The 56,865-nt window shown below is 68.9% G+C and carries 47 protein-coding genes and 4 tRNA genes (2 of these 51 running past the window's edge); 28 read left to right on the plus strand and 23 right to left on the minus strand.

The features are described from left to right. The 9 genes from V6B97_RS05540 to V6B97_RS05580 all read left to right on the plus strand — a co-directional run. Positions 1-300 carry the 3' portion of a response regulator gene (locus tag V6B97_RS05540; RefSeq protein WP_333505502.1) on the plus strand. Its footprint begins 114 nt before the window's first position, so the window shows 300 of its 414 coding nt (coding positions 115-414); its start codon lies beyond the left edge, outside the window; it ends in the stop codon at positions 298-300. A 280-nt stretch (positions 301-580) separates the two neighbouring features. Further along, positions 581-964: a glycine cleavage system protein GcvH gene (gene gcvH, locus V6B97_RS05545; protein ID WP_333505503.1), complete on the plus strand. Its 384-nt coding sequence runs from the start codon at positions 581-583 to the stop codon at positions 962-964. A gap of 16 nt (positions 965-980) precedes the next feature. After that, a complete protein-coding gene (gcvPA, locus tag V6B97_RS05550; RefSeq protein ID WP_333505504.1) occupies positions 981-2,312 on the plus strand; it encodes an aminomethyl-transferring glycine dehydrogenase subunit GcvPA in 1,332 nt (443 codons plus the stop codon). After that, positions 2,309-3,754, plus strand: coding sequence for an aminomethyl-transferring glycine dehydrogenase subunit GcvPB (gene gcvPB, locus V6B97_RS05555; RefSeq protein ID WP_333505505.1), 1,446 nt, complete (start codon positions 2,309-2,311; stop codon positions 3,752-3,754). Before gcvPA ends, gcvPB begins: the two co-directional genes overlap by 4 nt. Beyond that, positions 3,744-5,225, plus strand: a complete 1,482-nt coding sequence (locus V6B97_RS05560; protein WP_333505506.1) for a dihydrolipoyl dehydrogenase family protein — start codon at positions 3,744-3,746, stop codon at positions 5,223-5,225. The genes gcvPB and V6B97_RS05560 overlap by 11 nt, the downstream gene beginning before the upstream one ends. A 153-nt stretch (positions 5,226-5,378) precedes the next feature. Continuing rightward, positions 5,379-6,413: an OmpA family protein gene (locus tag V6B97_RS05565; RefSeq protein ID WP_333505507.1), complete on the plus strand. Its 1,035-nt coding sequence runs from the start codon at positions 5,379-5,381 to the stop codon at positions 6,411-6,413. A gap of 66 nt (positions 6,414-6,479) precedes the next feature. Further along, a complete protein-coding gene (locus V6B97_RS05570) occupies positions 6,480-7,106 on the plus strand; it encodes a hypothetical protein (protein ID WP_333505508.1) in 627 nt (208 codons plus the stop codon). A 291-nt stretch (positions 7,107-7,397) separates the two neighbouring features. Then, a complete protein-coding gene (locus tag V6B97_RS05575; protein ID WP_333505509.1) occupies positions 7,398-8,024 on the plus strand; it encodes a peroxiredoxin in 627 nt (208 codons plus the stop codon). Between the two features lie 512 nt (positions 8,025-8,536). After that, entirely contained in the window at positions 8,537-8,800 is a 264-nt protein-coding gene (locus tag V6B97_RS05580) for a hypothetical protein (protein WP_333505510.1), read from the plus strand. Between the two features lie 24 nt (positions 8,801-8,824). On the opposite strand, the gene V6B97_RS05585 is transcribed toward V6B97_RS05580, so the two are convergent. The 7 genes from V6B97_RS05585 to V6B97_RS05615 all read right to left on the minus strand — a co-directional run bounded on the left by V6B97_RS05585 (position 8,825) and on the right by V6B97_RS05615 (position 22,767). Next, positions 8,825-9,190, minus strand: coding sequence for an Hpt domain-containing protein (locus V6B97_RS05585; protein ID WP_333505511.1), 366 nt, complete (start codon positions 9,188-9,190; stop codon positions 8,825-8,827). Between the two features lie 298 nt (positions 9,191-9,488). Continuing rightward, entirely contained in the window at positions 9,489-10,070 is a 582-nt protein-coding gene (locus tag V6B97_RS05590; protein ID WP_333505512.1) for a tetratricopeptide repeat protein, read from the minus strand. A 17-nt stretch (positions 10,071-10,087) separates the two neighbouring features. After that, positions 10,088-11,611 (minus strand): sigma-54-dependent transcriptional regulator, encoded by a 1,524-nt coding sequence (locus V6B97_RS05595; protein WP_333505513.1) that lies wholly within the window; start codon positions 11,609-11,611, stop codon positions 10,088-10,090. 204 nt (positions 11,612-11,815) lie between these two features. Next, positions 11,816-13,891 (minus strand): two-component system sensor histidine kinase NtrB, encoded by a 2,076-nt coding sequence (locus V6B97_RS05600; protein ID WP_333505514.1) that lies wholly within the window; start codon positions 13,889-13,891, stop codon positions 11,816-11,818. A gap of 387 nt (positions 13,892-14,278) precedes the next feature. Then, on the minus strand, positions 14,279-17,911 hold the full coding sequence (locus tag V6B97_RS05605) for an AsmA family protein (protein WP_333505515.1): 3,633 nt from the start codon (positions 17,909-17,911) through the stop codon (positions 14,279-14,281). Positions 17,912-18,031: 120 nt separating this feature from the next. After that, the gene (locus tag V6B97_RS05610) at positions 18,032-21,217 is read right to left on the minus strand and encodes an EAL domain-containing protein (protein WP_333505516.1); all 3,186 of its coding nucleotides are present in this window, start codon (positions 21,215-21,217) and stop codon (positions 18,032-18,034) included. Further along, the gene (locus V6B97_RS05615) at positions 21,214-22,767 is read right to left on the minus strand and encodes an ABC transporter substrate-binding protein (RefSeq protein ID WP_333505517.1); all 1,554 of its coding nucleotides are present in this window, start codon (positions 22,765-22,767) and stop codon (positions 21,214-21,216) included. The genes V6B97_RS05610 and V6B97_RS05615 overlap by 4 nt, the downstream gene beginning before the upstream one ends. Positions 22,768-22,937: 170 nt before the next feature. Here V6B97_RS05615 and V6B97_RS05620 point away from each other — a divergent pair, with 170 nt between their 5' ends. Continuing rightward, positions 22,938-23,906 (plus strand): D-2-hydroxyacid dehydrogenase, encoded by a 969-nt coding sequence (locus V6B97_RS05620; RefSeq protein ID WP_333505518.1) that lies wholly within the window; start codon positions 22,938-22,940, stop codon positions 23,904-23,906. Between the two features lie 30 nt (positions 23,907-23,936). Beyond that, positions 23,937-26,234, plus strand: coding sequence for a PTS sugar transporter subunit IIC/EAL domain-containing protein (locus V6B97_RS05625; protein WP_333505519.1), 2,298 nt, complete (start codon positions 23,937-23,939; stop codon positions 26,232-26,234). Positions 26,235-26,387: 153 nt separating this feature from the next. On the opposite strand, the gene thiC is transcribed toward V6B97_RS05625, so the two are convergent. Further along, positions 26,388-27,677, minus strand: a complete 1,290-nt coding sequence (thiC, locus tag V6B97_RS05630; RefSeq protein ID WP_333505520.1) for a phosphomethylpyrimidine synthase ThiC — start codon at positions 27,675-27,677, stop codon at positions 26,388-26,390. Positions 27,678-27,915: 238 nt separating this feature from the next. Here thiC and V6B97_RS05635 point away from each other — a divergent pair, with 238 nt between their 5' ends. Further along, the gene (locus V6B97_RS05635) at positions 27,916-28,893 is read left to right on the plus strand and encodes a glycosyltransferase (RefSeq protein WP_333505521.1); all 978 of its coding nucleotides are present in this window, start codon (positions 27,916-27,918) and stop codon (positions 28,891-28,893) included. A 159-nt stretch (positions 28,894-29,052) separates the two neighbouring features. On the opposite strand, the gene V6B97_RS05640 is transcribed toward V6B97_RS05635, so the two are convergent. Continuing rightward, positions 29,053-29,574, minus strand: a complete 522-nt coding sequence (locus V6B97_RS05640) for a hypothetical protein (RefSeq protein WP_333505522.1) — start codon at positions 29,572-29,574, stop codon at positions 29,053-29,055. Between the two features lie 69 nt (positions 29,575-29,643). Then, positions 29,644-30,543, minus strand: a complete 900-nt coding sequence (locus tag V6B97_RS05645) for a hypothetical protein (RefSeq protein WP_333505523.1) — start codon at positions 30,541-30,543, stop codon at positions 29,644-29,646. Positions 30,544-30,699: 156 nt separating this feature from the next. On the opposite strand from V6B97_RS05645, the gene V6B97_RS05650 reads away from it, so the two are divergent. Beyond that, positions 30,700-32,220, plus strand: coding sequence for a radical SAM protein (locus V6B97_RS05650; protein WP_333505524.1), 1,521 nt, complete (start codon positions 30,700-30,702; stop codon positions 32,218-32,220). Positions 32,221-32,411: 191 nt separating this feature from the next. Here the strand turns inward: V6B97_RS05650 and purM are convergent, their stop codons facing one another. Next, positions 32,412-33,464, minus strand: a complete 1,053-nt coding sequence (gene purM / locus V6B97_RS05655) for a phosphoribosylformylglycinamidine cyclo-ligase (protein WP_333505525.1) — start codon at positions 33,462-33,464, stop codon at positions 32,412-32,414. Between the two features lie 88 nt (positions 33,465-33,552). On the opposite strand from purM, the gene V6B97_RS05660 reads away from it, so the two are divergent. From V6B97_RS05660 to V6B97_RS05675, 4 genes are all read left to right on the plus strand, one after another. After that, positions 33,553-34,041, plus strand: a complete 489-nt coding sequence (locus V6B97_RS05660) for a hypothetical protein (RefSeq protein WP_333505526.1) — start codon at positions 33,553-33,555, stop codon at positions 34,039-34,041. Between the two features lie 43 nt (positions 34,042-34,084). Continuing rightward, entirely contained in the window at positions 34,085-35,263 is a 1,179-nt protein-coding gene (gene amrS, locus V6B97_RS05665; RefSeq protein ID WP_333505527.1) for an AmmeMemoRadiSam system radical SAM enzyme, read from the plus strand. A gap of 3 nt (positions 35,264-35,266) precedes the next feature. Beyond that, on the plus strand, positions 35,267-35,770 hold the full coding sequence (locus V6B97_RS05670; protein WP_333505528.1) for a cob(I)yrinic acid a,c-diamide adenosyltransferase: 504 nt from the start codon (positions 35,267-35,269) through the stop codon (positions 35,768-35,770). 442 nt (positions 35,771-36,212) lie between these two features. Then, positions 36,213-36,536 carry a hypothetical protein gene (locus tag V6B97_RS05675; RefSeq protein ID WP_333505529.1) on the plus strand — a complete coding sequence of 108 codons (324 nt, stop codon included), beginning with the start codon at positions 36,213-36,215 and terminating at the stop codon, positions 36,534-36,536. 140 nt (positions 36,537-36,676) lie between these two features. On the opposite strand, the gene V6B97_RS05680 is transcribed toward V6B97_RS05675, so the two are convergent. The 3 genes from V6B97_RS05680 to V6B97_RS05690 all read right to left on the minus strand — a co-directional run bounded on the left by V6B97_RS05680 (position 36,677) and on the right by V6B97_RS05690 (position 39,023). Next, on the minus strand, positions 36,677-38,095 hold the full coding sequence (locus V6B97_RS05680; protein ID WP_333505530.1) for an ATP-binding protein: 1,419 nt from the start codon (positions 38,093-38,095) through the stop codon (positions 36,677-36,679). Positions 38,096-38,437: 342 nt separating this feature from the next. Next, the gene (gene infA, locus V6B97_RS05685; protein ID WP_012611350.1) at positions 38,438-38,656 is read right to left on the minus strand and encodes a translation initiation factor IF-1; all 219 of its coding nucleotides are present in this window, start codon (positions 38,654-38,656) and stop codon (positions 38,438-38,440) included. Between the two features lie 100 nt (positions 38,657-38,756). Continuing rightward, positions 38,757-39,023 carry an RNA recognition motif domain-containing protein gene (locus tag V6B97_RS05690; RefSeq protein ID WP_007521357.1) on the minus strand — a complete coding sequence of 89 codons (267 nt, stop codon included), beginning with the start codon at positions 39,021-39,023 and terminating at the stop codon, positions 38,757-38,759. Positions 39,024-39,495: 472 nt separating this feature from the next. Between V6B97_RS05690 and V6B97_RS05695 the strand changes: the two genes are divergently transcribed. Then, a tRNA-Pro gene (locus V6B97_RS05695) sits at positions 39,496-39,572 on the plus strand. A gap of 143 nt (positions 39,573-39,715) precedes the next feature. On the opposite strand, the gene V6B97_RS05700 is transcribed toward V6B97_RS05695, so the two are convergent. The 4 genes from V6B97_RS05700 to hrpB form a co-directional block, all read right to left on the minus strand. Then, positions 39,716-40,801, minus strand: a complete 1,086-nt coding sequence (locus V6B97_RS05700; protein ID WP_333505531.1) for a hypothetical protein — start codon at positions 40,799-40,801, stop codon at positions 39,716-39,718. A gap of 342 nt (positions 40,802-41,143) precedes the next feature. Then, entirely contained in the window at positions 41,144-41,788 is a 645-nt protein-coding gene (locus tag V6B97_RS05705; RefSeq protein ID WP_333505532.1) for a YczE/YyaS/YitT family protein, read from the minus strand. 336 nt (positions 41,789-42,124) lie between these two features. Continuing rightward, on the minus strand, positions 42,125-42,790 hold the full coding sequence (locus tag V6B97_RS05710; RefSeq protein WP_333505533.1) for a hypothetical protein: 666 nt from the start codon (positions 42,788-42,790) through the stop codon (positions 42,125-42,127). A gap of 120 nt (positions 42,791-42,910) precedes the next feature. After that, positions 42,911-45,640: an ATP-dependent helicase HrpB gene (hrpB, locus tag V6B97_RS05715; RefSeq protein ID WP_333505534.1), complete on the minus strand. Its 2,730-nt coding sequence runs from the start codon at positions 45,638-45,640 to the stop codon at positions 42,911-42,913. A gap of 555 nt (positions 45,641-46,195) precedes the next feature. Between hrpB and V6B97_RS05720 the strand changes: the two genes are divergently transcribed. The 5 genes from V6B97_RS05720 (at position 46,196) to V6B97_RS05740 (ending at position 50,341) form a co-directional block, all read left to right on the plus strand. Beyond that, positions 46,196-46,471 carry a hypothetical protein gene (locus V6B97_RS05720; RefSeq protein ID WP_333505535.1) on the plus strand — a complete coding sequence of 92 codons (276 nt, stop codon included), beginning with the start codon at positions 46,196-46,198 and terminating at the stop codon, positions 46,469-46,471. 177 nt (positions 46,472-46,648) lie between these two features. After that, positions 46,649-47,053, plus strand: coding sequence for a hypothetical protein (locus V6B97_RS05725; RefSeq protein ID WP_333505536.1), 405 nt, complete (start codon positions 46,649-46,651; stop codon positions 47,051-47,053). A gap of 265 nt (positions 47,054-47,318) precedes the next feature. Next, positions 47,319-48,173: a formyltetrahydrofolate deformylase gene (purU, locus tag V6B97_RS05730; RefSeq protein WP_333505537.1), complete on the plus strand. Its 855-nt coding sequence runs from the start codon at positions 47,319-47,321 to the stop codon at positions 48,171-48,173. Between the two features lie 348 nt (positions 48,174-48,521). Beyond that, a complete protein-coding gene (gene glpX / locus V6B97_RS05735) occupies positions 48,522-49,505 on the plus strand; it encodes a class II fructose-bisphosphatase (protein ID WP_333505538.1) in 984 nt (327 codons plus the stop codon). Between the two features lie 359 nt (positions 49,506-49,864). Further along, on the plus strand, positions 49,865-50,341 hold the full coding sequence (locus tag V6B97_RS05740) for a hypothetical protein (RefSeq protein ID WP_333505539.1): 477 nt from the start codon (positions 49,865-49,867) through the stop codon (positions 50,339-50,341). A 369-nt stretch (positions 50,342-50,710) separates the two neighbouring features. Here the strand turns inward: V6B97_RS05740 and V6B97_RS05745 are convergent, their stop codons facing one another. The 4 genes from V6B97_RS05745 to V6B97_RS05760 all read right to left on the minus strand — a co-directional run bounded on the left by V6B97_RS05745 (position 50,711) and on the right by V6B97_RS05760 (position 54,697). Beyond that, on the minus strand, positions 50,711-51,058 hold the full coding sequence (locus tag V6B97_RS05745) for a cytoplasmic protein (protein ID WP_333505540.1): 348 nt from the start codon (positions 51,056-51,058) through the stop codon (positions 50,711-50,713). Positions 51,059-51,427: 369 nt separating this feature from the next. Continuing rightward, positions 51,428-52,279, minus strand: coding sequence for a 2-oxoacid:ferredoxin oxidoreductase subunit beta (locus V6B97_RS05750; RefSeq protein ID WP_333505541.1), 852 nt, complete (start codon positions 52,277-52,279; stop codon positions 51,428-51,430). Positions 52,280-52,348: 69 nt separating this feature from the next. Further along, complete coding sequence (locus tag V6B97_RS05755) at positions 52,349-54,040, minus strand: 2-oxoacid:acceptor oxidoreductase subunit alpha (protein ID WP_333505542.1); 1,692 nt, start codon at positions 54,038-54,040, stop codon at positions 52,349-52,351. Between the two features lie 144 nt (positions 54,041-54,184). Further along, complete coding sequence (locus V6B97_RS05760) at positions 54,185-54,697, minus strand: ferritin (RefSeq protein WP_333505543.1); 513 nt, start codon at positions 54,695-54,697, stop codon at positions 54,185-54,187. Positions 54,698-54,969: 272 nt separating this feature from the next. Between V6B97_RS05760 and V6B97_RS05765 the strand changes: the two genes are divergently transcribed. Further along, the gene (locus V6B97_RS05765) at positions 54,970-55,188 is read left to right on the plus strand and encodes a dual CXXC motif small (seleno)protein (RefSeq protein ID WP_333505544.1); all 219 of its coding nucleotides are present in this window, start codon (positions 54,970-54,972) and stop codon (positions 55,186-55,188) included. Positions 55,189-55,296: 108 nt separating this feature from the next. On the opposite strand, the gene V6B97_RS05770 is transcribed toward V6B97_RS05765, so the two are convergent. Then, a complete protein-coding gene (locus V6B97_RS05770; RefSeq protein ID WP_333505545.1) occupies positions 55,297-55,992 on the minus strand; it encodes a phosphoadenosine phosphosulfate reductase family protein in 696 nt (231 codons plus the stop codon). A gap of 208 nt (positions 55,993-56,200) precedes the next feature. Between V6B97_RS05770 and V6B97_RS05775 the strand changes: the two genes are divergently transcribed. The 4 genes from V6B97_RS05775 to V6B97_RS05790 form a co-directional block, all read left to right on the plus strand. Next, positions 56,201-56,277, plus strand: a tRNA-Arg gene (locus V6B97_RS05775). A 61-nt stretch (positions 56,278-56,338) separates the two neighbouring features. Further along, a tRNA-Arg gene (locus tag V6B97_RS05780) sits at positions 56,339-56,415 on the plus strand. An 80-nt stretch (positions 56,416-56,495) separates the two neighbouring features. Then, positions 56,496-56,572: transfer RNA gene (locus tag V6B97_RS05785), tRNA-Arg, on the plus strand. A gap of 257 nt (positions 56,573-56,829) precedes the next feature. Then, on the plus strand, positions 56,830-56,865 hold the 5' end (the start) of the coding sequence (locus V6B97_RS05790) for a substrate-binding periplasmic protein (RefSeq protein ID WP_333505546.1). Its footprint extends 855 nt past the window's final position; 36 of the gene's 891 nt are visible here — the first part of the coding sequence; it begins with the start codon at positions 56,830-56,832; its stop codon lies beyond the right edge, outside the window.

Genomic DNA, 56,865 nt, shown 5'->3' on the forward strand with positions numbered 1-56,865 from the left:
TTCCGTTCCGCCCTCAAGGACGGCGAACCCTACGACGTGGTCACCCTCGACATCCTCATGCCCAACGCCGACGGGCAGCAGGCCCTGCGCGAAATCCGCGAGATCGAGAAGGAAGAGGGCGTCGCCCCCGAAAAGGCCGTGAAGGTCATCATGATCTCCGGCCTGGACGATTCGCAGGAAGTGCACGACGCCTTCTTTCTGGGCGACGCCGTCAGCTTCATCGTAAAGCCCATCCGCCGCCAGCTGCTGCTGGACGAAATCGAAAAGCTCGGCGTACACCTCGAAAAGACGGAAAAGTAGGCGCGCCGACGCCCTCTTTTCAATGTGTCGCGGCACTTGCGGGCCACGCCGTGTCCGGCTATTACCGGTGCACCGGCGTGCTCGCCGTGTTCCGGCGCATCCGGCGTGTCCTTTCCCCGCGGAAACGGCATGCCCGCCCTGCGCCGGGGCTGGCCGCGCCCCGCGCCGTTCGCAACAGCGCCGCACACCGCAGCCGGGCCGTGACCGCCGCGCCCGCGCCGCGCATCCCACACACCCCCACTGGCCCCCACCACAGGCCGAACCTTTCCAGGAGGCACACATGTCCATTCCCGCCGACCTGCTCTACACCGACACCCATGAATGGGTGCGCATCGAGGGCGACGAGGCCGTCATCGGCATCACCCAGTTCGCCCAGGAACAGCTGGGCGACCTGACCTTCGTGGACCTGCCCGCCGTGGGCGACACCCTGGCCAACGGCCAGGAAATGGGCTCGGTGGAATCGGTGAAGGCCGCCAGCGAACTCTACTCGCCGCTCGCCGGCACCGTCAGCGCCGTCAACGACGCCCTGTCCGGCGCGCCGGAACTGGTGAACCAGTCGCCCTACACCGACGGCTGGATGGTGCGCGTGAAGCTGGACGGCAAGCCCGAGGGCCTGCTCTCCGCCGCCGACTACGAAGCCGTCGTCGCGCGCGAAGCCCACTAGCGGCAAGGAGCAGCCCATGCCGTTCATCCCGCACTCCCCAGAGGAGGTCCGGGAAATGCTCTCCGTCATCGGCGTGCAGAGCATCGAGGATCTTTTCGTCGACATTCCGGCAGAGATGCGCCCGCGCAGCTTCGAGCTGCCCCTGGGCCTCAGCGAGATGCAGGTGCTGGCCAGGATGGAAGAAATGGCCGCCCGCAACCGCACCGACGTGGTCAGCTTTCTGGGTGGCGGCTTCTACAGCCACCACATCCCGGCCGCCGTGGACGCGCTGGTCTCGCGCGGTGAATTCTACACCGCCTACACCCCCTACCAGCCCGAAGCCTCGCAGGGCACCCTGCAAGCCATCTTCGAGTACCAGACGGCGGTGTGCCGCCTGCTGGACATGGATTGCGCCAACGCCTCCGTGTATGACGGCGGCTCGGCCATCTTCGAGGCCATGATGATGGCCGTGCGCGCCACCAAGCGCCGCAAGCTGGTCATCGACGAGGCGGTCAGCCCCATCTGGCGCACCATGCTGGCCTCGTACACGTCCAACCTCTCGCTGGACCTGGTCACCGTGCCGCAGGTGGACGGCAGGTCGGACATGGCCGCCCTGAAGGCCGCCGTGGACACCGGCTGCGCCGCCGTGGTGGTGCAGAACCCCAACTTCTTCGGGGTGGTGGAGGACTTCACCGACCTGTTCGCCCACGCCAGAAGCCAGAAGGCCGCGTCGGTCATCTCGGTGTACCCGGTCATGCAGTCGGTGCTGAAGACGCCCGGCGAAATGGGCGCGGACATCGCCGTGGCCGAAGGCCAGTCGCTGGGCCAGCCCCTGAGCTTCGGCGGGCCGTACCTCGGCATCATGACCTGCACCAAGGACATGGTGCGCCAGATGCCCGGCCGCATCGTGGGCCGCACCAACGACATCGAAGGCCGCACCGGCTACGTGCTCACGTTGCAGGCGCGCGAACAGCACATCCGCCGCGCCAAGGCCACGTCCAACATCTGCTCCAACCAGGCCCTGTGCGCCCTGCGCACGCTGGTGCACCTGTGCCTGCTGGGCCCCGAAGGCCTGATCCGCACGGCCGAGCTTTCCATGGAACGCGCCCGCTACGCCATGGACCGGCTGACCGCCATCGCCGGGGTGCGCCCGCTGAACACCGCCCCCTTCGGCAACGAGTTCGCCGTGCGGCTGCCCGTTCCCGCCTTCGAGGCGGTGGACCGGCTCACCGCGCGCGGCTACGTGCCCGGCTTCCCCGTGGGCCGTTACTACTCGGGCATGGACGACGTGCTGCTGGTGGCCTGCACCGAAAAGAACAGCTTCGAACAGGTCGGCATTCTGGCCGAAATGCTGGGAGGTATCCTGTGAAGACCGCCTTCGCCGCATCCGTACCCGGCCGCACCGCCTGCCTGCCCGCCGAGCCCAAGAGGCACGCGGCCGACATGCTGCCCGCGAACCTGTTGCGCGCCAAGCGCCCCGCCCTGCCCGAACTGGGCGAACTGGACGTGGTGCGCCACTTCACGCGGCTGTCGCGCCTGAACTTCGGGGTGGATTCCAACTTCTACCCCCTCGGCTCGTGCACCATGAAATATAACCCCAAGTTCACCGAACAGGTGGCCGCCCTGCCGGGCTTCACCCGGCTGCACCCGCTGATGGCCCAGTTGAAGGGCGCGGGCCAGTACACCCAGGGCGCGCTGGAGGTGATGTGGGAGACCGAGCGCCTCTTGTGCGAGATCACCGGCATGCGCGCGTTCACCCTGCACCCCATGGCGGGCGCGCACGGCGAACTTACCGGCGCCATGCTCATCGCCGCCTACCACAAGGACAAGGGCAACCGTAAGACCAAGGTCATCTGCCCGGATTCCGCCCACGGCACCAACCCCGCCTCGGCCGCGCTGGCCGGGTACGAGGTGATCAACATCGAGTCGAAGGACGGCATGGTCGACCCGGACGCGCTGGAAGCCGCCCTGACCGACGACGTGGCCGCCCTGATGATGACCTGCCCCAACACCCTGGGGCTGTTCGAAAACCACCTGCCGCGCATCGTCGAAAAGCTGCGCGCGGTGGACGCCCTGCTGTACTACGACGGCGCCAACCTCAACGCCATCCTCGGCAAGATGCGCGTGGGCGACGTGGGCTTCGACGTGGTGCACCTGAACCTGCACAAGACCTTCGCCACCCCGCACGGCGGCGGCGGCCCCGGCGCGGGTCCGGTGGGCGTCAGCGAACGGCTGGTGCCGTACCTGCCCATCTCGCGGGTGGAAAAGCTGCACGACGGCCGCTACTACCTGAACTACGACCATCCGAAATCCATCGGCTTCATGGCCCCGTTCTACGGCAACTTCGGCGTGCTGCTGAAGGCCTATGCCTACATCCTGCGCCTGGGCGGCGAAGGGCTGGAACGCGTTTCGGAATACGCGGTGCTCAACGCCAACTACCTGCGCAAGCGGCTGGAAAAGGTGCTGGAAATCCCCCACGACCGCATCTGCATGCACGAGTTCGTGGCCTCGGCCTGCAACCACGCCGAATGCGGCATCCGCGCGCTGGACGTGGCCAAGGCCCTGCTGGACAAGGGCTACCACGCCCCCACCATCTACTTTCCGCTCATCGTCAAGGAATGCCTGATGTTCGAGCCCACGGAAACCGAGAGCAGGCAGACGCTCGACGAATTCGCGGACGACCTCATCGCCATTCTGGAATCGGCGGCGCAGGACCCCGAAGCGCTGCATGCGGCCCCGGTGAACACGCCGGTGCGCAGGCTGGACGAGACGGCGGCGGCCCGCAACATGGTGCTGACGGATGACGCCTAGCGCCCGCTACGACATGATCATACTCGGAGGAGGGCCCGGCGGAAGCCGGGCCGCCTTCGATGCGGCGGCGCGCGGGCTTTCCGTGGCGCTGGTGGACCGTGACGGCCTGGGCGGCACCTGCCTGAACCGGGGGTGCATCCCCACCAAGCTGCTGCTGGGGGCCACCGCCGCCCTGCCGCTGCTGGAAGCGCAAAAGAAGCTGAAAGGCGCCGACGGGCACATCGCCTTCGACCTGCCCGCCCTGCAACAGCGCAAGGACAGGTACGTCAAGGGCACCCGGCAGGCGCTGGAAAAGCGCCTGAAGGCGGCGGGCATCGCCGTGTACGCAGGCGAAGGGCGGGTGACCGCCGCGCCGCCCGCCGATATCGCGGGGGACGGGGACGGCGAACTCACCGTCACCGCCGTGCAGCCCGACGGCGCCACGCAGGAAACCCGGCTTGCCTGGGGTACCCTGATCGTGGCCACCGGCTCCACTCCGGCCAGCTTTCCCGGCCTTGCCGCCGACGGCGCGGCGGTGCTCGACTCCACCGCGCTGCTCGACGTGACCGAAGCCCCGGAAAGCCTGATCGTGGTGGGCGGCGGGGCCATCGGCCTGGAAATGGCCGACTTCTTCTCCCGCCTCGGCACGCGCATCACCATCGTGGAAGGCATGGGCCGCCTGGCCCCCACCGAGGACCCCGAAGTGGGCGACACCCTGCGCAAGGTCTACGCGCGCGAGGGGTGGGCCATCCACACCGGGCGCAAGGTGGCCTCGCTGGCGACTGTGCACGAGGGGCACGAGGGGCGCGAGGGAGGCGACGGGGATGGGGGGACCGGCGGCCGCGCCGTGCTGCGCTTCGAGGACGGCGAGGAGCTTTCCGCGAGCAAGGCGCTGCTGGCCGTGGGACGCCGCCCGGCGTCCGCCGGAATCGGCCTTGACGTGCTGGGCGCAACCCTGCGCGGGCCGGGCTGGGTGCAGACCGACGAATGCCTGCGCGCGGCCCCGCGCGTGTACGCCATCGGCGACGTGAACGGCCGCACCCTGCTGGCCCACGCGGCGGACCATCAGGCCCGCTACGCGGTGCGCCACGCCTGCGGCGCGACTGCAACGGCCTACGACGCGGGCGTGATGCCCGCGTGCATCTACGGCCACCTGGAAGCGATGCGCGTTGGCCCTACCGCGGAAGAATTGAAGAATGCGGGATTTTCCCCCCGTGTTTCCCGCTCTATGCTCATTGCCAATCCCATTGCGCAGGCGTATGGAACGACGCAGGGTTTCATCAAGATCGTCTGGGTTGACGGGCGCATCCGGGGCGTGACCGCCGTGGGACACGGCGTGTCGCATCTGGTGACGCTGGCGGCCGTGCTTGCGGGAGGGAGCGGCGCGGCCCCGGGCTGGACCGTGCACGACGCGGGCTCTGTCATTTTCGCCCACCCGACGCTGGATGAAGCTCTGGAAGCCGCCATGGAGGCTCCGCAAGAGTCCGCGTGACGGCATGCGGCCCATGAAAAATCGGAAACTTTGTGCCTAAAACGCAGAATGGTCTTGTCACGACCATGTTTTGTCGGTAACTTGCACAATATGAAGATAATTCCGGGCTGGAGTTTTTACCCTGCGTCAACATCAGCTATTTTGGAGGCTCCCATGAAAATCGCGAAACTTCTGACTCTGGTCGCGGCGCTCATGCTCGTCTGCGCCGCTCCGGCCTTCGCCGCCGGTCAATCCACCCTTGTTCCCAAAATCGCCAGCTTCGACTTCTTCGTGGACTACTCCGGGTCCATGATGATGTCGCACGAGAAGGTCGGCAAGAACAAGATGGAACTGACCAAGAAGCTGCTCTCGGCCATCAACGCCAAAATCCCGGCGCTGGGCTACGAAGGCGGCCTGCACACCTTCGCCCCGTCCACCGAAATCCAGCCCGTGGCCGCGTGGGACAAGGCGTCCTATGAAAAGGCCATCAAGAAGCTGAATGAAAACGAAGACACCTTCGCCCGCCTGACCCCCATGGGCACCGGCCTGCAGAAGGCCACCTACGCCAAGGCCATGAAGCGCAAGGCCGCCATGATCATGGTCAGCGACGGCGAATCCAACCTGGGTTCCGACCCGGTGGCCGAAGCCAAGATGCTGCTCTCCACCAACCCCGGCCTGTGCCTGCACGTCATTTCCATGGCCGACAAGCCCGCCGGCCAGGCCACCCTTGACGCCATCGCCAAGCTGAACGGCTGCGCCGTCACCGCCAAGGGCCCCGAACTGCTGGCCAACGAAGCCGCCCTCGACAAGTTCGTGCGCGACGTCTTCTACGAAGAAAAGGCCGCCCCCGCCGCTGCCGCCGCCCCCATGGACGAAGTGATCGTGCTGCGCAGCATCCAGTTCGCCCTGAACTCGGCCAAGCTGGACGCCACCGCCACCAGCATCCTGGTGGAAACCGCCTCCATCCTGAAGTCCAAGAAGGGCTCGATTGAAGTTGCCGGTCACACCTGCAGCCTCGGCACCGACGAATACAACCAGAAGCTGTCCGAAGCCCGCGCCAAGTCGGTCAAGGACTTCCTGGTCAAGCAGGGCGTGGAATCCTCGCGCCTGATCACCAAGGGCTACGGCGAGTCCCAGCCCAAGTACGACAACAGCACCGAAGAGACCCGCAAGCTGAACCGCCGGGTCGAACTCTCCTTCATCAAGTAGCACAACGGACCATGAAGGCCCGGTGGGGAAACCCGCCGGGCCTTTCCGCAAACGGAGACGAAGTCGATGAAGCAAGGCCGCATCGCGATGGCCGCAAAGGCCCTGACGCTGCCCGTTACCCTGGCTCTGGTCCTGGCCGGGGCTGTCTGCGTTTCTCCGGCAGGCGCGGCGGATAGCGCCGTCACCGCCTCCCCGGCGCAGCAGACGAAGAAGGCCGCCGCCCAGACCACGGGCAAGACGGCCGACAAGACCGCCAAGGCCGCCACGCAGAAGCCTGCCCAGGCCGGCAAGGCCGCTCCCAAGACCACTCAGGTGGCCAAGGTGGCTCCCGCCAAGAAGTCCGTGGGCGACACCATCGAGGAAGTGCACAACAAGCTCGATACCTTGGCCCGCGCCAAGCTGCGCCACATGAACGAAAGTCTGCGTCCCTGCCAGACCCGCAAGGACGTGGTGCAGAACGGCCACGAATTCGTGGCCCGCTATCTGGCCGTGGATCCCGACTCGCTCTCCACCGACGTGCACGACGCACAAGGCCCCGGCGCCAAGTACGTGGGGCTCATCGTCTACCACGAACAGGAATTCGAAAGCCGCGCCGCCACCAAGGAAGCCGCCCTTGCGGGCGACTTCACCATGGTCAAGGCCCGCCGCGTCACCGAGATCATCCGCTACGACAAGGGCAAGTGGATCGACTGACGCTTCCGCCCTCTCCGGCCCGCCGATTCACGCCGCACGGATTTCCATCCGTGCGGCGTTTGCGTTTGCACGGGCGCACGTCAGGGCGGTCGCCGTCATCCGCGCACGCATCCTTCACCCGGCATGCGCCGTACCGGCCGCTTCCGGCATTCCCCCGCATTGTGCGCACGATTCCGGCGCATGGCGCGGGATCACTTTTTTTCTCGCTTCCCCTTGACGGATCGGCCCGGCACTGCCATAAGTGATACCAGAAATCATTACTAACAACTCTTTTCAAAGGAGTCATCGAACATGAGCTGCCCCACCCAACAGGAATACCCCGCCTCCGCCATCGTCGGTCGCCCGGTCAAGCCCTTCACCATGGACACCTACGATCCCACCGAAGGTTCCTTCGGCCAGGTTTCGCTGGAAAAATTGCAGCAGGACCGCAAATGGACCGTGCTGGTGTTCTACCCGGCAGACTTCACCTTCGTGTGCCCCACCGAACTGGCGGACCTTGCCGAACGCCACGAGTCCCTCAAGGAACTGGGCGTGGAAGTGATCTCCGTGTCCACCGACACCAAATTCTCGCACCTGGCCTGGCGCAATTCCGAACGCCTGCTGGAGAACGTGCGCTACCAGATGGCCGCCGACCCCACCGGGACGGTTTCGCGCTACTTCGGCGTGTACGATGAAAGCGCGGGCACCGCCCTGCGCGGCACCTTCATCATCAACCCGGAAGGGGTGCTGGTGGGGTCCGAGGTGAATTTCTACAACGTGGGCCGCAACGCCGCCGAACTGGTGCGCAAGATGCAGGCCAACAAGCACCTGCGGGACCATCCGGCCGAAGTCTGCCCCGCCCGCTGGGAACCCGGCGCCCGCACCCTGACCCCCTCGGCCAAGTCGGTGGGCAAGGTGTATGAAGACCTCAATCCCTAGGGCTGTTTCTAAATTGCCCTTTCGCCCGTTGGCGTCCGACCCGAAGGGCGCGAAGCGTGGCCGTTGGGCGAGCTTGCGAGCCCTACGGACATCGTGCGCAACGAGGTCAAACTTCGCCTGCCATGGCGTTGCTGTCCTTATCCGTAAGACTCGCGCTGCGCGCTCGCCTAACGGCTAAGGCTCGGTCGAATACGAGAAGAGTATGCGGTGCGGTCGCCATCCGTAAGGCTCGCAGGCTCGCCTAACGGCTGCCGCACTCCCTCATGGCAGGCTTGTTTTCCTTGCCAACGAACGAAAAGCCTAATTTAGGAACAGCCCCTAGCGTGTTCGCCGGACGGCCGCCACGCAATGCCGGCAACGGGGCACGACGCGCGTCGTGCCCCGTTGGCGTTTGCCGGACGCGGGCGCGGATGGAGGACGAACGAAGGACGTCTGCCGACGGCAGCCCCTTGCCTCGCCCCGCCAGCGGCCATAGTTCAAGGATGGGCGCGCGGACGCGCCCGGGAGGGCACATGACCAACCGGCAGGACCCGGTACGGGGAATGGACGCGCAACAGGACGCCACGGCCACGCCACGCGGATTCAGGGAAGTGCTGCTTTCGCCGGGCGATTGCAGCGGATGCGGGGCATGCACGGAACTGGCGCCCGACATCGTCGGGTGGCGCGAAGGGGACGAAAGGCCGTTTCTGGTCAGCGACGTGGCCCCGGACGGGGTGCTCACCGAACTGATGGCCTTCTGCCCGGAAGGCTGCTTCGAGGATGGCGACGCATCCTGACGCGGGCCTGCGCGGCCGTCCGGTTCAGCCCCTGTTGACCGTCAGCCACGCCGCGATCTCCGTGCGGGTGGCCTCGGAATCCTCCAGCAGACCCAGCCATTCCCGGCGGGCCACGGCCAGGTCTTCGTTGCGGCAGGCCTGATCAAGGGCCGAGGCCCGGTGGTGCAGCCGCGACGCGCCGATGGTGGCGGAGGCCCCCTTCAGGCTGTGCGCCAGCCGGGCAAGGTCGTCCAGCCGCCCTTCTCCCAGTGCGGCCTGCATCTTGGCCAGCCGGTCGACGAAGTCGGGCAGGAAGGTATCGAGCAGCAGCGTGAGGAATTCGCGGTCGCCTTGCAGGCGGTGCAGCACGGCATCGATGTCGAAGACGGGATGGAGGGCGGGCTCGCTCATGGGACACTCATGGAGGATTGCCGGACCGCACCACTGGCGGACATCCCGCCGGAATACGGGCGCGGTGCCGAGGTTCATCGGCCAACCTACGGCAATACGCCCCCCATCCGCAAGTGGATACCCGTCACGAGGGTCTTTGCATCGATATTTGCAATGCGAAAACCACCCTTTGCGGGGTGGTTTTTCATGTTTCGCGCCGTGCAACCGCGACCCCGGCGACGCGGACAAGGCCACCGGCAACGGCCGCCCTGCCCGGCCTCACGCCCTGCCGGCCAGCCCGCACCCCAGGAAAACGGAGTTACGGCAGATATTCCACGGGGGTCGGCGGCAACGCCGGATCGGGCACGTCGCCCCTGTCCATGCCCCGCCGGAACATGTCGCGGGCGCGCTTCATCTCTTCCAGGGCATTGGCCTGGGCAGCCTCGCGGGCGTACAAATCCGCCGACTGCGGGCCAAGGGCCAGTTCGTCCGCACGCAGCAGTTCGACGCGCGGGCGCACCACCCGGAGCACCTCGAACCTGTCCGTGGTCCAGCCGGACCACGCGGCGCGGGCCGCGTCGCCGTCACGGGCGGCGATGGCGGCGATGCCCGCCCAGAACCTGGCGTACTGGGCCGCGCGCCAGTCGTCCATCAGCGGCACGAGCACGGCCTGTGCCGCCGCATGGTCGCCCTTGCGGTACAGGGCATAGCCGTGGCGCACCCCGGCCTGCCAGTCGGACGGATCTTCGGCCGTCACCTGCGCGTAGGCCGTGGCGGCCTCTGCATAGCGGCCCTGCTCCAGCAGGTGCGAGGCCTGCATGCTCTTGCCGGAACACCCGGAGACAAGGGTTGCCGCAACAACAAGGGCCGCAAGGACGGAACTACCGCGCAACCTGTTCATGACGCCTCCCTGGCGGGCTACATGCCGCGCCGGATCAACCCGAACTTCTTCAGCTTGTATTGCAGGGTGCGCCTGCTGATGCCCAGCGCGTCCGCCGTGCGTTCCCGATGCCCCCCGTGCACTTCCAGCGCGCGCAGCAGGGCATCGCGTTCCGCGTCGTCCAGCGAGCCGGGGTAGGCCCCCGGCACGCCCCCGCCGCCGGACCACCCGGCCATGGGAGCATCGCCCTCGCCGGGCCAACCCGCGTCGGCACGCGGCGCACCCGCCATGTCCGGCCGGTCGGAACGGTCCAGCCTGTCGAACCGTTCGGGCCTGTCAAACCGTTCGGACCTCTCTGGCCGGACCATCCGGTCCTGCCACCTTTCGGGACGGTCGGTCAGCACCTGCGAGGGCAGCGATTCGGGGCCCAGCGTATCCGAACGGCTGAGAATCAGCGACCGCTCCAGCACGTTTTCCAGTTCGCGCACGTTGCCGGGCCAGGCATAGCGCATCAGCGCGTCGAGAAATTCCGGGCTCACGCTGCGGATGCCCTTCTTGTTCTTGCGGCACAGCCGCTCCAGCAGGCGCCCGGCCAGCGTGGGCAAGTCCTCCAGCCGGTCGCGCAGGGGGGGCGAAACCACTTCCAGCACGTTGAGCCGGAAAAAGAGGTCCTCGCGGAATTCGCCCGCCTCCACCGCGCGTTTGAGGTCGCGGTTGGTGGCCGCGATGATGCGCACATCCACGGGCACCGGGCGCACCGCGCCCAAGGGCTCCACCACGCGCTCCTGCAGGGCGCGCAGCAGCTTGGACTGCAATTCCAGCGGCAGTTCCCCGATCTCGTCGAGGAACAGCGTGCCGCCGCGCGCCAGTTGGAAGCGCCCCGGCTTGTCGCGCACGGCCCCGGTGAACGCGCCCTTCATGTACCCGAACAGTTCGCTTTCCAGCAGGTGGCCGGGCAGGGCCGCACAGTTCACCTTCACCAGGGGCTGGGCGGCGCGGTTGCTGGCGTCGTGCAGGGCCTGCGCGACCAGTTCCTTGCCGGTGCCGGACTCGCCCATGATCAGGATGGTGGCCTCGCTGGGTCCGGCCTGCCGGATGAAGTCGCGCACCCGGCACATGGCCTGGCTGGCCCCCACGATGGGCGCGGTGGGGTCGTCGTCGCTCAGGCGGCGGCGCAGGTTCTCGTTCTCTTCCATCAGCCTGCCGAAATCCCAGGCCTTCTCCAGCACGGCCGTCAATTCCTCGTTGTCGGCGGGCTTGGTCAGGTAATCGAAGGCGCCCTTCTTCATGGCCACCACGGCGGAGCCCACGGTGCCGAAGGCGGTCAGCATGACCACGGGCAGACCGGGATACATGTCCTGGATGCGGGCCAGGGTTTCCTGGCCGTCCATGCCGGGCATGCGCATGTCCAGCAGCACCACGTTCACGCGGTCCTGGGCCAGCAGTTCCAGGCCTTCCTCGCCGGAACCGGCCTCTTCCACGCTCCAGCCGCTGTCCTCCATGACGGCGCGGACCATCAGGCGATGCCCGGGCTCGTCGTCGATGACCAGAAGTCGCTTCATCTCGTTTCCTTGGTGGTGGCTGCACGGATGCCCGCGCCTGGCATGACGGCGCGGACCATCAGGCGATGCCCGGGCTCGTCGTCGATGACCAGAAGTCGCTTCATCTCGTTTCCTTGGTGGTGGCTGCACGGATGCCCGCGCCCGGCATGACGGCGCGGACCATCAGGCGGTGACCGGGTTCGTCGTCGATGACCGGAAGTCGCTTCATCGTCTGTCCTCGGTTATGTCGATGACCGTATCCGTGGCGGACTGGTCTGTCGTGGATTGTCTGGAGACGGCATGATCGTGTCCGGCCCCGTTCCGGGCGTCCCGTCCCGATGCGCTGCCGTGGTCGCCCTCGCCCCGCCCTTCCCGGCTGGACATGGCCATGTCGAAGGCCGCCGCGCCGGGGCATCCGCCCGCCGGAATGTCCGTACCATGGTCAAGCGGGTCGCCGCCCTCCTGCGCGTCCATCCCCCCTGCTCCGCCGGGCCGGGCGGCGTGCCCCGCCCCCGGAAAGAACAGCGCCACCGTGGTGCCGCGCCCCACCTCGGAATCGATCTGCGCCCGGCCGCCGTGGTCGCGCATGGTCTTGTGCACCAGGGCAAGGCCAAGGCCGGTGCCCTTCTTCTTGGTGGTGTAGAACGGCTCGAAGGCCTGTTCCCGCTGTTCGCGGCTCATGCCGGGGCCGGTGTCGCGCACGAACACCCACACCCCGCCGTCGGAGGCCATGGACGAAATATGGATCTCGCGCCCGCCCTCGCCGTCGGGCCGAGGGCACTGCGACAGGGCGTCCAGGCTGTTCAGGACGAGGTTCAGCAGGGCCTGCTTCAGGGCGTCCTCGTCGGCCATGACCAGGTCCGGCCCCAGGCTGGTGCGCATGCGCACCCCCAGCTTGCCCGCGTCGAAGCGCACCAGGCTTTCCAGTTCCGCCGCCAGCTGGCCCAGGCTCACCTGGTGCGGCTCGATGGCGCGCGGCTTGGCCAGGTACAGCAGGTCGGTGATGACCCGGTTCAGCCGGTCGGCCTCGCGCACCATGGTCTGGGCGTAGTTTTCGTCCGGCTGCCTGCCCGCCAGCTTCTTGGCGAAATACTGGGCGAAGCCGCGCAGCGCCGAGAGCGGATTGCGGATCTCGTGCGCCACCCCCGCCGCCAGCGTGCCCACGGCGGCCAGCTTTTCCGCCTCGCTCAGGCTCTTTTCCAGTTCGCGGATCTGGGTGCGGTCGCGGATGATGACCAGCCGGTCGTGCTCCTCGTCGCTTTCACGGATGGGCAGGGTGAGGATTTCCAGGTGCGCGCCGTCCACGGTACGGTTGGTCCAGCCGGGGGTGGCCCCGCTGTCCGGCCCGGCGATGCACCCGGCGATTTCGGGCGGCAGGTCGGCCACGTCCGTGCCCGCCAGGCTGCCGTCGCGGGCCTTCAGGATGTCGTGGGCGGCCGGGTTGGCCGCGCGCACCACGTTGTCCTGGGTGATGGTCAGCAGGCCGTCGGGCAGGTTGTCCACCAGCCTGGCCTGGAAGCGTTCCAGCACGGCTGCGCGGCCCGCCTGCTCGCGGCGCTTCAGGAAGCTCATGGTCAGCACCCAGATGAACACCGCCGCCGCCAGGATGTAGGCTGCCTGGAACAGCGCGTTCTGGCGGAAGCCCCGGTACACGGCGAGGTGCTTGGCCATGTCCAGCCCCACCACCAGGAAGGTGGGCAACTGGTTGGGGTCGTCGGGCGCAAAGTCGTCCTGCGCGAAGGGGCCGGAGGCGTGCGGCTGCGCCCCGTCGCCGCTGGCGTCGGCACGGGGTTGCCCCATGCCGTCCATCTCCTGGTCATGCATCAGGGTGTGGCTGCGGGGCAGGATGCGCTTGCCGTACACGTAGGCGCTCAGCTTGCCGAAGGTGGCGCGGCCGTGCCACTCGCCCTTCTGGGCCAGGTCCTGCAACGCCTCGGGGGGGAAGACCAGCGTGCCGCCCGCCTCCTGCGTGGGGCGCGAGGTGAGCACCCGCCCCCCCTGCCGGTCGATGATGCCCACGAACAGCACGTCGCCGCTCTGCTCCAGTTCGCGGAACAGTTCAGCCGTGCCGGGGCTGAACAGGCCGGGCCCGTTGGGCCGCATGAACAGCCCGCGCCGCAGCGAGGTTTCCACCGCCTGCAACACCGAGCGAGCGGTGAGGATAAGGTGCTGCGTGCCCGCCTCTTCCTGCCGGTTCAGGGTCTGCCCGGTGGAGACGATGAGCGAAAGCCCGATGGTCACCAGCGCCATCACCGCGATGATCAGGGTGCTGCGCTCGGTGTTCTTGTCGGCTATATCCATGAAATTTCCTTGGAATGCGTGCACCCGGCTGCACAAGAAACCGGGCGTGGGCGCACGCATGAAAACGCCGTGCCAACGTGTGCACGCCATGATTTCATGATGTTACGGAAAGTGCATTGCACAAACGGCCGTATAGCTGCCCTTTCTGTGCATAAAGTTGCACACACCGCAAAAACACGCAACCACCGTTTGCACGTGTGCACCCCGGACAGGCCGAGGCAGGGAGGGACGCGAAGGCGAAAGGGAAGGGAATCATGAGGGAACGGGGCCTTCGGGCGGGCCGCCGGGAGGTGCCGGGACACGCCGGAATGCGCCGGGACGCGTCAGGACGCGCCCGGCCCGACTGCCAGGCCGTGGACCTGACTATCCGTCGGACTATTGTCCGAACTACTGGCCGTTGCCCGCCGTGCCGTTGCCGTTGCCGCGCGCCGCGTCCTGCAAGCCTTCCAGCACGCGCAGCGGCATACCGATGATCCCGCCCAGCAGATCGAACACCGTACTGCCCAGGTTGCCCAGGGTGCCGGTGACGATGCCCGTCTGCCGCACGCTGGTTTCCGGCTTGCGCAGGTCGCCGTGGAAGCGGATGGGGAAGGTGGGCACGCGCACCAGCGAAACGTCGGTGGTGTAGTCGATGCGCTTTTTCGCCAGGTCCACCCAGCCCCGGCCCGCCATGGTCAGCAGCAGGCTGTTCAGGGTGAAGTCCTCGTTGTGCAGCACCCCGGTGCGCATGTAGCCGCTGGCCCGCGCCTCGGAAAACGGGGTCTTGGATTGTTCCGGCGTGCTCGACTTGCCGCGCGTGCTGTAGAAGCCGTCGCGCACCTCGAAGGCCCAGGTGCCGGAAAGGGCGGCGGGCATGTCCAGTTCGGTGCGCAGGGGGCCCTGCACGTCCAGCACCAGCATGGCCTTGCCGCCCACGTAGTCCTTGCCCGCGAAGCGCAGCCCCACCGGTTCCAGTTCGAAGTCGCGCGCGTCCAGCACCAGGCGCGTGGCCAGGGCGTCGCCCGCCGTGGCGCGGATGCTGCCGCCCAGCGTGCCGCCGTAGAAGCCGGAGGCGATGGGCCCCACTTCCAGTTGCCCGCCGCGCAGCAGGATGGGCGCGGTGAACCCGTCGAAGCGCAGTTGCTTGAACGTGCCGCTGCCCACCGACACGCGCCCGTCCGCATCGAACGCGCGCAGCCACGCGTAGTGCAGCGGGTCGTTGGACGGCCGGGGTTCCGGCTCGCCGGGCGCGGGGTCCGGCGGCCGGGGCGCGAAGTAGCGGTCCGCGTCGAAGCGGTCGGCGTGCAGGCTGAACCGCCACAGGGGGCGCTGTCCGGAAATGCGCGAGACGTTGCCCGATACGGACTGCCCGTCCAGCACCAGCCGGGCGTCGGAAAGCTCGAAGGTGGTGTCCGACTGCCGGAAGGCTGTGGACAATTCCGCCGTGCGCAACGCGTTGTCGCCCATCTTCCATTCGGGCAGGCCCAGCCCGCGCAGGGTGGCGCGCGGGTCCGGGAAGCGGGCGGACAGCGTGCCCGCCCACGCGGCGGTCTTGTTCATGCCCGTGGCGCTCAGGGCCATGGTGCCCCTGGCGGCAAGGGCCTCCAGTTCCAGCCGGTCCGAACTCAGGGAGCCCGCATCGAAGTCGAAGCGGACGGGGCCGGAAAAACGCGCCTCCACCGTGCGGTCGAGGCCGGTCAACGCCGGTGGCAGGGAAAGGCGCAGCGTGGCGGGCAGCCGGTCGGCGGCCACGGGCAGGCCGGTGGCCGTGTCGAACAGCAGCGGGCCGGTGGCCGTGGCCTCCCAGTCTGTGCCGGTGGGAGTGCGCATGGCGGTTCGCCAGGCCCCGGTCCAGGCCAGGCGGGCGGGGGTTTTGCCGCCCGGCAGCCCCTGGCCGGAGGCTTCGCCCCGCAGGTCGAACCGGCTGAACGGCTGCCGCTCCAGCGCGCCGTTGCGCCACACCAGCAGGAAGCCGTCGTCGATGCGGGCGTCCAGCGTGCCGCGCATGGAGGCCACCACGGCCCCCAGGGTATGGCCCTGCCCGCGCACGGCGGCCTTCAGCGCCAGCCGCCCGGCGGCGGATTCGCGCCCGCTGACGATGACCGCCGGGCGCGCCAGGGCCACGTCGGTTGCGGTGAACTGCAACCGGTAGTCATCCACGATGTCCAGCAGGGCCTTTGCCGTGCCGCCGTAGAACGAGGCGGCGGTAAACTCCAGCAGCGTGCCCTCCTGCGAGGGCGAGCAACGGAAGGCCAGTCCGCCCACGTCGAACTTCCAGCCGTGTGCCTTTTCCGCGCGCACGCGGATGTCGTAGCCCACGTCGGGCAGTTCGTCCGCCGGAGTGGCGGTCCCCTGCGGGGCACTCCTGGCGGCGGCGTGGGATTCGCCCGCAGCCCCGGCATCCGCTTCGACGGCGGGCGGCCCGGCATGGACCAGCGGACGCGGGTCGGCCCCGGTCAGTTCGGGCATCACCCTGTTCACGTCGATGTCCGCCCCGGCCACGTCGATGGCGATGACCGGCGCGGCGAAGTCGGCCACTCCGCCCGAGCCGTGCAGGGGCATGCCCAACACCTCGGCCCGCAGCACGGGCACGCGGAGCCCGTGCCGGTCGAGGGAAAATTCCAGATGCCCGGAAAGGGCGTCCAGCGCGTGCTGCAAGCCCACGGGCAGGTCGCGCGCAAAGCCGAACCAGCGCGGCAGGCTGAGCCGCCGCACCTCGGCCGTACCCCGCGCCGTGGCCGCGCCGGTGCCGAGTCCGCCCAGGCTGGCGGTCACCTCCACGGCGTCCTGCTCCAGTTGCAGGCGCGCGCCGGTGACGCGCGGGTCCGCGCCCCGCTCCACGTCGAACGGCACCGAAAGCTCGAAGGGCACGGGTTGCCCGCCCAGCGGCACGTGGCCGCGCGCCCGCGCCGTACCGTGGGCCTCGCCGGGCAGCAGGCTCCACAGGGCGTCGCGCGTGCCACCCACCCGCCCGACAGTCTGTTCTCCGGGACCGGCGTGGGCGACGGCCGCCTCCAGCCCCAGGGTGCCGTTGACGCCCGGCGCCACGTCGTAGGCGCAGGACATGCGCAGCACGCCCGCCCTGCCCTGCGGGACTTTCCGGCCCATGGCGTCGGCACGGGCGGTTCCGTTGCCCTGCCCCGTTCCATTGCCGAATCCCGTTCCGTTGCCCGCCGGGGTGCCGACCACCTCGCGGTGGGGCATCACGTCCATCGCTCCCTGCAACAGGTCGCGCAGCGCCTTCCAGCCGCCCCCAGGGGTGGTGAACGACACGTCCAGGTCGCGCAGCACGGCGGGGCGCGCCTGCGGCGCGGCAACCCATTCCAGGCTGCCGTGGCGCAGCGACGCCTCCGCCAGGCGGCCGTTCCGGGCCACCAGGGCGGCGTCCACGCCACGCGCGCGCGCCTGGGCGCCCGTGCCGGTGTTGCGCCATTCCAGGTCGGCATCGTCGATGCGCAGCGACGCGGTGCCCGTCAGCACCACCTGCGGAGAAAACCAGGGCGTCGAAGCCGGGAGGGGCGGTGATTCGATGCGCGGCCCGTTTTCGGCGGGCGCGGGAGCGGGCGACGGTACGGCATCGGCGGGGGAGTCATCTCCCTCCTGAGAAGCGTCCTGCGCGGCCGTCCCGTCAGCGGTCAGGCGGCCCAGCAGGCCATCCCAGCCGTTGCGCCCCTCGCCGTCGGTCAGCAGCACCAGGCGCGGCCGGTCCACCTCCACCCCGCGCACCTCCACCCGCCCGGAAAACAGGGGCGCCAGACGCAGGTTGAACCGCGCCTCGCCCACCCGCAACAGCGGTTCCTGCCCGGCGAAGGGGGCGGCCTGGTCCATGACCACGTCGCGGGCCACCACCGTGGGGTCGGGGTCGAAGACCACCCGCACCCCGCCCTGCACCCGGCTTTCGTGCCCGGTAAGCGCGGTGAGCGTCTCGCCCAGCTGGCGCGCCGCCGCCTCCGAATCCACCAGCCTGCGCAACGCCGCATAGCCGCCGGCGGCGGCAAGCAGCACGATGCACAGGATGATCAGCAGGGGGCGCAAACGCATGGGGGTTCCGGTACGACGATGTGAAGCGCGGCAAGCGGCGCGCGGCCGCCCGTGTGCGGCCCCGGCGGTTGGCCCGGCCGGGGCTCCAGCGGACGGCGCGTCTGCGCGCAGCGTGTCATGCTATAGCGAACCACCCGCGAAAACGCCACCCCCGGCGGGCGGAAACGGCGCCGCGCCCAGCATCACGGCCAGGTCACAGGCGGGCAGCGGCGGCGCGTACAGGAACCCCTGGGCGTACCGGCAGCCCAGCGAGGCCAGGATTTCCGCCTGGGTGGGCGTTTCCACCCCTTCGGCCACGATCTCCAGCCCCAGGTGCAGCCCCAGCGAGACGATGGATCGCACGATGGCCTGCCCGTCGCGGTCGTGTTCCAGCCCGGCCACGAAGCTGCGGTCGATCTTGATGGAATCCACCGGCAGCCGCTTCAGGTAGCCCAGCGAGGAATAGCCGGTGCCGAAGTCGTCCAGGCACAGCCGGATGCCCAGTTCGCGCAGTTGGGCCATGACCGTGATGGCCTGGCTGCCGTGGCGCATCAGCACGCTTTCGGTCACCTCGAAGCGCAGCGTGCGCGGGTCGGTGCCGGTGCGCTCCAGCAGGGTTTCCACGGCGTGGGGCAGGCCCGGCTGCATGAACTGGCGGCCGGAAATGTTCACGTGCACCACCCCCGGCGGGGGCAGGCCCGCGGCGCACCAGCGGCGCAGTTGCGCGCACACCTCTTCCAGCGCGAAGGCCCCGATGGAGGTGATCAGCCCGGTGTCCTCGGCCACGGGCACGAACTCGGCGGGCGAGATGTCGCCCCCTTCGGTGCGCGTCCAGCGCAGCAGCGCTTCCACTCCGTGCAGGCCGCCGTCCTCCAGCGCCACCACGGGCTGGTAGTGCAGGCGCATTTCCTGCCGTTCCACGGCGCGGCGCAGGTCGGTCTCTATGGTCAGAAGGCGCAACGCCTCTTCGCGCATGCGCTTGTTGAACACCTTGAAGCGCGACTGGCCCTGCTCTTTCGCGCGGTACATGGCGGTGTCCGCGTCGCGCACCAGTTCCTCGGGCGTGGCGTACTGGTCGGTGCGCAGCACGATGCCGATGCTGGCCGTGGTGAACACCTCGTGCTGGCCGATGCGCACCGGCTCGGCCAGGTGCGCCCGGATGCGCCGGGCCACGCGCACGGCCGTGCCGCGCGAGGGGGTTTCCTCCAGCAGCACGCCGAACTCGTCGCCGCCGAAGCGGGCCACGGTGTCCACGTCGCGCACGCACTCGCGCAGCTTCCCGGCCACCACCTTCAGCAGGGCGTCGCCCACGTCGTGGCCCAGGCTGTCGTTGATGACCTTGAACCGGTCAAGGTCCAGGTACAGCATGGCGAAGGTGTAGTTGCGGCGGCGCGCGGCGCGCTTCAGGGCCATTTGCAGGCGGTCGTGGAACAGCAGGCGGTTGGGCAGGCCGGTGAGCGGGTCGTGGAAGGCCTGGTGTTCCAGGCGTTCGCGGCTTTCGTGGCCCAGGGTGACGTCTTCCAGAAAGCCCTCGTAGTACATGGTGGCCCCGTCGGCTCCCGGCACGCGCCGGGCGTTGACCGACAGCCAGACGAGCTCGCCCCCCTTGCGCCGGGCGCGGAACTCGAAGGCGGTGACCTGCCCGTGCTCCTCCATGCGGGCCACGAACTCGTCACGGCGGGCCGGGTCCACGTACATCCCGTCTCCGATGGATTCCACGCTTTCCAACAGGTCCTGCACCCCGTCGTAGCCCAGGATGCGGGCCATGGCCGGGTTCGCGCTGAGGAAGCGCCCTTCCGGCGTGCTCTGGAAGATGCCTTCCAGGGCCTGCTCGAAGATGCCCCGGAAGCGCGACTCGGCCCGGCGCAGGGCCTGCTCCACGGTGCGGCGCTCGGCGTTTTCCAGCATCAGCTGGGCATTGGCGCGGCTCAGTTCGCGGGTGCGTTCGCGCACCTTGCGTTCCAGCAGGCCGTGGGCGCGGTGCAGGGCCTCCTGGGCGCGCCGGCGCTCGGTCACGTCGCGCACCAGGCAGATCACGTAAGTGGTGCCCAGCACCCGCCGCCGCACCAGCGAAAGTTCCACCCAGCATGGGGTGCCGTCGCGCCGCACGGCGGCCACCTCGCCCGAGCGCATGGCCATGCCCGGCCCGGACGCGCATGCGCCCTCCGGAAACACGGCGGCGGGCGGCGCGACGGGAGCGGGCAACGGACAGGACACCCCGGGCATGGGCTGGCCCGGCACGTCCGCTCCGGCCAGAAAGGCCAGCAACGCCGCGTTGTCGTGCACCTCCGGTTCGGGCTCCACGTCCTCGCCGTCCTCGGTCTCGAAGGCGAATTCATGGATGGGCGGAGAGGGCGCGTCCGGCGCCACGAACCCGAACACCTCGCGCACCGGCTTGCCGTCGGGGTCGGCGTCGAGGCCGAACATCTCGCACAGGGCCGCGTTGCTGCGCAGCACCAGGCCTTGCGGGTCCGTGACCAGCAGGCCGTCGGCCATGCCCGCCACGATGGTGGAAAGCTGTTCCAGCGCGCCGCCCAGTTCCGCCGTGGCCTGGCGCACCGAATCCTCCAGTCCTTCCACCAGTCCGGCCAGGTCGCGGGACATGGTGTCCATGGCGCGGGAAAGGTCGCCGATCTCGTCGTCGGCCTTCAGGGCGGGCAGGTCGGGCGGGGCGGAAAAGTCGTGCGCGGCCACCCGGCGGGCCTGGTCGGTCAGGCGCATGAGCGGCCGCGAGATGGAATGCAGCAGCACCCAGGCCCCCACCGCGCAGGCGGCGAAAAAGGCCAGCCCCAGCCCCTGCTGGCGCAGGATGGCGCCGTCGATGTACTCGCTGATGCGCCCCCGGTCCATGCCGATGTGCACGAAGCCGCCCACGCCGGAAAAGACCGGCATGGTCACGTGCATCACCTCGTGCCCGGCCCTGCCTGCCGGTTCATCCAGATACAGCTGGTCGCGCAGCACGGTGACCTCGTTCATGCGCGCGCCCGCCAGCGATGCCGCCAGTTCGCGCACCGGCTCGGGCACCACGGGCACGAAGGTGTGCGCCACGGTCTCGCCCCGGCCGTCCACCACCAGCACGTAGGACACCCCGTCGATGCCCAGGAACTGGTCGATGCGCGACTGCACGGTGATCACGTCGCGCCCGATCAGGCTTTCCAGGTCCGCCCCGGCGATGGCGCGGGCGATGGCCAGGGCCTTGCTTTCGTATTCGCGGATCAGCAGGGTGTGCAGGGTCCAGCCGGAATAGATGGACGTGACGGCGGCGTACACCCCGAACAGCACGATGAGCCCCCGCAGGGTGCGCCCGAACAGGCGCGAGCGCCTCATCGCCGCCACTCCGAAAAGTCGGGCAGGTCTACGGGCACGCCGCCGTGCACGGTGGTGAAGCGCACCAGCCCCACCCCCTGCTGCGTAGGGGTGCAGCGGTACGGCAGGCCGATGCCCAGGTCGTGCCCGTCAAGCCCGGCCAACGCCGCCCGCAGTTCGGCAGGCGACGGGTCCGGCCCCATGCGCTCCAGCGCCCGCACCACCAGCCGGGCCGCCAGATACCCCTCGAAGCTGATCTCGCCGGGACTCGGGGCCTGCGCCGCCTGCTCCCCCGGTGTGCCGGTCGTGCCAGTCGCGCCAGTCGCGCCAGTCGTGCCGGTCACGCCGATCTGGAAGGACGGTTCGCCGCCGCCCGGCGCGGACAACACCTCGGGCGCATCGGCCATTTCCGCGAAATCGCGGCGATAGTCCGCGGCGGCGGGCAGATCGGCGTTCCACGGGGGCACCACCTCGGCCAGCACCAGGTCGCGGGTGTAGTCGCGTTGCGCGGCGCGCCCCATTTCGGCCAGCAGCCGCACCAGATGGCGGCTGTCCACGAACGAGGGCATGGCCACGGGAATGGCGGGCCGGTCCGGCTGGCCGGAAACCGGACCGGAAGCCCGGCCTGTGGCCTGCGAGGCCACGAGGTCGCGCAGGTCCCGGATGAAGGCCGCGCAGGCCGCGTCCGTGCCCACGCAGACCACGGCGTCGGGCATGCCCTGCAGGATCAGCCCCGCCTGTTCGGTGAAGTCCGCGTCGCGGCCCGCGCCACGCGGATAGGATGCCTCGGCCGCCAGGGACAGACGGCGGCGGGCCAGCGCGTCGCGCAGGTCGGCCCAGCCCTCGCGGCCGTACGCGTCGGCCTGGTAGCACACGGCGACGCGGGTGCACCCCGCGCCGCTCAGGCGTTCCACCAGTTCGGAGAATTCGGCGTCGTACGAGGCGCGCAGGCGGAACACCAGCCCTTCGTGGCGGGGCAGGGACAGGGGGCGCGCCCCGGTGAAGGGAAACAGCAGCGGCACGGCGCGCTCGGGGTGGCCTCCCAGCAGCGGCAGCACCCGCGTGACCGTGGGCGTGCCCACCAGGCCGAACAGCGCGAAGACCCGCTCCTCCTCGATGAGCCTGATGACGTTCCACACGGTGCGCTCGGGGTCGTAGCCGTCGTCCAGGGCCACGATTTCCACCCGCCTGCCGTGCACCCCGCCGCCCGCGTTGACCCGCGCGAAACAACTGGCCGCGCCGCGATGGAACTCGCGCCCCAGCGTGGCGCCGGAGCCGGTGAACGGGGCGGACATGCCGAGGCGCACCGGGGCGCCGGGGGACGGAAGGGTACGGAAGACGGGGGAAAGCGGGGCGGCCGCGTCCGTGTCGGAACCGGCGGGGCTGGCGGAACTGGCGAGACCGGTGAGACTGGCGGGGCTGGCAAGACTGGCGAACGGGGCGGAACCGGTAACATTTCCCGGTGGAGCGGCGGACGGGACGGGGGAAGGGGAGGCGACGGCGGCCCGGCAGGCGAGCGACAGCAGAAGAACCGTGCAGGCCACGGCCACGCGGAGCGGCTGGTACGTCATCCCGGCATGCGCCTTGCCCATGGTTTCCGGTCCCGTATGTGTCTGATCCCCCGGCTTGCGGCGGCGGGCTTTACCCCGGCGGCGCTCTCACGTAGAATTCCAAAGGGTAAGTCCCCGTTTACTGGACCCAACGCCACGTGGCAACAGAAAAACTTTTTCGGAGCACAACCATGCGTATCGTCGTTCTGGACGGCTATACCCTGAACCCCGGCGACAACCCGTGGGATGCCGTGGCCGCGCTCGGCGACCTGACGGTGCACGACCGCACCCCGAGCGAGGCGATACTGGAACGCGCCGCCGGCGCGCACATGGTGTTGACCAACAAGACGCCGCTGGATGCCGGCACCATTGCGGCGCTGCCCGACCTTGCCTACATCGGGGTGCTGGCCACCGGGTACGACGTGGTGGACATCCGCGCCGCCGCCGCACGCTCCATTCCGGTGTGCAACGTGCCCGGCTACGGCACCGACGCCGTGGCCCAGCACGTGTTCGCCTTTCTGCTCGAGTTGTGCCGCCGCATCGCCCGGCACGACGCCAGCGTGAAGGTGGGCAACTGGAGCGCCAACAAGGACTGGTGCTTCTGGGAAACCACGCAGATCGAACTGACCGGCAAGACCATGGGCATCGTGGGCTTCGGCAACATGGGCAAGCGCGTGGGGCACATCGCCAACGCCTTCGGCATGAAGGTGCTGGCCTATTCGCCCAACACCCGCACCATGCCGGACTACCAGCCCTTCTCGTACGTGTCCCTCGACGAACTGTTCGCCCGGTCCGACGTGGTCACCCTGCACTGCCCACTCACCGAGGCCACGCGCGGCATGGTCAACCGGGTGCGCCTGGCCTCCATGAAGAAGGGCGCCATCCTCATCAACACCGCGCGCGGCCCCCTGCTGGACGAAGCCGCCGTGGCCGCCGCCCTCAACGACAACCACCTGGGCGGCCTTGGCGTGGACGTGGTGGCGGTGGAACCCATCCGGCCGGACAACCCGCTGCTGACGGCCAAGAACTGCCTGATCACGCCGCATCTCGCCTGGGCCACCCTGACCGCGCGCCAGACCCTGATGCGCGTCACGGCGGAGAACATCCGCGCCTTCCTGGCCGGTTCGCCCGCCAACGTGGTGAACGCGCCCAAGGCATAACGAGGGGCGCCGCACCACCAAGGAGACACCATGAAGGCGGGCACCGCCGAAGAAACCGCATCCCGGACCAGGTCCGGGGAGCGGACCACGGAAGGCGCGGCGGCCGCCGCTCCCTCCCCGTGGCGTTCGCTGGCGGCGGCCTTTGCCGACGTCACCGAGCGCGTGGCCGACCTGCCCGTGGTCATCGCGGTGCAGCGCGGGCTGGCGCTGGTGCTGCCGCTGATCATGGTGGGGGCCTTCGCGCTGATGGTGCGCCACGCCCCCCTGCCCCTGCTGCGCGACGGGCTGGACGCCCTGTTCGGCCCCGGATGGATCACGGTGTGCGACGCCCTGTTCTCCGGCTCGTTCGGCATCGCCGCGCTGGCCGTGCTGTGCGCCTTCAGCGGCACCATGGCCATGGTCTACAACCAGCGGCGCGGCGGCCAGTTCGTCAGCCCCATCATGGCCGCGGTCGTCGTGCTGGCCTGCTTCTTCGTGGTCACCGCACCGGCGGACACCATGCCGTGGCGCGACATGTTTTCCCTGGGCAAGGGACTGCTGCTGGCCTTCGCCGTCTCCATGGGCGGGGCGTGGCTGTTCCTGCGCCTGGCGGACGTCAAGGCGCTGCAACTGCCGCTGGAGGCCGTGGGGCACGACCCGGTGGTGCGCGACATCCTCACCGTCATGCCGGCGGGCATGCTGACCATCGTGGCCTTCGGCTTGCTGCGCGCGGCCCTGGTGGCCGCCGGCATCACCGACCTGCACGCCGCCGCCAGCGCCGCCATGGCCCGGGCGTTCCTGGGGGCGGGCAACGATCTCGGCCTGGGGCTCGCCTACGTGGGGCTGTCGCAGGGGCTGTGGTTCTTCGGGGCGCACGGGCCCAACCTGCTCTTTCCCATCGAGGAGTCCATCTTCGCCCCGGCCGGGGCGGCCAATGCCGTCGCCCTGGCAGCCGGACAGGCCCCGCCCTTCGTGCTGACCAAGACCTTCTTCGACGTGTTCACGCGCATGGGCGGCTCCGGCGGCACGCTGTGCCTCATCGCGGCCATCCTGTACGCCGGGCGCGACAGCGGCACCCGCAGGCTGGCCCTGATGGCCCTGCTGCCCGCGCTGTGCAACGTCAACGAGCCGTTGCTGTTCGGCATCCCCATGGTCATGAACCCGGTGTACCTGGTCCCCTTCCTGCTGGTGCCGCTGGCGCAGACCGTGACCGCCCATGCGGCCACCCTGCTGCATCTGGTGCCGTACACCCTGCCCGACGTCGTCTGGACCACCCCGCCCCTGCTGAACGGATACGCGGCCACGGGCTCCGTGGCCGGTTCGCTGATGCAGGTGTTCAACCTGGGTCTGGGCGTGGCCCTGTACCTGCCCTTCGTCCGCCTGTCCGACGAACTGCGCGAACGGCACGGCAGACGCATCCTGGCCGAACTGCTGCGAACGGCCAACGGCAGCGAGGTGGGGCCGGGCGGGCGCAAGTGCCTTGACCGGCCCGGCGAGCAGGGGCGCATCGCCGCGTCGCTGGCCAACGACCTGGCCGCCGCCCTGGCCCGCGACGGCGAACTGTTCCTGGAATACCAGCCCCAGATCGGGGTGGACGGCCGCCCGTACGGGGCCGAGGCCCTGCTGCGCTGGCGCCATCCGGCCTACGGGCGCATCGCGCCGCCCATCGCCGTGGCCCTGGCGGAAGACACGGGCATCATCGACCGGCTGGGGATGTTCGGGTTGCACCGCGCCTGCGCCCGGCGCATGGCCTGGGCCGGCCAGGTGCCCGACGACTTCGTCATGTCGGTCAACGTCGCCCCCCGCCAGTTGCAGAACCCGCGCCTCGACCACGACGTGCTGTCCGTGCTGGCGCGCACGGGCCTTGCCCCCCACCTGCTGGAACTGGAACTGACCGAATCCACCGTGCTGCTGCCCGACGCGCGCACCGTGGCGGCCCTGCGCCGCCTGCGCGCGAAGGGAGTGCGCGTGGCCATCGACGACTTCGGCATGGGGCACGCCTCGCTGCGCTACCTGCGCCACTTCCCGGTGGACACGGTGAAGATCGACCGATCGCTCACCGAGGCCAGCCACGGCGACGTCAACGAACACATCGTGCGCAGCATCGTGGACCTGGCCCGCAGCCTGGACATCACCACCGTGGTGGAAGGGGTGGAGCAGCGCGAGCAGTTCGAGCGCTTCGCGGAACTGGGCTGCCAGGTCTTCCAGGGGTACCTGTTCAGCCGGCCGGTGAGCGCCGCCCGGTGCCTGGAAGTGGTGGCCGGGTGGACCGAAGACGCCGCCCGGACTCCGGACGCGGCGCACAACGGGGCACAGGACAAGGCGCGAGCGCTTCCCGGCGGGGCGTAGCGGACCGGTCCTTTTCCCTTCCCTCCCGCCTCCCCTGCCGCATCCGCCGGAAGAAAACGGGAAGGATGCGGGCATCCCCCCCGTTTCCGGATTCCGGCTGTGGCCGCCCGGCCCAGGCTGTCAGTGCAGGCCGGGCGGTACCGGCGCGCGGCGCTACAGCGCGCCCTGCGGGTCGTCGCGCAGCATCTTCACCGCGCAGAACTTGCCGCACATGGCGCATTCCTCTTCGTTGCGGTGCTCGCCACGGCGGGCGTCCACCATTTCCGGGTCGAGGGCGCGGCGCTTCATCCCTTCCCAGTCCAGGGCCATGCGGGCCTGGGACATGCCCGCCTCGCGCTCCAGCGCGTGGCGGCGGCCAAGGGCCACCTCGCCCGCCTGCGCGGCGATGCGCGAGGCCATGACCCCGGCCTTCACGTCCTCGATGGTGGGCAGGGTAAGGTGTTCGGCGGGGGTGAGGTAGCACAGAAAGTCCACCCCGGCGCGCACGCCGATGGCCCCGCCGATGGCCCCCGCGATGTGGTCGTAGCCCGGCGAGCTGTCGATGGTCAGCGGCCCGAGCACGTACAGCGGGGCATTGTTGGTCAGCTTCTTGATGCCGACGATCTGCGCCTCCACCTCGTGCATGGGCACGTGGCCGGGGCCCTCGATCATGCACTGCACGCCCTCGGCCAGGCCCGCCTTGGCGAGACGCCCCAGCATCATCACCTCTTCCCACTGGGCGGCGTCGCCCGCGTCGGCCCCGGCGCCGGGGCGCAGGCCGTCGCCCAGCGACAGGGTGACGTTGTGTTTGCGGGCTATCTCAAGGATGCGGCCGTACTGCTCCAGCAGGGGGTTCTCCTTGCCGTTCCTGCGCATCCAGCGGGCCAGGATGGAACCGCCGCGCGAGACGATGCCCAGCACCCGGCCGCCCTCGGTGGCCCATTGGGCGCCGCGCCGGGTCAGGCCGCAGTGCACGGTCATGAAGTCCACGCCCTGTTCGGCCTGCATCTCGATTTCGGCGAACAGTTCTTCCGGGTCCATGCCCGCCGGGTCCTTGCCCTTGTCCAGGTACTTCTGGGCCACGGAGTACAGCGGCACGGTGCCCAGCGGCAGCGGGCAGGCGGCCAGCATGCCCTTGCGGATGGCCAGCAGGTCGCCCGCGATGGAAAGGTCCATCACGGTGTCGGCCCCGGCGGCCAGGGCGGCGGCCAGCTTTTCTATTTCACGGTCGGGATTGTTGCACAGGGGCGAGGTGCCGATGTTGGCGTTGACCTTCACGCGGGAAGGCTGGCCGACAAGCAGCGGGCGCAACGAAGGGTGCGACGGGTTGCCCAGCAGCACCATGGTGCCGCGTTCGATACCGTCGCGGATGGTCTGGGGCGCAAGGCCCTCGTCCGCGGCCAGGGCCGCGAGGTGGGTGTCGAGAACGCCCGCGAGCGCGGTGTTCCGGGTAAGGATGGACATGATGGTCCCCGCTGCTGACTCAGCGGGAAGGGGCCGGTGACGCCGACAACACGACGGCTCAGCACTATCCGTTCGCGCGGCCGCTGGCAAGGGGGAAAGGCGGCGCGGCTGCAGGGGCTGCCGCCGGGTCACCCCGTCCGCCGGGGTCATTCCCGGATCAGGCCCGGATCAGGCCCGCGTTGCGCCCGCCGCCACGGCACGGTATACCCCGGCCATGACTGGCGAACACCAAAGGCCCTTGCGCAAGCTGCTCTGGATCGGCAGCCCGTTCTTTTCGCAGGCCCTGCGCGACGAGGGCTGGCAGGTGCACGCCATGGACTTCCAGCAGGTGGCCGTGTTCGGCTGGGACGATCTGATGCGCGCGGCGGGCTGGGAACCCGACGTGGTGGTGGTGGCGGACAAGAGCCGCCCCCCCTTCGTGCTGGGCATGGAATCGTTCCCGTGCCTGACGGTATTCTACTGCGTGGATTCGCACATCCACAGCTGGTACCCGCTGTACGCCCAGGCCTTCGACGTGTGCCTGATGAGCCTGCGCGACCACATCCCGCTGGTGGCCGACCGGCGCCTGTCGGACGAACGCATCTGGTGGACGCCCGCCTTCGCCAAGGACGCGGACCTGCCCCGCCCCCCCGCGCCGGAATGGGACCTGCTGTTCGTGGGCACGGTGGACGCGGCGCGCACCCCGGCGCGCCACGCCTTCCTGCAACGGCTGGGCGAACGCCTGCCCGGCCTGCACGTGACGCGGGGCGACTACCGGGCGCTGTACCCGCGCGCACGGCTGCTCCTGAACTATTGCGAGCACGGCGACCTGAACTTCCGGGTGTTCGAGGCTCTTGGCTGCGGCGGATGCCTGGTCACCCCGCGCACCGGCCACGGGCTGACCGACCTGTTCGAGGACGGGCGCGACCTCTTGCTGTACGAGCCGGACGACATCGACAGCCTGCTGAAGGTGACCGGTGCGGCACTGGCCGATCCCGCCCAGTGCGCGCGCATTGCCGCCAGCGGGCTGGCCAAGGTGGACGGGGCCCACCGGGCGCGCCACCGGGCGCGCGACTTCACCGCCCGGCTGCGCGGCCTGCCGGACGGCGTCGTGGCCGAGCGCCTCGCCCAGGCCGGAGACATCCGCCGCAACCACCTGCGCCTGATCTACCTGCTGCTGGCCGAGCAGATGCCCTCGCCCCTGCTGCGCGAGGCGTATCTGGCCGCCTCGCGCTGAACGCGAAACCGCCCGGCGGCCGCGCGGCGCACCGGGCGTGTACGCTCCGGACATTCGGGTCAAACGGGTCAGGCAGGGCAGGCAGGCGAGGCAGGCAAGAAGACCAGACGGGCAAAACAGGCAGGACTGACAGAACTGGCAGAACTGACAGGACGCGGTTCAGGCCGCGCCCTCGCCGCCTTCCGCCGGGGCGGGAACCTCTTCCGGCACCGCGCCCCCCTTGGCCTGCCGCCTGTGCTCGTCGCGCTCCGCGCGCAGCACGTCGGGCGGGATGAAGCCCAGCAGGGCCAACACCTCTTCCGGCGGCAGGGGATTGCCGGTATTGCGGCGGTAGGCTTCGGCCTTGGCAACCTGGTCGGCGTCCACCAGCCCCTTGCGCATCAGCCGGTCGGTCAGGCTCTCGCGCAGTTCCGTGGCGGTCTGCGTGACGGCGTCGCGCAGTTGCCGGGCGCGGTCGGCCTCGTGCTCGGCATGAGCGTGCAGGCGGCCGCGCATGGCGGCCACGCGGGATTGCAGGTTGCCGAACTCCTCGGTCAGGTTGGCAAGGCGCAGTTCCATGAGTTGGATGTCGCGCTCCAGGGCCGCCTCGGCCAGGCGCGGGGCGCCCGCGCCGCCGCGCAGCCTGGCGTACAGCAGCACCGCTGCCACGCAGCAGGCCAGCAGTATGTAGACGATGTCCATGCGTCCTCCGCCCTTGCGCAGCCGATTCGTCGCAACGGGTCTGGCGCACCGGATATGGCGCAGCGAGTCCTAGTCGTCCAGCTTGAGGTCCGGCAGACCACGCCCGGCGCGGTCGTCAGCCCCCCGTTCGCGGGCGTCACCCCCTCGTTCGTGGGCTTCGCGGTGGGCGGCCCAGTCTGACCGGTGGGAGCGGTCTGACCGGTCGGAGCGGTCGTCGCCGAAGGAAAGCAGGTCCGGCCCGGCGGCTCCGTCCGGCTGCGTCTCGCGGTTGTCGTCGGGTTCGCGGGACGGCCCGCCGAAGGCGGAGGTATCCAGCCCCGAAGTGTCCAGCCCGGCCCCCCTGCCGCGCGGTGCGCCCGATGCCGGTCCACCCAGGTCGAGACTGGGCAGTTCCACCTCGTGCATGACGGCCTCGCGCGGGGCGGCGTGGGGCTGCGCCGTGGCGTACCCGCCGTCCTGCCCGAAACCGGATACCCCGTCCTGTCCGAAGCCGGGCACGCCGTCTTGCCTGAAGCCGGGCACGCCGGCCTGGCTACGGTCCACCAGTTCCACGGGCTCCTCGAAGTCCATGGCCAAGCCGCCCGGCAGGGTGGAATCGCCGTCCTCCTGCACCAGTCCGTACAGCGGGTCGGCGTCCTTGCCATATCCCGCGCCGTAGCCCACATCGGTGCGGGCGTCGGGTCCGGTGCCGTACTGCACGTGGTACTGCCCGGCCGGTTCGTCGAATACGTCGGCCCCGGCATCCGCGCCGGGGGTGGCGGGCAGTCCGGCGGCGGCCGCGCGCTGGGCGCGGGCCAGTTCGTTCACCCGCGCCTCCAGCGTGCGCAGGCCCGAGGCCAGTGCGGCGTGCTCGTCGCGCATGCCGCGCGCAAGCTCGTCCATGCCGCGCAGCACGAAGTAGAACATCACCAGCAATCCCGCGAAGCACAGCAGGATGAACATCATGAACATGGTGGCGTTGTCGAACATGGTTTCTTTTCTCTCCCGGAAAAAAAAGGCGGCATTTCCCCGGCCACCGGCCAGCGGGCCGGATATGCACTTGCCGGGGAACCCCGCTTGCAGTAACCATCCGGCACCTAGCACATCCCACGCTGCACCACAATACATGAGAACAAAGGGCACCACATGGCCTCATCCAATATCCGCCCCTACCTCGTCGTGGCCGACGAGAACGGCGAAATCTACGACCACCCGGACCTGCTGATGGTCTGTCGGCGCGGGCACGAATTCGCCCTGCCCCGCCCCGACGAACTGATGCCCCTGCCCGACGAGAGCGAACTGTTCCTGCTGCCCGGCCGCCGGGCCGTGGGGCTGGACCCGGAAACGGGCGAGGCCGTCGGCATGGACGAACTGGCGGTGGCCGCGTTCGCCGCGCCCGCGCACACCCTGACCGCCCACCCCGCCTACGTCAGCGAACCGGACGCCCCCACCCTGCCCCTGTTCGCCTACGGGGCCGTGGGCTTCGCCAATGGCCGCTTCTACGTGTGCGCGCGGCGGGTGGACGAATCCAACCGCCAGGTGTTCCGGGGCATCCACCGCAAGAAGGTGGAACAGACCGCCCGCGAACTGATGCGCCGCTACCCGGACAACCGGCTGATGCAGCACCTGACCGCCAAGTGCGCCCTGACCTATTCCTGCCCGGCCGCGCGCAACCTGTGCCTTGGCCGCTACGAGGCCCCGCTGCCCGTATCGCGCGCGTGCAACGCCCGCTGCGTGGGGTGCATCTCGCAGCAGGAGGCCGGGTCGCGCATCTGCGCCACGCCGCAGAACCGCATGGCCTTCACCCCCACGGCCCCGGAAATCGTGGAGGTGATGCGCCACCACGCCCGCAACGAGGTCCGCGAGCCGGTCTTTTCCTTCGGGCAGGGCTGCGAGGGCGAACCGCTGACCGAGGCCCCGCTGATCGAGGAGGCGGTGCGCCTGTTCCGCGCCGAGGGCGGGCGCGGCACGGTGAACCTGAACTCCAACGCCTCGCTGCCGGGGGCGGTGGAGCGCATCGCCAAGGCGGGCCTGACCTCGCTGCGGGTCAGCCTGAACAGCGCCCGCGAAGAGCCGTACACCCGCTACTACCGCCCGCACGGCTACACCCTGGCCGACGTGCGCGACAGCATCGCCACGGCGCGGCGGGGCGGGGTGTTCGTCTCGCTGAACCTGCTGTATTTTCCCGGCGTCACCGACACCGAGCCGGAACTGGAAGCCCTGCTGGACATGATCCGCACCTGCGGGGTCAGCTTCATCCAGTTGCGCAACCTGAACATCGACCCGGAAATGTACCTGGAACTGCTGAAGGGCGTGGAATTCGGCCCCAGCATGGGCCTCGTCAACTTCCGCAAGCGGCTGCGCCGGGAATGTCCGTGGCTGGGCTTCGGCTACTTCAACCCATACCTGGGCGACCGGGCGGAGTTGACGGAGCGGGGCGTTCCCATGCCCGGCGAGTGGCGGCCGACGCCCCTGGCCGACCTGCTGCGCGACGCGCCCGAGGCCGAGCCCGACGGGGACAGGAACGCGACGACCGAAGACCTGAGCGGCGTGGAAGACACCGAGCCCGACGACGCGGACGAAGGCCTGCCCCAAGGGCACCTGGAACCGGGACCGCACGACGGCGTACCTGACGACGACGATCAGGCCTGCGGCTGCGAGGATTGATGCAACTCGCGCCGCTGCCAGACAGGGATATGACTGCACCATGACAGCACCATGACAGCACAACGGGCCGGAACCACGAGGTTCCGGCCCGTTCTTCATTCCGTGGGACATCTCCGTCCTGCCCCGGTGAAAAAGAACGGGGCCGCTCCCGAAGGAACGGCCCCGACGAAAGGACAATCTGGAAACAGTGCCTAGAAGGCCACCTGCACCTGCTCCGCCGTCTTGTCGCGGCGGCGGCCGATGGCGCCGATGCGCCAGGCCTGGGCGTGCATGGCGTTGACCCGGCCCAGCACCTCGTCGCACACGTCGGGCGAGACGATCATGATGTAGCCGATGCCGCAGTTGAATATCTGCAACATTTCCGGCCAAGTCAGGTTGCCCTGGGCCAGCAGCCAGTTGAACACCGGCGGCACGGTCCACGAGCCGAAATCGATATGCGCCTCCACGGTGGCGGGCAGCACGCGGGGAATGTTGTCGTAGAAGCCGCCGCCGGTTACGTGCACCATGCCCTTGATGTCGAAGTCGCGCATCACCGAGCGCACGATGTCCACGTAGATGGCGGTGGGTTCCAGCAGCACGTCGGCCACGGTGCGGTCCGAGCCGGGCAGCGGGTCGTCGCCGCCCAGGCCGCTCTGGGCCAGCACCTTGCGGGCCAGGCTGTAGCCGTTGGAGTGCAGGCCGGTGGAGGCGATGCCGATGATGGCGTCGCCCACGCGGATGGACGAGCCGTCCACGATGCGCGTATTGTCCACGAGGCCCACGCAGAATCCGGCCAGGTCGTATTCGCCGGGGGCGTACATTTCGGGCATTTCGGCGGTCTCGCCGCCCAGCAGGGCGCACCCGGAACGGCGGCACCCCTCGGCCACGCCGGAGATGACGCTGGCGGCCACGTCCACGTCCAGCTTGCCTGTGGCGAAATAGTCGAGGAAGAACAGAGGCTTGGCCCCCTGCACCAGAATGTCGTTGACGCTCATGGCCACCAGGTCGATGCCCACGGTGTCGTGCCTGCCGAACTGGAAGGCGCACTTGAGCTTGGTGCCCACGCCGTCGGTGGAGGAGACGAGGACCGGTTCGTCCATCCCCGCAAGGTCCGGCTTGAACAGGCCGCCGAACCCGCCGATGTCGGATATCACGCCATTGGTGTGCGTGCGGGCAACGATGGATTTGATGCGCGACACGAGGGCGTTGCCGGCGTTGATATCCACCCCCGCATCGGTGTAGGCTTTGGAACGGTCCTCAGACATTGACGTCGGCTCCTTGGGTCGTCTGGCTCCGGATTTTCCGGAAGCCCTTCATAGGCTTTTACCCCCCGAAGCGCAAGAGGAACACGCCATGAAACCCTTGCTGGCACGGGCCTTCTCCTATGGTATACTGGCAGCGGCCATACTGTCCACAGCGGTATTGCCGGGTGTTGCGGCCGCCCGCGAGGGTGCGGCCGCGCAGGCGGAACGCCACACGCTCATGGCGGAATCCGTGACCGGCTCCACGGGCGCGGAGGGAAGCATCCCGCCGCAACAGGAGCGTCCCCGCCACGACACCATCATGGGCACCGGCGGCGACCAGTCGTACATCGGGCGCGACCCGGACACCGGCGACCGGATCATGGAATCCAAGGGGCCGCCCCGGCACCAGGACATGCCGCAGCAGCAGGTGCCCATGATCATCGCGCCCGAAATCAACGTGAACGGCACGTGGGGCCAGCCGCAGGGCGGCTACGGCGGCAACTGGAACCAGCAGAAGCCCGGGGATTCGGGGAACCGGGGCGGCGTCATGCGGCCCACGCCCCTGCCATCCGGCGGCATTGGGACGGGCAGGCGGTAGCAACCGCGCCGCCCTTCACTCTCCCTCGCCAAGGACCACCGCCATGCTCGATGCACGCCTCTGGAAGCCCCTGCCTCCCCCCGACGTCGCTGGCACCACTGGCACCACCGGCGCCGCATCCCCGGATGCGGGCGTGGCGCGCGTGCAATGTCGCCTGTGCAGCCACTACTGCGTCATCCCGGCGGGCGGCTCGGGCCGCTGCGGGGTGCGGGTGAATCGGCCGGACATGTCAGGGCCAGACGTGTCAGGGCCAGACGTGCCGGGGCCAGACACACCGGGGCCGGATGCGCCGCCGGGAACCGCTCCCGTGGGCAGGCTGTTCACCCTGGTGGGCGACAACGTGGCCGCCGTGAACCTGGACCCGGTGGAAAAGAAGCCGCTGTTCCACTTCATGCCGGGCACGCTCACCTATTCCTTCGGCACCATGGGCTGCAACCTTTCCTGCGGCTTCTGCCAGAACTGGTCGTTGTCGCGCCCGCCGGCGGAAGAAGGCATCGTGCGCGGCCAACGCACCACCCCGGCCCGGCTGGTGGCCGAGGCCAGGGCCAGCGGCGCGGCGTCGGTGTCGTTCACCTATTCCGAGCCCACCATCTTCTTCGAGCTGATGAGCGACACGGCGGACACCGCCCGCGCCGCCGGGCTTGCCACCATCATGGTCTCCAACGGGTTCCAGTCGCCGGAATGCCTGGCCGAACTGGAACACCGCATCGACGCGGCCAACATCGACCTGAAGGCGTTCACCGAACGCTTCTACGCCGAACAGTGCGGCGCGCGGCTGAAGCCGGTGCTGCACACCCTGCGCACCATCGCCCGCATGGGCTGGTGGCTGGAGGTGACCACCCTGCTCATCCCCGGCCTGAATGACGACCCGGCCGAGGTGCGCGACATGGCCCGGTTCATCCGCGACGAACTGGGCCCCGGCGTGCCGTGGCACCTTTCGCGCTTCCACCCGGCCTACCGCCTGACCGACCGCCCCCCCACGCCGCCCGCCACGCTGGAGCGCGCCTGGGAGATCGGCCGCGAGGAAGGGCTGCACTTCGTCTATCTTGGTAACATGCCGGGCAACGTGCCGGGCCACCCCGCCGAATCCACCCACTGTCCCGCCTGCGGCGCGCTGTTCGCCCGGCGCGAAGGCTTTCACACCCACCTGCCCGCCTCGCCGCGGTGTGCCCGTTGCGGGGCCGCCGTGCCGGGAGTGGGCTGGGACACCCCGGAGAACTGACGCATGCTGCTGATATATACCGGCAACGGCAAGGGAAAGACGTCCGCCTGCGTGGGGCAGGCCATCCGCGCCCTGGGGCAGGGCCTGACCGTGGCCTTCGGGCAGTTCATGAAACGCCCCGGCCAGGCAGGCGAGCAGGCGATGCTGGACCGGCTGCTGGGCGAACGCTTCCGCGCCGGAGGCAAGGGATTCCTGCGGCGCGAGGAGGACCGCCCCGCCCACCGCAAGGCCGCGCTGGACCTGCTGCAATGGGCCGAAGACATCCTGCCCGAGGTGGACATGCTGGTGCTGGACGAAACCCTGTACGCCCTGGGCTACTGCATCGTGACCAACGAAGAAGTGGAATGCCTGCTGGAACTGGCGGAAACGCAATGCAAGCACCTGGTGTTGTCCGGGCGCGGGCTGCCCGGCTGGCTGGCCGAGCGGGCCGACCTGGTCACCGAGATGAACGAGGTGAAGCACCCGTGGCAGAAGGGGGTGCAGGCGACCAAGGGCATCGAATTCTAGGGGACGTCTCCAAATTGTCTTTTCGTCCGTTGGCTGACCGACCCGAAGGGCGCGAAGCGTGGCCGTTGGGCGAGCTTGCGAGCTCTACGGCCATCGTGCGCAACGCGGTCAAACTTCGCCTGCCATAGCGTTGCTGTCCTTATCCGTAAGACTCGCGCTGCGCGCTCGCCTAACGGCCAAGGCTCGGTCGAATACGATAAGAGCGCGTTGCGGTCCTCATCCGTAAGGCTCGAAGACTCGCCAACGGATGAGGCATATTCCCTCATGGCAGGCTCGTTTTCCTTGCCAACGAACGAAAATCCTAATTTGGAGAAAAGTCCCTGGGGGCGGTGTTCCGGAACTGCATGACGCCACCGTTCTGCGCAAATCATTGCGGCGCCGTCGTTATGTGCCTATATGATACCAAAGGGTATCGGATTTCCCGCAACACGAAGGAGGCACTATGGAACCCATCGCCATGACCTCGTTCACCGGAGCTTCGGGCAAGGCCTACACCTTCGCGGTGTACCCGCTGGGCACCCCCCTGGCCGACTTCAGCGGGGTGTTCATGTTCGCCCGCAAGCCGCAGGCGGTGCTGGACACGGGCTACAGCCCCATGTTCATCGGACACTCGGCGGAGTTGGGCAGCCACCTCGGCAGGCACGACAAGCGCGCCGCCGCCGTGGGCCAGGGCGCGGACTGTCTGTGCGTGCACCCGGCCGATGAGGGGGAACGCGCCGTCATCGCCGCGGACCTGCTGCAATCGCACCCCACCCCCTGCAACTGACGCGGCGCGGCGCGCCCCGCCGGGCATCGCGCGGACGCCGCCGGATGTCGATCCCGCTCCCGTTCCCGGTCCTGTAAACACCAGGCCCCCGCCAGCGTTGCCGGCGGGGGCTTTGCCATGCGGAAAGGGAACGACGCGCCCTACCCGGCCATGCGGCGCACCGCGTCGAGAAAGCGCGAGCGCAACGCCTCGCCCATCAGCGTCCGCTTCACCGGGCCAAGGCGCAGAAAGCCGCCCACCAGCCCGCGCATGAATTCCTGCGTGCGGCTGTTGGGGTTGTCGAAGACCAGGTTCTGCAGGGTGCCGCGCTCCAGGCTCTGCAAGATGACCCGCTCGAAGCTGTCCGCCGGGTGCAGCACCTTGCGCTGGCGCGGATGCAGCCGCAGCGCCCCGGTGGGGCATTTCAGGGCGCAGGCCCCGCAGCCCAGACAGTACGCCTCGTCCACCACACAACGCCGGTCGCGCTTGCGGCCGTCGGACGGCACGGGCAGCGACACCGCGTCGATGGGGCAGGCCCGCCCGCACAGGCCGCAGCCGTTGCACAGGCTGGCGTCGCACCGGGCGATGAACGACGAGGTGACCAGCACCCCGGCGTGTCCCCACTGGCGGATGCCCTGCATGAGGTTGCAGCAGCAGCCGCAGCAGTGACAGATGAACCCCACGCCCTGTTGCACGTTGTCGGCAGACAGGGTGAAGCCGAGGTCGCGCGAGCGGGCCAGGATGTCGTGCATGGCCGCCTTGTCGATGCGCCGTGCGAAGCCGTGCCGGATCAGGTATTCCGCGCCGGACCCCATGGAGGTGCAGGTCTCCATGTCCACGTCGCACTGGCGGGTGCCCAGGTGGTGCTTTTCGTGGCGGCACGAGCACAAGCCCACGGCAAAGGTGCGCTGTTCCTCCACCAGCGTGGCGGCGCGCTCGTAGTCCAGGATTTCCACGTGGTCGCCCAGGGTTTCCTGGTGCGGCAGGGCGCGCATGACCGAGACGCGCTGCCCGTCGCCGAAGTTGGCGTCCATGAAGGCCCGGTCGCCGAACATGTAGTCGTGGAACAGTTCCGCCCAGCGCCTGCTGGGCAGCGCCCCGCCGGTGCGCATCATGGTGAACTCGAAAATGCCGATGACGATAGGGCTGATCATGTACAGGCAGCCGTCGTCCAAGGGCTGGGCGTTCGGGGTGGCCGGGACGGCGGGGGTGTGAATGCGGGAGTGGGCGGCGTGACCATGATGCCCGCCATGCCCGTGCTCCGGCACGGCCCGACGTTCGGCGGCCCCGGTTGCGTTGATCGCGTGGTCGCCGTCCTCGCGGATATCCAGCACCAGCCCCTTGTCGCACAGCCGGTCCAGCAGCGGTTGCAATCGGGCGCGCGGCATGCCCGTGACCCGTTCCAGCCGCTCCATGGACGACGGACGGTACGGCATGCGCACCACCAGTTCCGCTTCCTCCGGCGTATACAGTTCGCGCAGCATGGCGTGGAAGGCGTCGTTCCACGGAGTGCGCACGGGCGTGTTGTCGATGGCGTGGCCGAGGCGGCGGTAGATGTCCCTGGCGGCGATGTGTCCCATGAACGGCTCCGGAGAGGGTGCGAAAAAATGGGGGAAGCGTGGCGACCGTCTTCGCCCCACACCGCAATGCCCCATGCGGCCGGGGGTGTCAAAGCCCGCGCTCCGGCGTCCTTTCGCATCTTCACCTCGCCGCCCTGCCGCCCGCCGCGTCCATCGTCCGAGCCCGCTCCGATGACGCCCGTGCCCAGACGCCCGTCAGCCAGCCGCCGCCATTCTCGCCCAACAGTATCCGACCCGATCCCCATCGCGGGGGGAGGATCGCAAACGAAAAGCCCCCGTGGTCAGGATACCAGCGGGGGCCTTCAGGCTACGGGACACGGCGCGGGGGCCGTGGCGGGCCGCCTAGCGTTCGCGGAACACGATGCGGCCCTTGGTCAGGTCGTAGGGGGACATGGCGACACGCACCTTGTCACCGGGCAGGATGCGGATGCGGAACTTGCGCATCTTGCCGCACAGGTGGCTGAGCACGGTGTGGCCCGTTTCCAGTTCCACCCGGAACAGGGTGCTGGGCAGGGCTTCCTGCACCACGCCCGCCACTTCGAAATAATCGTCTTTTGCCATAGGGGTCTCCTCCGGCTTGTGGCGCGGATCCGCGCCGAAAAGAAAGGGTCCCGCCCGAAATGGGTGGGACCCGGTCCAGACGATAGGGGAGAGCGAAGACCTACCAGCGGGGCTGGCGGGGAGCGCGTTCCTGCGCTTCGTTCACCTTCAGGCTGCGGCCCTGGAAGTCGCGGCCGTCAAGGGCTTCCATGGCGGCGCGGGCGCCGTCGTCATCCATTTCCACGAAGCCGAAGCCACGGGGACGACCGGTTTCGCGGTCCATGATCAGGGCGACGGACTGCACTTCGCCGTGGTTGGAGAACAGGGCGCGCAGGTCGCTTTCGCTGCTGGAGAAGGGAAGGTTGCCGACGTAGAGCTTCTTGGACATGTGTAATACTCCGGAATTTTCTCAGGCTCTTCTTTTCATCTGTCCGGAGCTTTGCACATGCGAAGATCGAACGAGGGAAACAAGAACGCTGCCAATTTGGTAAGGAGATGCGTAAATACGCACCTTCCCCCCTGCCGTCAAGCGTGCCGCACGCAAAATAACGCGCCGCTCCGAAAAAGTTTCCGGTCCGGACTGACGCCTGGGCCGGACGCCTGGGGCAAGAGTTGATGCATTGCGGCATGTTCGCGCATGCCGGGGGCATGGAAATGCCGCAAGAAATATGGAGTACCCACGGTGTGCGAATGGGCACGGGCGTACGGCTCCGGCATCCGCCCTGCGTCCGCGCCCGATGCACCTTCGTTCCGCCACCACGCGCGACAGCACCCGGCCCGGCCACCCTTTCCCCTTGCGCCACGGCACGCTTTCGACTATCTGACCACCGTACGCCACGACGCCACCGCCGTGGCCCCGCCGGAACGTAGCGCAGCCTGGTAGCGCACCTGCCTTGGGAGCAGGGGGTCGCTGGTTCGAATCCAGTCGTTCCGACCATGAAAACAACGGGTTGTGACCATCAGGCACAACCCGTTTCCGCTTTGATGCTCCCGGCCAGCCCGAACCATGGCTGGCGGGTTCGCGCCGTCACGAAATCCGTCCGCGTTCCGATGCGGCGCCCGGCTTCCCTCGCCGCCCCCCTAGCTGAACAGCAGCATCACATACACCATGAACAGCGCCACGTGGGCGGCACCGCTGTGGGCGTTGGTCGAGCCCCCGGTCAACGAGGTCTGGCAGACCATGAACGTCGCCACCAGCAGCAGGATGGACGGCAGGTCCAGCCCCAGCAGCAGGGTTTGCCCGGTCAGCGACGCGATGGCCGCCACCACGGGCACGGTCAGCGATATGGTGGCCAGCACCGATCCCAGCAGCAGGTTCATGGCCCGTTGCACCTGATTCTGGAGAATGGAGTGGAACGCGCCCGCCCCTTCGGGCGACAGGATCAGCAGCGCCACCAGAAAACCGGTGAAGGCCTGCGGCGCGCCCAGGGCGGTCATCAATCCTTGCAGGGGGGCGCTGGACAGCTTGGTCACCCCGATCACCGCCACGAGGTGCACGGCCAGGAACAGGAAGTGCCAGGCCGAGCTGCGTACGGAAGGGATGGCGTGGTGCCCGTCGGAATCCTCGTCCTCGTAGACGAAGAAGCAGCGGTGCGTAACGGTCTGGATGCGCAGGAAATAGACGTATACCAGCAGGCATGCCGCGCTCGCCACCAGCAGTTGCCCGGGGCTCAGCCTGCCGGTGCCCAGCGCGGTGGGCAGGGCCAGCACCATGAGCGCCAGCGGAATGATGGAAATGAGAAAGTGCTTGATGCCCGTGAAGTTGAAGGACTGGTCCGTGTAGCGCTTGCCCCCCAGCAGCAGCGCCACGCCGATGAACCCGCTCATGACGATGATGACCACCGAATAGATGGTGTCGCGCATCAGCGTCTCTCCCGCAGAGCCGGACAGCATCAGGATGCTGATCAGGCTCACCTCCAGCACCACGATGGCCAGGCTGAGGATCAGCGAACCGAACGGCTCGCCGAAGCGGTGGGCCAGCACGTCCGCATGGCGCACCACGCTGAACGCGCTGTACAGTATGGAGAAGAGCGCCAGCGCGTTCAGCGCGGCAAGCACGCCAACCCCGCCGGCCTGCCCCACCCAGTACAGGACGGCGGCGGAAGCCACAGCCACGGGCAGGGAATATTCCTTGTGCCGGGTGTGCCCGGCATGCGCCTCGTTCACTGTGGCCTCCTGTCATGCGCGGCCGAAGCGGCACGCCACTGCGGTTGCGGCTGGCTGAACGGTATCGGGCTCCCTGTACCTGGCGAGGACACGCACCACATCCTCTGGCCGTCCCGCTCCCGCACGTCCCCCGGATGGCGCGCGACCTTGCCTGGCGCCGCCACCCACCACGCGGCTGGCCGGCTGTTTTCCGCAGGTCCGCCGGGGCTTCCGGGCGCATGGATATCATTACCATCCTTTTACGCCCGATCGGCCATCGGCAGCAAGGATTCCTGGAGTTCCCCCCGCATTTCCCGCCAGGCCGGATGGGCATCCCCCGCCCCCGGCACCGGCCCGCCCAACTCACGTCTCCCACAGCCGGGTGGCCCGCTGGGCCAACGGACCGCTGAGCCGCACGAAGTTGCCCACCAGCAGCGCGGAAACCACGGTGCCCTCGCGCAGCCCCAGCACGGCGCCCGCGAAGACCAGGCTCAGGATGACGGCCGCCACCACGTGCCCGCAGTCGAACAGGGTCTTCACGTTGCCCACCATCAGCCGTGTCCGGTAGGCGATGGCCACCACCAGCCCTTCGCCGGGCAGTATGCCCACCTGGCAGACGATCTCGAAGGCGATGCCCAGCCCCAGGATGGCGCTGCCCACGATCACCGCGCCCATTTGCAGCGGGTAGCCGTCCAGCGGCAACGGCCTGGTCAGGGCCATGGCGATGTCGATGAACACGCTGAACACCATGACCACGGGCAACTGCACCAGGTACTTGCGCGAAAGCCCTTCGCGCATCACGCACATCTGCAGCACGACGAACACCATGTTCACCAGCAGGGTGAGCATACCCAGCGACAGGCCCGACAGCAACGAGAGCACGTAGGGCACGCTGGTGATGGGCGTAGTGCCCAGCCGGGCGTTGGTGACCAGGGCGATGCCAAGGGCGCACAAAAACAGCGAGCATCCGAAGACCAGATATCGTTTCAAGGCGTCGGTTCCATTCATGGAAACTCCAGCCATTTCGGGTGGGCCGGGGCGGCGCGCGCCCGGCTGCGGCCACCGGGCATGGGCCACGGTTGCCGCAAAACGCAAAAAACGGCCGTGGGAAGGCGCATGGCGCCTCCCCTGGCCGGAAACAGGACCAGCGTGTGCTTGCCGGAAGGGCAACTTCCCACCTTTCGGGAGAAGTTGCAAACAACGCAATGTAAAGGCCGGGTAGGCAGGGTCGGTCAGTCAGGCGGGGCAGTCATGCAGAGCCAGACAAGCAGGGTCGGGCGGGGGCGCGCGGGCGGTGCGTCAGTCCATTTACCGGGCCGCGCGGCCTTGCCCTGCTCCCCCCCGTTACGGCTTCATGTCGATCTTGCGCGTCTGCCCGCCGGATACGGAAACCCGCTGCATCAGGCCCACGCCTTGCGGCTTCTTGTCTGCCGTCTGCCACGTGAAGCCGGTGACGATAAAGAACTGCCCGTCAGCGATGTCCTTGAAGACGAAGGCGCCGCTGTCGGTGCACACGGTCTGTGGATGGTCGGCGAGGTACTGCGGGTCGTCGTTGGTGATGACCGGCGGCGGGGCCGCGCCCTGCCCCAGGCGCAGGGCTCCCTTGTCGTCGCTGCCGTAGATGGCGAACATACGTTCGCTGGAATAGGCCGTCACCGGCACCAGGGTCACCGGCTTGCCCGCGCAGGTCTGCACTTCGCCGCCAGGCGCTTTGGCCGTGGCCGTGCCCCGGATGGTGTTTTTGCCAGGGGCCAGCTTGCGGCGCGCCTCCTTGGAATCGTAGGGCGTGGCCAAGGTGACGATGCGGGGCCGCTGCGGTTCGGCCTGTTGCGGCGCGGGGCGGGTTTCCTCCGTGGATTCGCCGGGAAAGCCGGTGATGGCCCGCTTGGGGCCACAACCGCCCGCCAGCAGGGCCGCCAGCAGCAAGACCAGCAGCGGGGCCGACCGACGGACCGACCGGCAAACCGGCTGGCGGACCGGAACGGGCCGTGCCGGGCGTTGGTACGTCATCGTGCGTCTCCTTTTTTCCCGGCGATACCAGACCCACGCCCGGCAGCGCAAATGGGGCGCGCCGGACGGGGCGGGGGAAGAAAACATGAGCGGATGCGCCCGCCCGTCAACGATCACCCGTCAGCGTGGGCGGCCGCCGCCCTTGCCGCCGTTCTCCGGCGTTCCGCCCACCGTGGCCGCCTGCTGCATGCGCCGCGTGGTCAGCCGGGTAGGCGGGGCGGCCATGGGGTCTTCCGGCCACGGGTGTTTGGGGTAGCGGCCGCGCATCTCCGCCCGCACCGCAGGATACCCGGTGCGCCAGAAACCGGCCAGGTCGCGGGTGACCTGCAACGGACGCCCGGCGGGTGACAGCAGGTGCACCACCACCGGCACGCGCCCCCCGCCCACGCGGGGCGTTTCGCGCGCGCCGAACATTTCCTGCAACTTCACGGCCAGCACCGGGCCGCCATCCGCCGCGTAATCCACCAGCACCTGCGAGCCGGAGGGCACTTCGATGCGTTCCGGGGCCTCGGCGTCCAGGCGGCGCGCCAGTTCCCATGGCAGCAGGGCCGCCAGCGCGCCCGCAAGGTCGATGCGCGAAAACTGCGACCGCCGGGTGATGCCGGTCAGATAGGGGGCCAGCCAGTGCTCCAGCCCGGCCAGCAGGCCCGCGTCGGACACGTCGGGCCAAGACACGTCGGGGTAGCCCCCCGCGTCCGGGCCCGACCCGTTCAACGCCAGCCCGCGCAGAAAGGCCACCCGCGCCCGCCATTGCTCCAGTTCCGGCGTCCACGGCAGGCAGTGCAGCCCCAGGGACCGGATGCCCGCCACCACCGCCGCCGTCACCGCCTCCGGATCGGCGGCGTCGTGGGAGGCGTCGTCCAGCACCAGCGCGCCCAGCCGCCGCTGGCGCCGCGCGGCCACGGCCTCGGCCCGGTCGTCCCAGACCACGAAGGCCCCTTCGACGATGGACGCGGCAAAGGCGTCCTCGATATGCTCCCGCGTCAGGGGCGCGCAACGGCGGATGCGCCCGCGCGCGGCCTCGCCGTCCATGTCGCCCACGGCCAGGAAGGGTTCGCGCGCCAGCGGGTCTTCCGGCGGCAGAAACGCCCCGCGCCCGCAGGACAGGCGGAACTGCCCCTGCCCGCGCCCCTCGGCCACCCGGTCCGGATAGGCCAGGGCCAGCACTTCGCCGGTGGCTTCCGGGTCCGGGCGCACATCCGGACGTGCTTCCCGCCCCGTCTCGGTCCCCCGCCTCCCGGCTGCGGACCAGTCCACGCCGGACAGCCGGGCCACCTGCCGGGCGGCCTCGCGCAGGCGGGCCAACATGGGCCCGTTGCCCGTGCCCCGACCGTCACCAGCCAGCAGGGCCACCCGCAACCGCAGGTCCGCGCCCGCATCACGCATGGGGTCGCGCTCCTCCAGCAGGGCCGCCACGCAGCAGGCCGTGGCGCCAAGGCCCAGTTCACCGGCCCGCACCACCATGTGCGCCAGGCGCGGGTGCAACGGCAACGCGGCCACCCTTCTCCCGTGCGGCGTGATGCGCCCGGCCGCGTCCAGCGTGCCCAGCAGGGTCAGCAGGTCGCGCGCCTGGGCCAGGTTGGCCTGCGGCGGCGCGTCCAGCCAGCGCAGGCCCAGGGCGTCGGGCACGCCCCACAGGGCCAGTTCCAGCAGCAGCGGGGCAAGGTCGGCGTCGAGGATCTCCGGCCGGGCAAAGGGGCGCAGCGCGGCCTCCTCGCCCTCGCGCCACAGGCGCCAGCACGTGCCCGGCCCGGTACGCCCGGCGCGGCCCCGGCGCTGGTCCGCCCCGGCCAGCGATACCCGTTCCGTGACCAGTCGCGACATGCCGGAGCGCGGGTCGAAGCGCGGCACCCGCGCAAGCCCCGCGTCGATGACCACCCGCACGCCGTCGATGGTCAGGCTGGTCTCGGCGATGGCCGTTGCCAGCACCACCTTGCGCGTGCCCGGCGGCGCGGAGGCGATGGCCGCGTCCTGCTGTTCGGGGGCCAGGTCGCCGTACAGGGCATGCACCGTCACGGGGCCGTGCGGCGTGGCGGCAAGACCCGCCAATCTCTCCGCCGTGCGGCGGATTTCCCCGGCCCCCGGCAGGAACACCAGCAGGCTGCCCGTCTCTTCATGCAACGCGCGGCGCACGGCATCGGCCACCGCGTCCTCCAGCACGCCAGGCGGCGTGGTGTCGTAGGGCAGCCACCCCCGCGCCGGGGGCAGGTGGCGGGTGTCCACCGGAAAGGCGCGGCCCGCGCTTTCGATGACCGGGCAGCCGCCCAGCAGCGCGGCCACGGGGCCGGAATCCAGCGTGGCGGACATGACCACCAGCCGCAGGTCCGGCCGCAAACCCTCCTGGCAATCCAGGCACAGGGCCAGCCCCAGGTCGGCGTGCAGGCTGCGCTCGTGAAATTCGTCAAAGATCACGCAGCCCACGTCGGCCAGTTCCGGGTCGGCCTGGAGCATGCGCGTCAGCACGCCCTCGGTGACCACCTCCACGCGGGTGCGCGGGCCCACGCGGGTATCCAGGCGCATGCGATACCCCACGGTTTCTCCCACCGCCTCGCCCAGGGTGGCGGCCATGCGCCGGGCAGCCGCCCGCGCGGCAAGGCGGCGGGGTTCCAGCAGCACCACCTTGCGCCCGGCCAGCCACGGGGCCGCCAGCAGGGCCAGCGGCACGCGGGTGGTCTTGCCCGCGCCGGGCGGCGCCTGCAATACCAGGCGCGCGCCGTCCGCCAATACGTGCAGCAGGCGCGGCAGTTCGGCATCGACAGGCAGTGCCGGTCCATGGGGCAACGCCGCGCCGGTGGCCGACAGGTCGATGAGGAGGTGCCCCGAAGGCATGGGCGGGGAGGATGCGGGCATGGATATCACGTGGTTGCGGATGATGCGGAACGAACCGTGGCGGTGCGGGTCCGGCTGCCCTTTCCGACAGACGACGCACGGCAGGCATGCGAAGCGCGCGGCGTCAGGCTATGGAAAAGCGCCGCCGATGGCAATCCGGAAGCACGCCACGGGACTTCCCTGTATTTCACCGCATGGGGGCCGCGTGGGGCCGGAGCATCCGCACGCGCCCCCGGCACGAAACTGCGTGCAGGGCATGACACCGCAACGCAGCTGGCAGCATCACCACTGTTGTCATATGCCAGACATGCGGGATGTTGCGTTGGAAGCGACATGCACTATGCATCAAGTGCAACTTTCAACACATATAGTTTGAAAATCAAGCAAGAAATTTGAACCGCACATTCCTTCATTCATGATGCATTCCCTCACGGCAGACAACCTTACTTGCGGAATATTTTCCTATTTTTCCCGCACATCCCCGCAACAACGCACGGTCTTGAATTTTTCCGGTTGACTTTTACAGCCATGGGTGCAGAGAAGGCGCAAACAATCCCTTGCAGGAGGCCGCATCGCATGAAGACCCTGACCAAAGCCCTTCTCGCCGCCCTGTGCGTGTCGTTTCTGGCCCTGCCCGCCGTCGGCGAAGCCGCCACGGTGAAGAAGCCCCAGACCATCGAAACCCGGCAGGCGCAGCAGAAGAAGAAGGCCCCCAAGAAGGTGGCCGTGAAAAAGAAGAACACCCAGCAGGCCGCCGCCAAAAAGCAGACCAAGGTCGCCAAGGCGGACAAGACCACCAAGACCGCCAAGGCAGCCAAGACCTCCAAGAGCTCGAAGTACCAGAACCAGTAGGCTGGCACGGGGCCGGGCGCATTGCCCGGCCCCGCCCGCTTCCCACGCCGCGTCGCCGCACGCTCTTTCGCCACCCGCGCCCGGTGGAAGGCATTTGCTTGTCCTTTGCGGGCAAATGGCGCAGAATGCCGCATCCACGTCCATCATCGCGGGCCGTCACCGGCCGGGAGGTGCGCCATGTCCCGCCGACGCTTCAGTACCCTGGATGAATTCGCGGAATTCCTGAACCGCACGTGCATGCCCATGCACGAGGCCATCCGCTGCATCGACGACTTCGACGCCCTGCGCGAGGCAGTGGACACCCTGCGCTCGCGCATGCCCTCCATCGGGTTCTTCTCGCCCCGGCGGCGGGTGCAGTGCTTCTACGCCGTATGCCGCCAACTGGACGCCTTCATCGAAAAGGGCCGCCTGACCATCGACGACGCCCTCATGGCCCTGAACATGCTGGGCTTCGAATCCGCCCGCTTCCGCAAGGCGGTGCGCATGTTCCGCCGCCGCTGGGCCCGCCGCCGCGAAGGCGACCGCGCCAGCCTGCCCCAGGTCACCCGCTTCTACATGGACGGCATCGGCACCTGCCTGTAGGGCCGCCACGCCCCTCCCCTGCCCGCATGCAGCCGCGCCCGGCGCGGCGTACCGTGGTGAGTCCCGCCCTGCGGGCAGGGGCTGTCGCGTCCTTGCGCGAGCACTGGCGCGCGCCCCGTGCACGCCCCCCGGCTCCCAATCCTGTTGAAGCGCGCGCGGTTCTGTCGTAAGGCAACCCATCACACCACATGACCAGCCACCGCAGCCGCAGGAGACCAAACCGCATCGCGCCCGCGCGCCGGGCCCCGTCGCACAAGGACCACGCATGGCCTCTCCGTACATCCTGACCATCTCCTGCCCCGACCGCATCGGCATCGTGGCCACGGTTTCCACCTTTCTCGCCGTGCAGCGCTGCAACATCCTGGACAGCGCCCAGTTCGGCGACCGCGAAAGCAGGCGCTTCTTCCTGCGCATCCATTTCGAGATGCCCGACGACGGCCCCGGCCGTCCCGAACTGGAGCGGTTGTTCGCCGGTGTGGCCGCCACCTTCGACATGGAATGGCAGTTGTTCGACGCGGGCAGCACTTCGCGCATCCTGGTGCTGGTCTCGCGCTTCGGGCACTGCCTGAACGATCTGCTGTTCCGCTGCGAGACGGGCGCGCTGAACGCCACCATCCCGGCCATCGTCTCCAACCACCAGGACTTCCAGCGCATCGCCGAGATGCACGACATCCCGTTCCACTACCTGCCCATTTCCAAGGACAACAAGCCGCAACAGGAAGAACGCATCACCAGGCTCATCGAGGAACAGTCCATCGACCTCGTGGTGCTGGCCCGGTACATGCAGATCCTGTCGCCGGAATTCTGTGCGCGGTTCAAGGGCCGGGTGATCAACATCCACCATTCCTTCCTGCCCAGCTTCAAGGGCGCCTCGCCCTACCACCAGGCCTTCGCGCGCGGCGTGAAGCTGATCGGCGCCACCGCCCACTACGTCACCGAAAACCTGGACGAGGGCCCGATCATCGAACAGGAAGTGGCGCGGGTGGACCATTCGCACATGCCCGACGACCTGGTGGCCGTGGGCCGCGACGTGGAATGTCTGGCCCTGGCGCGGGCCGTGCGCTTCCACATCGAGCACCGGGTACTGCTCAACGGCAGCAAGACCGTGGTCTTTCGTTAGGTGCAGGACACACCGTTTCCGGACACCGTCACCCCTCTGTACGCACCGCGCCCGGAAGCCTCCACTTTCGGGCGCGTTTCCGTTCCGCCTCTTCCCTCGCCCGACCCGCCAAGGGGAATCCGCGCACGCCGCATCGCAACGGTTCGTGTTTTGTCTTGAAGCCGCCAAGGGGCTGCGCTAGAGTCCCCACCGGACGCACGGCGCGCACTCTTCGTCGCCCTGCCGGGCCGCCCCTCCGACCGCCGGACGCCGCCCGAGCCCGCGCCCCGCACGGCCTTGCGCCGCACGGGTTCACGCGGCGCGTCGCGTTTCCGAAGCATGAAGCACCACCCCACTGGAGGACCGTTGATGGAAGCCCCGCAAAAGAATCTCGCCCTGGATCTCGTGCGCGTCACCGAAGCCGCCGCGCTGGCCTCCGCCCGCTGGCTGGGCAAGGGCAACAACGACGCGGGCGACGGCGCGGCCGTGGACGCCATGCGCCTGTCCTTCAATTCGCTGAACGTGGCCGGCCACGTGATCATCGGCGAAGGCGAGAAAGACCACGCCCCCATGCTGCACAACGGCGAAAAGGTGGGCACGGGCCGTGGCCCGGCCATCGACGTGGCCGTGGACCCCGTGGAAGGCACCAAGCTGCTGGCCTATGGCCGCCCCAACGCCATTTCCGTGGTGGGCGTGGCGCCTGCGGGCACCATGTACAACCCCGGCCCCAGCTTCTACATGCAGAAGCTGGTGGTGCCCCCGGCGGTCCGCGACGTCATCGACATCGACGCCCCGGTGAAGGAAAACCTGCAAAAGATCGCCAGGGCGCTGGGCAAGGACGTGGACGACCTGGTGGTGTTCGTGCTGGACAAGCCGCGCCACGAAAAGCTCATCCAGCGCATCCGCGAGTCGGGCGCGCGCATCCAGTTGCACACCGACGGCGACGTGGCAGGCGCGCTGATGGCCGTTGACCCCCGCTCCGAGGTGGACGTGATGATGGGCACCGGCGGCACCCCCGAGGGCGTGCTGGCGGCCTGCGCCATCAAGGGTGTGGGCGGCCAGATACTGGCCCGCCTGGATCCGCAGTCCTACCCCGAAAAGGAAGCCCTGCACGACGCGGGCCTTGACCTGCGCGAAATCCACACCGTGGACACCCTGGTGCGCAGCGACGAGGTGTTCTTCGCCGCCACGGGCATCTCGGGCGGCACCTTCCTGCGCGGGGTGCAGTACACCGGTTCCGGCGCCATCACCCACTCGGTGGTCATTCGCGGCAAGACCGGCACCATCCGCTACATCGAATCGTACCACAACTGGGACCGCCTGATGAAGATCAGCTCGGTGAAGTACGACTAAGGACGAACGGCCACCGCAGCCCCTTCGGCGGTGCGGTGCGCAAGCCCAGTTCCCTCGGTTCCCTCAGTTCCCCCGGTTTCCCCGGTTTCCCCGGTTCCCCCGACTCCATGGTCCCCTTCGGCCGGTGCGTCGCCGCACCGGCCGTTTCGTTCCCGCGTCGGCGTGGGAACGGGCGACCAGCGTAGTGAACGGACGGCCCACCGGCACGCCGCGCCGCAAGCCGGTAACCGCCGTCATGGCCCGGTCTCCGCGCCGGGCTTCCCTTTCGCCGCCCCCGCCTGTAGACAGGTGGTACATCCGGGAAGTGCCCGCCACATCCGCTGGCGCTCCCCGCCCCCTACCGCAACCAAAGGATTTCCATGTTCACGCCTTCATCCCGTTGTGCCCCGCTCTGCCGTATCCTCGGCCTGGCCGCGTCCATGGCCTGCATCTGCCTTGCGCTGGCGCTGCTGGCTCCGCAGGCCCACGCCGCCGGGTTCTACGACCAGCCCCCCTTCGACAATGCCGAACTGACCCGCTTCATCGACGACTTTCCCCGCTTCCGCGACTGGGCGAAGCGGACAGGGGAGGCCCCCCACCCCGCCGTGGGCACGGACGGCCTGCCCGGCTTCGAGTATTCCCCCGCCGCCGCCGCGGAACTGGAGCGCATGGGCTGGAAACCGGAACGGTTCTTCTGCATCATGGGCCGCTCGGCGGCGGCGCTGGCCGACATCGAGGAAGGCGACGCGCTGGCCGGGGCCAACCGCCCCGCCGACATGCCGCAGGTGTCCACGGCGGAAACGGAACTGGTGCGCCGCCAACTGGCCTCGCTGCTGCGCGCCGTGCTGGGGGAATAGCGGCGCGACGCGGCGTTCCCCGTCCACTGCCCACACGGCAACGAGGGATATCCTTCAGCCCGTGACGGCCTGGCGCCGCCGCCACGAAACCGTCCCCCTTTGCGCCGCCAAGAACGCAACGCGCCCCGCCGGAAGCTCGTCCGGCGGGGCGCGTCGTGCGTTCGGCCCGCCCCCTTGGGAGCACGGGTGCGTTCCGGCACCGTGCTCCTGCATGCCACGGCGCTAGGGGCTGTCTCTAAATTGTCTTTTCGCCCGTTGGCATCGTCAAACTTCGCCTGCCATATCGGTCGAATACGAGAAGAGTATACTCCCTCATGGCAGGCTCGTTTTCCTTGCCAACGAACGAAAATCCTCATTTAGAAACAGCCCCTACATGGTGATCACCGTGTAGCCCTGCGCGATCCAATCGGCCATGGCCGGGTGCCCGCCCATGTCCCCGATGAGTTCCAGGCCCGTGTCCTGCACCTCTTCGGTCATGCGCTGGGTGGCCGCGCAGGCCTTGCAGGCCCCGGCGAACAGCCCGGCGTCGCGCGCCTTCTCGAACAGCGGGCGCATCGTATGCCCGGTGCCCGCCACCACGGGCACGACCTTGATGGCCTGCCCCTCCACCACCACGCGCACGTCCCAGCCGCGCGCGTGCATGTCCAGCGCGTTCAGCAGCACGTGCACGAAACACGGCACCTCGCCCTGAACGGCATACAGCACGACCTTGTGCATGGTGTCCTCCCTTGCGGCTCCCGCCGGGTCGGCCGCGCGGCGGCGGCCGACCCGGCGGGCGGGTTACTACAGGTCTTGAATGAAACCGGCGAAAGAGACGACGGAGTCACTCGATTTAGAAGCAGTTTCCAGATTAGGATTTTCGTTCGTTGGCAAGGAAAACGAGCCTGCCATGAGGGAGTGCGGCAGCCGTTATGCGAGTCTTCGAGCATTACGGATGGCGACCGCAGCGCATACTCTTCTCGTATTCGACCGAGCCTTAGCCGTTAGGCGAGCGCGCAGCGCGAGTCTTACGGATAAGGACAGCAACGCTATGGCAGGCGAAGTTTGACGCAGCCAACGGGCGAAAGGACAATCTGGAAACTGCTTCTACGTGTAGGACTGCATCAACGCCCGCAACCCGTCCCTGTCCACGGGCTGGCGGCCCAGCGGCCCCTTTTGCAGCACCGGCAGGCTGGCGTCCAGCGATGGCCTGTCGTTGCGGTAGATGACCCCGATGGGGATGCGCTCGCCGAACTCCTGCGCCACCTGCATGGCGGCGGACCAGTCGGTGGGGTCGTAGTCCTCGGGCAATTCCTGGCAGCGCTGCTTGTACCAGCCGAAGGTGTTGACCTTGTTGAACGACACGCACGGCGAGAACAGGTCCACCAGCGCGAAACCCTTGTGCCGGACGGCCAGCTGGATCATCTCCACCAGGTGCGGAGTGTTGCCCGAAAACGAACGCGCCACGAATGAGCACTTCATGGCCACGGCCACGGCGATGGGGTTGAACGGCGCGTTGCGCACCCCGTCGGGCTGGCTCTTGGTGATCTGCCCTTCCGGGGTGGTGGGACTGGCCTGCCCCTTGGTCAGGCCGTAGATCTGGTTGTCGTGCACCAGCAGGGTCATGTCCACGTTGCGGCGGATGGCCGCCAGGAAGTGGTTGCCGCCCTCGCCGTAGTTGCAGCCGTCGCCGCTCTGGGCGATGACGGTCAGCTCCGGGTTGCACAGCTTGATGGCCTGCGCCGGGGGCAGGCCACGCCCGTGCAGGCCGTTGAAGCCGTTGAGGTCGATGTAGTGCGGCGCCTTGGCCGCCTGCCCGATGCCGGAGACGTGCGCCACCTTGTTGGGGGCAAGGTCCAGCCCGGCCAGCGCCTGCCGCACGGCCTTCATCACGTCGTGGTTGCCACAGCCGGGGCACCACGCGGTCTTCTTGTATTCGCCGTAGACTTCGATATCCATGATCGCTCCTGGAAATTCCCTGTGAAATTCCGTTGTCCGGTCCACCAGCGGGAAAAAGGCCGGGTTGCCCTAGCCCAAGCGCTCCGCCAGCCACCCCGGCGTAAAGATACGCCCGTCATAGCGCAGCAGCGTGCGCGACACCTCGAACCCGGTCTCCTGCCGCAGCAGGCGGGCGAACTGGCCCGTGGCGTTGCCTTCCACGCACACCACTTCCTTCGCCGCCTGAAGGGCGGGCAGGAACTGCGCGGGGTCCAGCGGCCAGACCTGGGTGAAGCTCATGACGCCCACGGTGCGGCCCTTGGCGCGCACCATCTCCGCCGCCTCGGCCACCGGCCCCTCGCTGGAGCCCCAGCAGACCAGCATCAGGTCGGGCTTGGCATCGCCGGACACGCGCGGGGGGATGACCAGCTTGTTCAGCCCTTCGCCCTTGCGCAGCCGCTTGTCGTTCATGGCGGTGCGCAGGTCCGCGTCCTCGGTGATGTTGCCCTGCTCGGTGTGCTCGTGGCAGTCGGCCAGCACCAGCGTTTCGGTAAAGCCGGGCACCTTGCGGGGTGATATGCCGCTTTCGGTCAGTTCGTAGCGCTTGTAGCGCTTGAATTTCGGCCCGCCGCCGGGGCTGAAGTCCGGCTCGGCCACGGGGGGCAGCGCATCCAGGTCGAAGGGAACCACCGCACGGTACGAGTCGGACAGGTACTGGTCGGTCAGCACGAAGACCGGGGTCTGGAAGCGCTCGGTCAGGTCGAAGGCCGCGTGGGTGAGGTGGAAGCAGTCCTCGATGGTGGCCGGGGCCAGGATGGCGCGGGGGAATTCGCCGTGGCCCGCGTACAGGGCCAGGTTCAGGTCGGCCTGTTCGGTGCGCGTGGGCAGGCCGGTGGCCGGGCCGGGCCGCTGGGCCAGCACGATGACCACCGGGGCCTCCATGACGCCCGCCAGGCTGACGCCTTCGGTCATCAGGGCAAAACCCCCACCCGAGGTGGGCACCAGCGCCTTGGCCCCGGTGTAGGTGGCCCCCAGGGCCATGTTGATGGCGGCGATCTCGTCCTCGGCCTGTTCCACCACCACGCCCAGCTTGCGCCCCTTGGTGATGAGTTCCTGCGCCACCGAGGTGGCCGGGGTCATGGGGTAGAACGAGCAGAACTTCACGCCCGCCGCCAGCGCGCCGAGGGCGATGGCCTCGTTGCCGTGCAGCATCATGCGGCCCTTGGCCCCCTTGGGCGCGGGCAGCGCGGCGCAACTGGCGCGGTGGGCTTCCGCCCATTTCCAGGCGTCGTCCAGCACCTTCATGTTCTGGCCCACCACCTCGTCGCCCTTCTTGCCGAAGGTTTCGCGCACCAGCCCTTCCATGGTGGGCCGGTCCACCCCCAGCAGCGAGCCCAGCACGCCCAGCGCGGCCACGTTCTCGAAGATGGGGCGCGGGGCCACGTCCTTGAACGGCACCGGCACGGCCCTGGCCCCTTCGGGGTCCAGCCCGGCGTCCAGGATGACGATGCCGCCCTCGGCCAGTTCGTGCTTGTGCAGGCTGACGGTCTCCTGGTTCAGGGCCACCAGCACGTCCATGGCGTCCGCCGGGGCGGCGATGGGCGCGTCGTGCACGCGGATGCTGTAGGTGTTGTGGCCGCCGCGCACGCGGGACATGTAGTCCTGCGACACCACGACCTCATAGCCGCTGCGGATCAGGGCCTTGGTCAGCATCTGGCCGATGGTGACCAGACCCTGCCCGGCCTCGCCGCCGATGACGATGTTTCTGCCCGTGTGGCTCACGCCGCACCTCCTTGCTCTGTGTGTGCCGTCTCGCCGTTTTTTCCGCGCCTTGGGGCGGATCGCATGAGAAGGCGGACGGCCGGGCCGGGGTTGCCCCTCGGCCGGGCCATCCTTGTGTTTCCGTTCAGGCCGGACTGTTTCCGCCTACGCCGGGGCGGCGGGCATGGTGAACACCCGCGCGGCCAGATCCTTGTCCAGCAGCAGCATGCCCTGTCCTTCGCCGTTGACGAGCCGCAGTTTGTGCAGCAGGTCGTTCACGCTGTCCTCTTCCTCCACCTGTTCGGTGACGAACCATTGCAGGAAGATGTTGGTGGCGTGGTCGCGCTCTTCGATGGCCACGTTGACCAGGTCGTTGATGCGCGCGGTGACGTGCCGCTCGTGCTCCAGGGTCTTCTGGAAGGCGTCCAGCACGCCGTCCCAGGACGAGGGCGGCGCGTCGATGGGTTGCAGGATCACCCGGCCGCCGCGCTCGTTGATGAAGTCGTAGAACTTCATGGCGTGGAACAGTTCTTCCTGCGCCTGCACCCGCATCCAGTTGGCGAAGCCTGCAAGGCCCATGTCCGCGAAGTAGGCGGACATGGAGAGGTACAGGTAGCTGGAGTACATTTCCCATTTCACCTGATCGTTCAGGGCCTGGTTCATGCGTTCGGAAAGCATCGCGGTCTCCTTGGAAGTGAGCGGGAATCCGCCGGGGCGCCGGGCCGTCGGGCACCGGTTCACGCAATAACCGGCAGTATTTACCATAGTACACGAAGGACGGGTTTGCGCAAGGGGAAGGCGGCGGAAAGGGATTGCCGGTACGGGCGCGATGCGGTATGCCCCGCCTGCGCGGCCATTATATGGACATGTTCGGCATGACCGGCATGACGCGCGGGACCGCCCCGCCGCATCCGGACCGCCACTTCCACGCCGCGCCGCAAGGAGACCGCATGTACAGCACGAGCTACGGCTTCGGGCATGCCCGGGCCGCCCAGACCACCATTCCCTGCCGCGCCTGCGGCACCGCGCTGCGGGTGGAGCGTACCTGCCACGAAGTGTTCCTGCGCTGCGCCACCTGCCGCACCACCCATACCGTGGGCGAATACGTGGACCAGATGGACGACGCGCTGGAATCGTTCATGGAGAACGTGTACTGCGACCGGACCTAGACAAACGGGGACGGCCCCCCATCCGCCGGTCCCACCGGACACGCGAAAAGGGGACGGAAGCCACATGGCTTCCGTCCCCTTTCGCATGCGCGGCCCTGAGCGTGCCGGTCAGAAATAGCCCAGGGCGTGCAGCGAGGCCAGCACGGCCTCCTTGTCGGCGGCACGCCCGGCGCGTTCGCCGCCCGCGCCCTGCCCGGCGTCCCCGGCCATTCCCGGCGGCAGGGTGCACGGCATGCAGCCCAGCGAGCGGTACCCCCGGTCGTACAGCTCGCAATGGGGCAGGCCAAGCTGCATGGTGGCGGCCCACACGTCCATCTCGGTGAAGTCCAGCACCGGGTGCACGCGCAGGTGGGGCGGTTCCGCCACGGGTTCACGGGCGGGCCGCGCGGCCCGGTCGGGGTGTTCGTCGCGGCGGATGCCGGTGAGCAGCACGGCCACGTCCAGTCGGCGCAGGGCGCGCAGCAGCGGGGTCACCTTCAGGTCGCGGCAGCAGGCGGCCCGGTCCACGGCCACCGGGTAGCCGGGGGCCACATCCGGCCGGGCGATGTGCATCTCCACGCCCCACTCCACGGCCAGCCTGTCACGAAAGACCAGCACTTCCGGAAACTTGCAGCCTGTGTCCAGGTTCAGGGCCAGCGGGCGCGCGCCGGGCGCGCCGTGGTGCAGCACGCCGCGCCACAGCGCCAGCGCCAGCGTGGAATCCTTGCCGCCGGTCCAGGCCACGGCCACGCGGTGCGGGCCGTGCCGGTCCAGCACTTCGCGCAGCAACTGGCGCGCCCCGTCGATCTTGGCATCAAGGCTCATGAATCCTCCATCCGGAAAAACCGGAGAGGCCCGGTCTATCCCTTTCCCCGTGCCGGGGCAACAGTCCGGATCGGAACGTGGCCCGACACGCGGGGACACGCGGGCCGGGCTGGCGGGCGTCTCGCCGCCTCCACCGAAAAGGCATGCGGGACCTGCACGAAATCGCTTGACGATCCGCCCCCATCGGGCATATATGCCTTCTCTCGCTGCGCCGGTAGCTCAGTTGGATAGAGCAACAGGCTACGAACCTGTAGGTCGGGAGTTCGAATCTCTCCCGGCGCGCCAGCGAAAGATCCGGGCTTCGCAGGGCGTCACGCCAGCAGGTCCGGAAGTGTTCCGGAGACACGCGCCAGTAGCCCAGCTGGATAGAGCAACAGGCTACGAACCTGTAGGTCGGAGGTTCGAATCCTTCCTGGCGCGCCACTCAGGCATGCACCGGAACCATGCGACACGGCAGCCGCTTCCGTGGCGGGGCGCAAGCCCCGCGAAACAGCGCACCTTGCGCGCCAGTAGCCCAGCTGGATAGAGCAACAGGCTACGAACCTGTAGGTCGGAGGTTCGAATCCTTCCTGGCGCGCCATGCATGCAAGCCCCCGGAACACTGTTCCGGGGGCTTTTGCATTGCCGCCGTGCCTGCCTGCGCGCCGTCCCTCCCGGTCACGCAATCCGGCGCGGTTCGCGCCCCCGCCACTTCGTCGCTTGACCGCCATCCCGCGCCCGTCTAACAATACGCATACTCCGAACGTACGGCTTCTTCCGGCGGTTTCCGGTTGCGGCGGCCCGTGCCGTCGCCTTTCGCGTCGTATCCTCCGGTGCCGTACCCGGAAAGGCAGCCCCATGCACGCCTGTCCGCCCCGCACCCGCCGCCATTTT

The organism is Nitratidesulfovibrio sp. 1201_IL3209 (genome assembly GCF_036763125.1).
Classification (GTDB): Bacteria; Desulfobacterota; Desulfovibrionia; order Desulfovibrionales; family Desulfovibrionaceae; genus Cupidesulfovibrio.

Excerpts from the sequence above, each read along its gene's own strand:
- V6B97_RS05765 (WP_333505544.1), top strand. The coding sequence starts at position 54,970 with ATGTACAGCACGAGCTACGGCTTCGGGCATGCCCGGGCCGCCCAGACC.
- V6B97_RS05615 (WP_333505517.1), bottom strand. The coding sequence starts at position 22,767 with ATGACGTACCAGCCGCTCCGCGTGGCCGTGGCCTGCACGGTTCTTCTG.
- amrS (WP_333505527.1), top strand. The coding sequence starts at position 34,085 with ATGCTCGATGCACGCCTCTGGAAGCCCCTGCCTCCCCCCGACGTCGCT.
- thiC (WP_333505520.1), bottom strand. The coding sequence starts at position 27,677 with ATGTCCATCCTTACCCGGAACACCGCGCTCGCGGGCGTTCTCGACACC.
- V6B97_RS05575 (WP_333505509.1), top strand. The coding sequence starts at position 7,398 with ATGAGCTGCCCCACCCAACAGGAATACCCCGCCTCCGCCATCGTCGGT.
- gcvPA (WP_333505504.1), top strand. The coding sequence starts at position 981 with ATGCCGTTCATCCCGCACTCCCCAGAGGAGGTCCGGGAAATGCTCTCC.
- V6B97_RS05585 (WP_333505511.1), bottom strand. The coding sequence starts at position 9,190 with ATGAGCGAGCCCGCCCTCCATCCCGTCTTCGACATCGATGCCGTGCTG.
- V6B97_RS05590 (WP_333505512.1), bottom strand. The coding sequence starts at position 10,070 with ATGAACAGGTTGCGCGGTAGTTCCGTCCTTGCGGCCCTTGTTGTTGCG.
- V6B97_RS05650 (WP_333505524.1), top strand. The coding sequence starts at position 30,700 with ATGGCCTCATCCAATATCCGCCCCTACCTCGTCGTGGCCGACGAGAAC.
- purU (WP_333505537.1), top strand. The coding sequence starts at position 47,319 with ATGGCCTCTCCGTACATCCTGACCATCTCCTGCCCCGACCGCATCGGC.
- V6B97_RS05600 (WP_333505514.1), bottom strand. The coding sequence starts at position 13,891 with ATGGATATAGCCGACAAGAACACCGAGCGCAGCACCCTGATCATCGCG.
- hrpB (WP_333505534.1), bottom strand. The coding sequence starts at position 45,640 with ATGCCCGCATCCTCCCCGCCCATGCCTTCGGGGCACCTCCTCATCGAC.
- infA (WP_012611350.1), bottom strand. The coding sequence starts at position 38,656 with ATGGCAAAAGACGATTATTTCGAAGTGGCGGGCGTGGTGCAGGAAGCC.
- gcvH (WP_333505503.1), top strand. The coding sequence starts at position 581 with ATGTCCATTCCCGCCGACCTGCTCTACACCGACACCCATGAATGGGTG.
- V6B97_RS05660 (WP_333505526.1), top strand. The coding sequence starts at position 33,553 with ATGAAACCCTTGCTGGCACGGGCCTTCTCCTATGGTATACTGGCAGCG.
- V6B97_RS05560 (WP_333505506.1), top strand. The coding sequence starts at position 3,744 with ATGACGCCTAGCGCCCGCTACGACATGATCATACTCGGAGGAGGGCCC.
- V6B97_RS05725 (WP_333505536.1), top strand. The coding sequence starts at position 46,649 with ATGTCCCGCCGACGCTTCAGTACCCTGGATGAATTCGCGGAATTCCTG.
- V6B97_RS05680 (WP_333505530.1), bottom strand. The coding sequence starts at position 38,095 with ATGGGACACATCGCCGCCAGGGACATCTACCGCCGCCTCGGCCACGCC.
- V6B97_RS05675 (WP_333505529.1), top strand. The coding sequence starts at position 36,213 with ATGGAACCCATCGCCATGACCTCGTTCACCGGAGCTTCGGGCAAGGCC.
- V6B97_RS05750 (WP_333505541.1), bottom strand. The coding sequence starts at position 52,279 with ATGGATATCGAAGTCTACGGCGAATACAAGAAGACCGCGTGGTGCCCC.
- V6B97_RS05710 (WP_333505533.1), bottom strand. The coding sequence starts at position 42,790 with ATGACGTACCAACGCCCGGCACGGCCCGTTCCGGTCCGCCAGCCGGTT.
- V6B97_RS05620 (WP_333505518.1), top strand. The coding sequence starts at position 22,938 with ATGCGTATCGTCGTTCTGGACGGCTATACCCTGAACCCCGGCGACAAC.
- V6B97_RS05770 (WP_333505545.1), bottom strand. The coding sequence starts at position 55,992 with ATGAGCCTTGATGCCAAGATCGACGGGGCGCGCCAGTTGCTGCGCGAA.
- V6B97_RS05720 (WP_333505535.1), top strand. The coding sequence starts at position 46,196 with ATGAAGACCCTGACCAAAGCCCTTCTCGCCGCCCTGTGCGTGTCGTTT.
- glpX (WP_333505538.1), top strand. The coding sequence starts at position 48,522 with ATGGAAGCCCCGCAAAAGAATCTCGCCCTGGATCTCGTGCGCGTCACC.
- V6B97_RS05580 (WP_333505510.1), top strand. The coding sequence starts at position 8,537 with ATGACCAACCGGCAGGACCCGGTACGGGGAATGGACGCGCAACAGGAC.
- V6B97_RS05640 (WP_333505522.1), bottom strand. The coding sequence starts at position 29,574 with ATGGACATCGTCTACATACTGCTGGCCTGCTGCGTGGCAGCGGTGCTG.
- V6B97_RS05760 (WP_333505543.1), bottom strand. The coding sequence starts at position 54,697 with ATGCTTTCCGAACGCATGAACCAGGCCCTGAACGATCAGGTGAAATGG.
- V6B97_RS05740 (WP_333505539.1), top strand. The coding sequence starts at position 49,865 with ATGTTCACGCCTTCATCCCGTTGTGCCCCGCTCTGCCGTATCCTCGGC.
- V6B97_RS05610 (WP_333505516.1), bottom strand. The coding sequence starts at position 21,217 with ATGAGGCGCTCGCGCCTGTTCGGGCGCACCCTGCGGGGGCTCATCGTG.
- V6B97_RS05690 (WP_007521357.1), bottom strand. The coding sequence starts at position 39,023 with ATGTCCAAGAAGCTCTACGTCGGCAACCTTCCCTTCTCCAGCAGCGAA.
- V6B97_RS05625 (WP_333505519.1), top strand. The coding sequence starts at position 23,937 with ATGAAGGCGGGCACCGCCGAAGAAACCGCATCCCGGACCAGGTCCGGG.
- V6B97_RS05605 (WP_333505515.1), bottom strand. The coding sequence starts at position 17,911 with ATGCGTTTGCGCCCCCTGCTGATCATCCTGTGCATCGTGCTGCTTGCC.
- V6B97_RS05705 (WP_333505532.1), bottom strand. The coding sequence starts at position 41,788 with ATGAATGGAACCGACGCCTTGAAACGATATCTGGTCTTCGGATGCTCG.
- V6B97_RS05745 (WP_333505540.1), bottom strand. The coding sequence starts at position 51,058 with ATGCACAAGGTCGTGCTGTATGCCGTTCAGGGCGAGGTGCCGTGTTTC.
- V6B97_RS05565 (WP_333505507.1), top strand. The coding sequence starts at position 5,379 with ATGAAAATCGCGAAACTTCTGACTCTGGTCGCGGCGCTCATGCTCGTC.
- purM (WP_333505525.1), bottom strand. The coding sequence starts at position 33,464 with ATGTCTGAGGACCGTTCCAAAGCCTACACCGATGCGGGGGTGGATATC.
- V6B97_RS05595 (WP_333505513.1), bottom strand. The coding sequence starts at position 11,611 with ATGAAGCGACTTCTGGTCATCGACGACGAGCCCGGGCATCGCCTGATG.
- V6B97_RS05570 (WP_333505508.1), top strand. The coding sequence starts at position 6,480 with ATGAAGCAAGGCCGCATCGCGATGGCCGCAAAGGCCCTGACGCTGCCC.
- V6B97_RS05670 (WP_333505528.1), top strand. The coding sequence starts at position 35,267 with ATGCTGCTGATATATACCGGCAACGGCAAGGGAAAGACGTCCGCCTGC.
- V6B97_RS05645 (WP_333505523.1), bottom strand. The coding sequence starts at position 30,543 with ATGTTCGACAACGCCACCATGTTCATGATGTTCATCCTGCTGTGCTTC.